This is a genomic window from Streptomyces sp. (genome assembly GCF_035645055.1).
In the GTDB taxonomy this organism is placed as follows: domain Bacteria; phylum Actinomycetota; class Actinomycetes; order Streptomycetales; family Streptomycetaceae; genus Streptomyces.
In genome coordinates this window covers 113,795-170,037 of record NZ_DASQNH010000017.1, presented here as the reverse complement: position 1 = coordinate 170,037, position 56,243 = coordinate 113,795, and the positions used below count along the sequence as shown (strand labels likewise).

The following is a 56,243-nucleotide window of genomic DNA, read 5'->3' as shown; positions in this document are numbered from 1 at the left end:
GACCGACCGCGCCGCCGCCCTGATGTTCGCCGGTTCCGGGCGGACGGTGTCGGCGCCGGACTACCTCGGCCTCGGTGAGGGCCCCGGTTACCACCCGTACGGTCACCCGGGGGCCACCGTGTCCGCCTCGGTCGACGCGCTGCGCGCCGCCCGGACGATCGCCCAGCGGCACGGCCGTGTCCTCGACCGGCGTGTGCAGGTCAGTGGCTTCTCCCAGGGCGGGCCCGCCACGATGATGCTCGGCAGGGCACTCCAGCGGGGCATGGACCCGTACTTCCGGGTCGGTGCGCTGGCCCCGATCGCCGGGCCGTTCGACCTGAGCGGTTTCGAAGCGGGCGCGGCGGCGGACGAGGTGGCCAACGCCCCGCTCTATCTGGCCTACTTCACCACGGCGTGGCAGAAGATGTACGGGCTGTACGACGAGCCGGGTGAGGCGTTCCGGGCCCCGTACGACCAGGTGGTGGAGGGCCTGTTCGACGGGCACCACACCCCGGGGCAGATCGCCGCGGCGCTGCCGCGCACCTCGCGGGAGCTGTTCACCGAAGCGTTCCTGGAGAGGATGCGGAACCCGTCCGGTGAGCTGCGGCAGCGGCTGCACGTGCTGGACACGACCTGCGACTGGCGGCCGGAGGTGCCGGTGCACCTCTACCACGCGTCCGGCGACGCCGACGTGAGGTACTCGAACGCCCTGCACTGTGAGCGGCAGTTGGCGGACCACCGCGCCGTGCGGCGGCTCACCGACGTCGGAGACGTCGATCACAACGGATCGGTGCGCAAGGCGCTGCCGCTGGTCCTGGCCCAGTTCGGCGACACCGGCTGAGCGGCGTCCAGGCGGGCGACCGAGTTCTGTCACGACGATCGTCATGCTGTTCGCCGTGGACGGACGGCGGGCAGCCTGTCGCTGCTGGTCTCGTCGCCGACCATGCTGGTCGCCTTCGCCGCTACAGCCGGGACGGCGGCTTCGCGGTCCTCGGCGCCCACCTCCGTTTCGTGCTGGTGATGGCCGGAGGCTCGATCGCCGGTGCGGCGCTCGGCGGCCTGCTGCTGGGGGCGCTCCCGGAGCCGGTCCTCATTGCCGCCCTGGCCGTGATCCTCCTCGTCTCGGCGGCCAGGCTCGCACGTCACGACTGAGACCCGGACAAGGGCGGAACCGTACGGACGGCCCGCCCCTGCCGACAGGGCGTGCGGGAGCGCTCCCATGAGCCGGGGGCGCGCTCTCCGTCTCGGTGAGGCTCAGCGGCCGACGGCGCAGGCATCGCCGTTCAGCATGAACCGCGCAGGCGCCGAGGCGTCACCGGTGTGGTGGGCGACGTATCCGAGGGTGACGCTCGCGCCGGGCGAGATCGTGGCGTTGTACGGGGCGTTGCCCGCCGTGACGGTGTTGCTCCCCTGGGTGAGGTCCGTGTTCCAGTCGGAGACGACCGTCTGCCCGAGGGCCAGCGGGAATTCGAGGGTCCAGCCGTTCACCGGGGTGCCGCCGGTGTTGGTGACGGTGAGGTCGACCGTCGTACCGGTGCCCCAGGATCGCACGGTGCGGTCGACGCGGCAGGTGGGCTCCTCCCGTTCGAACGACACCCGGTGCAGTCCGCCGGGCAGGTCGTTCACCACGTAGAACTCGCCTTCGGCCGTGGTGCCGATCGACGTCACCTGTGTGGGCATCTCCCCGATCTCGGCCTGTTCGTAGCCGCCCCTGCCGTCCGGCCGGAGCGCCCAGACCGTGGACGAGCAGTAGTCGGTGGCGATGTAGGTGCCGCCCACCAGGCCGGCGTACTGCGAGCCCCGGTAGACGTGACCGCCGATGACCGAACAGCCGCCGGTGTAGGGGGAGTAGGTGAAGACCGGCTTCGTGTAGTTCTCGCCGGGCGGGCAGGTGCCGCCCTCGAACTTCTCCAGGCCCTCATAGCAGGACCAGCCCAGGTTCGCGCCGCCCCTCCCGGGCGCGAGACGGTCGACCTCCTCCCAGCGGCCCTGGCCGACGTCGCCGATCCACATCGAGCCGTCGGCGCTGTCGAAGGAGAACCGCCACGGGTTGCGCAGCCCGTACAGCCAGATCTCCGGGCGCGCGCCGGCGGTGCCGACGAAGGGGTTGTCCGCGGGGACGCAGTACGCGAGCGTGCCGCAGGTGCGGCTGACGTCGATGCGGAGGATCTTGCCCAGCAGGGTGTCCAGGCGCTGCCCGGCGCGCAGCGGGTCCGCGGAACCGCCGCCGTCGCCGATGCTCCAGTACAGATTGCCGTCGGGGCCGAAGGCGAGCTGACCGCCGTTGTGGTTGCTGTACTCGGCGTGCTCCTGCGAGAGCAGGACCTCCAGCCGCGACGCGTCGAGCCGGTAGCGGGCGAGTGTGACCGCGCCGTCGGGCAGCGCGGTGTAGGCCAGGTAGACGTCCTGGCTCTCGGCGAAGTCGGGCGGCAGGGCGATGCCGAGCAGGCCGCGCTCATTGCCCGATTCGTCGATGGCCGAGGTGATGTCGATCAGCGGCGTCCGGGCGAGACCGGTGTCCGGGTGGTAGACGCGGACGGTGCCGGGCTTCTCCGTGATGAACAGGCGACCGGTGCCGTCGTCGGGGGCGGCGAGCGCGGTGGGCCGCCTCAGCCCGTAGGCGACCTGAGTGGTGGTCGCGCTGAGCGACGGCAGGGGCACCGTCGACGTGGTGTCCGCCGCCGCCGCGCGGGACGCGGCGGCAGGCAGTGGGGCGAGCAGGGTCAGCAGGAAGACGAGCACAAGGGGGCAGGTCCAGTGGTGTCGTAACATGTCGGCTCCAGGAGCGAGGGCGCTTGCACGGCGGTTGCGCTTCCTTGGATCACAGCGCGATCGGGCCGCGACTCCGCCGGCCTCACCGGTCACGAGCGACCACGGGCGGGGGAGCGCGGGGCAGGCACCGGCCGAGCCGAACCGCCCGATTCCTACGGGCCCAACGGGCCGAGCGGGCCGAGTCGACGAATCCCTCACGATGCGCTGTCCGCGACGGTATCCGCTCCCGCCTTCGTCACACCAGGCCCGTACGGCAACTTCCGGCTGTCCCGGCGATGGCTTCCCGGGGCCGGTCGGCGCGCTGGAGGCGCGCAGAGCACGCCGGTCGGCACACAAAAAGCTCGGGACTATATGTGGCTAATCGAGGCTTTTAGCTTGCAATTGGATATTCTGTCTGAATTCCAGTCGTTGACTCATCGGATGAAAGGCCCTCAAAGGAGCGAGTAACCGAGCGGTAGAGGGGTGAAGATGGGTAACAGGAGGGTGGTCCGCTTGTTGGTGACCAGTTTGGTGGTGGTTTCGTCCGCCCTGGTCGCCCTGGCCGCCGCATGGGGCACGCGGTCCGCAGGAGCCGGCTGGCCCGAGGTATTCCAGCATGCTGGAACCACATTCGGTGGCACCGTAGGGGTGTGCGCTGCTCTGGTCGCCCTGTACCGGGCTCTCGGTGGCGCCGATCAGTAGCCGCTACGGCGCGGACAAGACGACGAGTTCTCCACCGGCCCCCGGGAACCGCCGAAGCGCCCCTCCCACTCTCTGAGTGCGAATCGGCTTGTCGAACGCGCACGCAGGGGGTTGTTGTGAGCCAGGTGCTCTATGGCGAGCGGTCGTGGAACCCGCTGGCGCGAACCGTTGAGCTGACGGGGTACGGGCTGCGCAGAGGCGGCAGGACCACGCCGTTGCACGAGCTGAACCTCGCTGCCATGGCCGAGGCCTTCCAGCGCGGCCACTGGCTCGGAGGCGGCGGGACGGAGCGTCCGCTGGAGCGACTGGCGGCCGGGCCCGGGCTCGTGCCGGTGACCCGGCTCACCGGCACGACCAAGCCGATGAAGGTGCGACGGGCCGCGGAGTTCGCCCGCGCGCTGGGGGAGTTGGCGGTACGGCACTGCGGCGGTCCCGAGCAGGTGACCGCCCTGGCGGTCCGGGCCCGGGCCGAAGGCGTACCGCTGTGGATCGCGCGCCGGTTCGCGCCGGGGCCCGCGGGGCCCATCGCCGTCGCCGTCGACCGGAACCTGGTGCGGGTGGACGTGTGGGGCCCGGACGCTCCCGTCGTACGGATACGGGCGCCGTACGGCTTCCATCGCGGTGGGGACGATCCGTCCCGCGGGCTGCGTGTGACGGTCGGCGACGTCGCGGCGGAGCTGCGCTTCGGGATGAAGCGGCGCAAGTCCAAGCGGCGTGTGACGGTCCGACTGCCCGGACAGACCTGGGAGTTGCGGCGGGAGAGCGCGACGAGCTCATGGCTGCTGCGCGACGAACGGCGAGTCGCGCTCCTGACGCGCCCCCGGGGGCGCCCGGAGCCCGAGCCCGGCAGTGTCCTGGTGCCGCTGACCCCGGTGCGTTACGAGAGCCCCGACCCGCTGGACGCCGTCATGGCCCAGGCCTTCGCGGTGGCCTTCGGAATCGGGGACACCACAGGAGAGGCTCGGTTCCGGGCCGAGCGGCGCAGGGCCGGCGTGGGGGAGCCGATCGCCTCCGGCGAACGGTGGGACCGCCCCTGGTTCAGCAACCTCGGGAGGGGGCGGGACGACAACGAGCCCGGCGGCGCCGACGGCTGGGGCGCGGACGGTGGCGACGGCGGGGACTCCGGCGGGGGAGACGGTGGAGGCGGTGGCGGTGGTGACGGCGGTGGCGGCGGCGGTGACTGAGTCGCGTTGCGGGAGGCCGTGAAGCAGCGGTGGAGCGAGCGTCTTGCGGACGTCGGCGTGGGTCGCTGAGGGAAGCGGGTGCCGACGGCGTCGCGGCGCTCGTTTCCCCGGGCCGATGTCCGGGTGCGTCCGGTGCGTTGACAGGACGTCGCGCCATCCCCATCATGGGAGCGCTCCCACCGGCGGGGCCGGCCGTCGCCCGCACGTGCACGACCGCGGCGCGTCCACGCCCCGCCCCCACCGCTCGCCCCGCACGCCGCATTCACGCACCGCCCTGAGCGCGCCCCCGCCCCGCCCCGAGCGCACCGCACCCCGCACCGTTTCCGTGCCACCGGCGTGGAGGGTCCCGGCGCCGCGCCGTCGCCCCGCCACATACGGCGGCACGGTCCGGCTCCCGCCGTCAGCCGTGGCACCGGAACTCCCAGGGAGGACCCGCATGCCAGCCCTGCACAGGACCGGCCGGCCGGCCGGTACCGGCCTTCGCCCCCTCGCGCGCACCGCGGCCGTGCTGGCCGCCGCGCTCGCCCTGCTGTCCCCGCCGGGCGCCGCCGGTCCCGCGTCGGCCGCGGCACAGGCGGCCCCGGCCGCGGACGCCACCGTCCGGGTCAACACGCAGGCGGCGCTGGGCCGGCTCTCCGACGTGGCCCGGGGCGTCAACGCTGCCATCTGGGACTCGCACATGAACGACCCCGAGGTCGCCGCGCTGATGAAGGCGGCCGACGTCGGGGCGATGCGCTATCCCGGCGGCTCGTACGCGGACATGTACCACTGGGAGACACACACGGCACCCGGCGGGTACGTCGCCCCGGGCACCGGCTTCGACGCCTTCATGGGCACCGTCCGCGCCACCGGGGCGCAGCCGATCCTGATCGCCAACTACGGTTCCGGCACGCCCGAGGAGGCCGCCGGCTGGGTCCGCTACGCCAACGTCACCAAGGACTACGACGCCAAGTACTGGGAGATAGGCAACGAGATCTACGGCAACGGCCACTACGGCAGCGGCTGGGAGCACGACGAGCACGAGGACAAGAGCCCGCGGGAGTACGCCCGCCAGGTCCGCGCCTACGCCACGGCCATGAAGGCCGTCGACCCGACCATCAAGATCGGCGCGGTCCTCACCACTCCGGGCCACTGGCCGGACGGCGTCGTCGGCGAAGGCGATCCGGGCGACTGGAACCACACCGTACTCTCCCAAGTCACCGATGTCGTCGACTTCGTGAGCGTTCACTGGTACGCGGGCGGCTCCGACACCACCGCCCAGGACGCCATGACCCGGCTGGCCAGGCTGCCCGGCGAACTGCGGGAGGTGCGCAACCAGATCGACCGGTACGCGGGCGCCGGCTCACCACGCATCGGCATCGCCCTCACCGAGATCAACACCAACACCGGCGGAGCCCGGCTCACCGCCCGCCCCAACGGCCTGTTCGCCGCCGACGCGTTCATGACGGCACTGGAGAACGGCGTGTTCAACGTCGACTGGTGGAACACCCACAACGGCGCGGGGCAGATCACCACGGTCGACGGTGAGACCGACTACGGCGACATGGGGATGCTGTCCAGCGGCGCCTGCACCGGCGACATCTGCGAACCGGCGCCGAACACGCCGTTCCACCCCTACTACGGCATGAAGATGACCAGCGAACTCGGCACCGCCGGCGACACCATGGTCGCCGCCGCGTCCGCCACGCAGGACGTCTCGGCACACGCCGTGCACCGTCGCGACGGGCGTCTGAGCGTCCTGCTCATCAACAAGAACCCGGACGCCGCGCGGACCGTGGACCTCGAGTACGCGGGCTTCGTCCCCTCCACCGCCGCACCCGAGGTGAGCCGCTACGCGCGCGGCGACAACGACATCACCGAAGTCACCGGCGGGGCGGCGTCCGCCTCCCGGGTCACCGTGCCGCCGTACGCGATGCTCACCGTCACCCTCACCCCCCAACCCGGCACCGGGCCCGGAGCCTCGGCCGCCGGAACCCCGGGCCCCCCGAAGCTGGAGGCGGTGACCGACACCACCGCGCGCCTGTCCTGGGAAGGCGCACAGGGCGCCGCCCGCTACCTGGTCCAGGAGCGCGACGGCGCCCACACCCACCTGGTCGGAGAGACCACCGGCACGTCCGTGATCCTGCGGAACCTGCCCCCGGGCAGCACTCACACGGTCAACGTGCTGGCCGCCGACGCCTCCGGACGGCTCTCCGCCCCGTCCACTCCGCTGACCTTCACCACCGGCACCCCCTCGGACGCCGCCTGCGCGGTGACGTACCACCGGGACACGAGCTGGGGCAACGGCTTCGTGGCCACGATCACCGTCCGCAACCTCTCGGACACCCCGATCACCGGCTGGACCGTGGACTGGGACTGGCCGACCGGCCGTCAGTCGGTGTCCTCCGGCTGGAACGCCACGTTCCACCAGACCGGCCGGCACGTACGGGTGACCGCCCCCGAGGGCGCGGGTCCGCTGGCCCCGGACGGCGCGTCGACGGCCTCGTTCGGATTCGTCGGCGCCAACGACGGACCCAACCCGGACCCGACGGCCTTCCGCCTCAACGGCACCGTCTGCTCGACGTGAGAGCGACGCCGCAGGAAATCGGAGGTCATCACGTGGTGGGCGGTTTCCAGCACGGCCCGGAACCGGGACCAGACGTGCGCCCGCAGCCGCCGTACGCTCGCCCAGCGCTAGCGCTGCGGCACGTCCTTGACGAACACGATGCCGTCGCTGTCCGCCAGGCGGGCCGGGTCGAGCGGGGCGTAGCCGAACCAAGGGGATACGCGGGGCGCGGGCGGGGTGTCCCCGAAGGCGGTGGCCAGCCGCGGGGCGTCGATGAGGCAGCGGTCCTCCGGAAGGGCGTACAGGAGTCCTTCGAGGGTGTCCGGCGGCGGTGTGTCCACTCCCCGGTGCCGGATCGTGCCGAGGGCCATGGCCACGAAGGCGTACTCCTCGCCGAGTTCGGCATGCGCGAGCGCACCGGCGCTCCACCATCTCACCGGCTTGCCGCCCATCCGCATCGTGCTCTGCGCCCGCTGGAGGTGGGAGTTGTGGGCGTAGACGAATGCCGGGCCGCGAGCGGCGAGGGCGAGGAGGTTGCGGGCCATCATCTGGTCGCGCACGCCCACCAGCCGGGCGATGCGGCCCGGTGAGGTGTCGGCCATCCAGTGGTGGTAGCGCAGCAGGCCGGTCGCGGTGCGCCCGTACAGCCGCGCCCGGTCCCAGTCGTCCGGCGAGGCCGCCGCGAGCAGGTGCGGCATCTGCTCGTCGAGCAGCGCCACCAGATCGTCCGCGAGCAGCCGCAGTTCCCTCGCCTCGGCCGACTGCCCCACGGACCGGGCCGGGTCCCGCATCGCGGCGGGGTCGGTCCACCGGGTGTCGGAGCCGAGCAGGCGGTCGAGCGTTTCCGTGGTGCAGGGGAGCAGGTCCGCGTCCACGCGGGCCGCGAGGTAGCCGTGGAGTGCGGTGAGGGCCTGCCGGGGGCTCGCGGCGGCGGTGATCTCCAGCGGGCCGTCGAAACCGGCGAAGCGGACCTGTTCGGCCGCGGGGCGGCCTTCGTTGTGGTCACGCATCCAGCGCACGAGGTCGCGGTTGGCCGGGTGCGCGTGCCACCCGTGGCTGATTCCGCGCTCCACCGCCTCGTCGAGGGTGCCCGTGCCCCCGGTGACGTAGTCGTCCACGACCAGGCCCATCAAGCAGTCGCTCTCGATCGCGATCGTCCGGTACCCCTCCTGCCCGACGAGCTGCCGGAACAGTTCGTTGCGCAGTTCGAGCAGCGTGTCCTCGCCGTGGGTGGGCTCGCCCAGAGCGAGCAGCCGAGGCCGGGCGGGCAGCAGCCGCATGAGGGCGGCAGCGTCGACGGTACGGGCGGTGTCCTTGATGTCGGATGCCATGCCTTCAACGCTATCGTTGAACCTTCGGTTGAAACTTTGCCGCGATATCGTCGGCGTCATGGAGCGCAACCTTCAAAGCGGCGAGCGGCTCAGGCCGGTCGATCTGGCGCGTGCGCACGGTCTGTCCACGCAGGCGATCAGGAACTACGAGGCGGCCGGCATCCTCCCGGCCGCCGCTCGCACACCCCACGGCTACCGCACCTATACGCCGCTGCACGCGGCCGCCCTGCGCGCGTTCCTCGCCCTGCTGCCCGGTCACGGCCACCAGACGGCGTCGGCGATCATGCAAGCCGTGAACCGGGACGCGGTCGACGAGGCGTTCCGCCTCATCGACGAGAGCCACGCCCAACTCCTCGATGACCGGCGGACCCTTCAGGCCGTCGAGAACGCCCTGCGCGACCTGGAGCCGACCATGGTGGCGAAGCGGGGTGCGGGGCCCGAACCGGTCGCGGTGTCCGGGTCCGGGGCGGGGCCCGGGTCCGGGTCCGGCGGGACATTCATCGGGCCGCTGGCGGGGAAGCTCGGCATCCGGCCCGCGACGCTGCGCAAGTGGGAGCGCGCCGGGCTGGTGCGCCCGCGCCGCGACCCGCTCACCGGATACCGCGTCTACGACGAGGCCGATGTACGCGACGCCCGGCTGGCCCACCAGCTCAGGCGGGGCGGCCATCTGCTGGAGCAGATCGCGCCGCTGATCGCCCAAGTCCGCGCGGCCGGAGGGCTGGAGCCGCTGGAGGGCGCCCTGCGCGACTGGCGCGGCCGGCTGTCCGACCGCGCGCGGGCGATGCTGACCGGGGCCGCGGAGCTGGAGGCGTACCTCCGCGACCGCGGATGAGCTGCGGCCGTCGCCGGCCGAGCAGCCCCTTGCCGGCCGGCGGGTCGGCACTGCTGCTGCCCTCGTGGTCCGAACGGCGGGCGGACGCGACTACGTGGTCACCGTCGACGACTCGACCACCGGAGCCGCGCTGCTCAACGGCTTGGTGAACCGGGACGCGAACGCGACCAGCGATGCCGCTCCGGGTGCTTCCCGGCTCGCCCGTGCCGCTGGGTGAGCACACCGATCAAGACCTGACCCTGGTCCACAGCAGCCTGACCGGCGCGCCCGCCGCCACGGACGGAACGCCTCCGGCCTGACCCTTCACCAGGGGTTGTCGTTCTTCCGGTCCCGCGTGGCGGTGCCTGCGACGTGACCTGAGCGGCCGAACGGCGTGCGGCCCGCTGCCGCGCTCGGCGAGCCGTCGGCCGGGCCGCGTGTCAGGCTGGCCTGAGGGTGGCCCGGCGTGTCCGCGCGCGGGCCGCGACCTGAGCGATGGGAGGCAGGCCGTGGACCAGATCGGTGACAAGCCGGAGGAAGTGCGCGAGAACCTGGAGAAGCAGCGGGCGCGGGCCGGGAAGAAGCCGCCGCTGCGGGCCGCGGAACGCCAGGGCGAAAAACCGGGGGAGGGCGAGGCGGCGCGGGAGGAGGCCGACCGCTCGGCGGAGGACCGCTAGCGGCTGCCGCTGTCTTTCGGGGTCCGGGAATCATGCGTCCGGGAATCACGCGTGACTCCCGCGTCGCGGGGGAGACGAGTCGACATGTCGACGGTAAGAGAGCAGCAGCCGGCGGCCGCCTCGGGCGGCCCGGCGCTCAAGAAGGCCCTGACCACCCCCTTGCTGTACTTCTTCATCCTCGGGGACGTCCTGGGCGCCGGGGTGTACGTGCTGGTCGGCCAGGTCGCCGCCGACGCGGGCGGCGCCGTGTGGGTACCGCTGGTCGTCGCCCTGCTGCTGGCCATGCTGACCGCGGCCTCCTACGCCGAGCTGGCCACGAAGTACCAGCGGGCGGGCGGGGCCGCCCACTATGCCACGCGGGCGTTCGGCCCGTTCGCCGGTTTCCTCGCGGGCTTCTGCATGCTCGCCGCCGGCATCGTCTCCGTCGCCGCCCTGGCCCGAGGCTTCGGCGGCGACTACCTGTCGGCCTTCGTGACCCTGCCCGTGGGCCTGGTCGCCGTCGTGTTCCTCGCCCTGCTGGCCCTCCTCAACGCACGCGGCATCCGGGAGTCGATGCGCGCGAACGTCGTCGCCACCGTCGTCGAGGTCGGCGGACTGCTGATCATCGTCGCCCTCGGCGCGTGGCTGCTGGCGCGCGGCGACGGCGACCCCGCGCGGCTCACCCGGCTCGGCACCGCGGACAAGGGGGCCGCCGCCGCCGTCCTCAGCGGCTCCGTCCTCGCGTACTACTCCTTCGTCGGGTTCGAGACGTCCGTGAACGTCGCCGAGGAGACCCGCGACCCGCGCCGCTCCTACCCCCGCGCTCTCTTCGGTGCCCTGGCCACCGCCGGGGCCGTCTACGTGCTGGTGGGAATCGCTGCCTCGGCGGCCGTGCCGACGGACCGGCTCGCCGCCTCCAGCGGTCCGCTCCTGGAGGTCGTCAGGGAAGCGGGCGGAGTGCCCCTGCTCCTCTTCAGCGCCATCGCGCTCATCGCCGTCGCCAACGGCGCCCTCCTCACCGGCATCATGGCCTCCCGGCTCGCCTACGGCATGGCCCGCGACGGCCTGCTCCCCTCGCCCCTGGCCAAGGTGCTGCCGGGTCGTCGTACGCCCTGGGCCGCCATCGCCGCCACCACCGTGCCGGCCATGGTCCTCGCCCTGACCGGCAGCGTCGCCGTCCTGGCGTCCACGCTGGTCCTGCTGCTGATCGTGGTCTTCTTCATGGTCAACATCGCCGTGCTCGTCCTGCGCCGCGATCCCGGCACGGAACAGCACTTCCGGGCACCGACCGTGCTGCCGGTGCTGGGCGCGGCCTCATGCGTGCTGCTCGCCACCCAGATCGAGGGCCCGGTGTGGCTGCGCGGCCTGGTCGTCCTGGCGGTCGGCGCGCTGCTCGGCACGGTGGCGGCGGTACGGCGCGGCAGGCGCCGGGCCGAGCCGACGGCGGCCGAACACGGCGACGGGGCCGCTCCCGCGGAACACTGAAGACGTCGGGCAGGTGCCAAGACCCCGGGCTCGGGGTATCCGCAGGCTCCGGAGCACAGGCGAGATGGAGGCGGTGTCGAGAGGGATCGCCGACCGGGGTCTGCCGGTTGCGTACGCGGAGCGGTGAGCGCCCTGTTCGAGCCCCGGCCGTCCTCGGGGGCCCGCGTGGCAGTGGGAGTGAGCGGCTCGCTGGGAAGTCTCACCGCCCTGGCCCGAGCGGCCGCGGAGGCCCGGCGGCGCGGGGCCGAACTGTGGCCGGTGCTGGTCCGGGAACCACCTGGCGGGGAACTGTCCGCCCGCAGGACGACGGCCGCGGCCGTGCTGGCGGAGGACTGGGAGCGGCCGGCCCGGGAGCGACTGCGCACAGCGCTGTCCGACGTGTTCGGCAGCCCGCACTTCGGACTGCCCGGGCAAGCACTGCTGGTCCGGGGGACGCCGGGGCCGACGCTGGTGCGGATCGCGGACCGGGAGGACGACGTCCTCGTGGTCGGTGCCGGGGGGCGTGGCCGGCTGCGTCGCGCGCTGTGGCCATCGGTGAGCCGCTACTGTCTCGCCCGGGCCGGCTGCCCCGTCCTCGCCGTACCCCCCTCTCCGCTCCAGCCGACGCCGGCGGCGGTGCGCCGCCGGAACGCCTGGGGGCTGCGGCTGGACACCGGGTCGCTCGAGCGGGAGTTCGACATCGTGCCGCGACACCGTCCCGGGCCGGTGGCATAGCGTGGAGCACCATTCGGCGTGACGGATCGTCGCCCTAGGATTCTTCCTGGTGAAGAAGGGTGTCGGTGGCGGGACATGACGGTGGCAGGACATGGGTGACGCAGGCGCTGGTGCTGACGATCGCGGACGGGGCGGCGCCGTGGGGCCGCGGGTGCTGTGCGACGTGGACTCGCTGTCGGCGGACCCCGCCACCGCGGGCGGGGCGCTGTGGCGGTTGGCCGAGCCGGGGCGGCAGCTCGACGCCAATCTGATCCGCATCCCGCCCGAGGGCCGCATCACGCCCCATGTCGAGCCGGAACTGGACGTGCTGGTGCTGGTGGTCGCGGGCAGCGGCACGCTCGGCACCGAGCCGCCGCAGCCGCTCACCACGGGCAGCCTGGTGTGGATCCCGAGGGGCGCCGTCCGGAGTCTGGCCGCCGGCGGTGAGGGCCTGTCGTACGTGACCGTCCACCGCCGCCGACCCGGCATGCAGATCAAGACCCGGCCGTCCGCCTGAGCGAGATGCCGCGTCTCCGAGGCAGCGTGAGAATGGTGGTGGCCTCCTGTGCGCCCCGTTCCCCTCCCATTCTTCTGCGGTACGGAGGAATCCGTGAAGGACCTGAGATTCGAGCACAAGCGCTCGCTGTCCCGCACCGAAGCCGCCGACCAGCTCGCGGCCCTCGCCCAGGCGCTCAGGGAGGGCGGGGAAGCCGAGCTGGAGCTGGGCTCCGGAGTGCTGAGCCTGCGGATCCCCGACGAACTGAGCAGCGAGGTGGAACTCGAGGTCGGGGGCGGCGAGGTCCAGCTGGAGGTCGAGCTGACGTGGCCGACCGGCCGGGCTCCCGCGGCCGGTGCCGCGGGGGAGCCGGAGTCGGCGCCCGCCAAACCGGCCGCGCGGCCCGCGCGGAGCCGGAAGACCGCAGCGGCCGCCAGGACCAGGCGCTCCACCGCGAAGCGCGCGTAGGACGCGGCGGTGCCTCCCGGTCGACGCACGTCTCGTCACCCCGCCCGGGCAACCGGGACCCACTCGGCGGCCCGGCCGGACCGCCGCTGCTGAGCGATGGCGGGCTCACACTTCGACGCTCTCGCCGGGGAGGAGCCGCGCAATCACCGTCTCCTCTCCCGGCACGCCTGCCCCTCTCGTCATGCGAGATCCCTGCGAAATACGTACTTCCGGCACCTCAGCCCGGGTGTCAGGCTGATCCCCATGAGGAGTGGAGAAGGCGGAACAGGGCCTGTCACCATCGGAGTCGAGGAAGAGTATCTGCTGGTGGATCCGGTCTCCCGGCAGGTGAGCACGGAAGCCGACAAGGTCGTCGCCTCCGCGGCCGCGGAACTCGGCGACCGGGTCACCACCGAGATCACCCGCTACCAGATCGAGGTGCGCACCGACCCCCACACCAGCCTCACCGACCTGGCCGACCAGCTCATGGAAACACGCAACGCCGTCGCGCGCGCAGCAGCCGGGCTCGGCCTGCGCATCGTCTCCAGCGGAACCCCCGTGCTCGGCCAGCACATTCCCACGCCCATTTCCCCGGGCTCACGCTACGCGCAGAGCGTCGCCACGTTCCGCGCCCTGGACGACGAGCAGAGCGCTTGCGCCTGCCACGTCCACGTCGGCGTCCCCGACGAGACCACAGCCCTGCTCCTGAGCAACCATCTCCGCCCCTGGCTCCCCGTGCTCATCGCCCTGACCGCCAACTCGCCCTACTGGAACGCCCAGGACACCGGATACGCGAGCTGGCGCACCATGACATGGTGCCGATGGCCCGTGGCCGGACCGCCTCCCTACTTCGAATCCCGCGCGCATTTCCAGGACTTGGTCGGCAGCCTCGCCCGTGCCGGCGCCCTCATCGACCGCGGCGGTCTCTACTGGGACATCCGCCCCTCCCATCACGTGCCCACCCTGGAAGTCCGGATCGCCGACGCCGCGCCCACCGTCGCCGACACCGTTCTCCTCGCCGGCTGCGTCAAGGGACTGGCCACCACCGCGCTCTCCGCCATCCGCCAGGCGCGGCCCGCCCCCCGCCCCCGACCGGAGATGCTGAGGGCCGCCTGCTGGCGCGCCGCCCGTGACGGCCTGAGCGGCGACACGGCCGACCCTCACACCGGGCGGCTGGAACCCGCGCGTACGCACGTCGAACGCCTCTGGAGGGCGTTGCCACCCGCTTTGAGCGCGGAGGAGGGCACGTTACTGGACGCCGCACAGGCACGTCTTCGCGCGCAGGGGAACGGCGCCCATCGACAACGAGCCGCCTATCGCCGACGGCAACACCTTCCCGACGTCGTCGACCACCTCATCCAGACCGTCACCGACCCGTGCGGCGGTACGTCGGACGCCGTCGCCAGCCGGCCTGCTCCGGGGTGACCTCTCAGTTCAGGGCAGCGGTCATCCGGTGGGTCACCCGGGCGGCCGCCGCCGGGTCGGCGTCCGCGACCCGCGCGGCGATCGCGACCGTACGGCCGTCGCCCGTGCGGGCGTAGGCAAGGGACCAGGACAGCGGCGTGCCGTCCGCGTCCTCGGCCGGGACCCAGGTGCCCGCGGCGCGGACAGCGGGCAGGAGCGCGGCTGCCGTCCCCTCCGAGACCGCCCGGGCGGCCGGCTTCTCCACCTGGGCCACCAGCCGCGGGGTCACCAGCCGCCCGCCGTCGGCGAGGGCGGCGGCGACCCGGGCCATCTGGAGGGGCGTGGCGGTGACCGTGCCATCCGTGTCGTACGTGCTCGACGCGGTACGCAGCGGGACGAAGAGCTCGCGGTCGTCGAACCCGAAGGCGCGCGCCGTCTCACGGATCCTGCCGGTGCCGAGCGCGTCCGCCATCGCGGCGAACACGTCACCGCACGCGTCGGCCAGGCTCTCGCGGATGGACGCGCCCGCGCAGTCGCCGCTGCCGCCGGCCCGTGTCGGCTCGTCGGCACTCCGGTAGAGCCCGTGCTCCAGGGCCGCCGCGGCGATCACCAGGTCGAACGTCCCGCCCGGCGCCGTCGCGTCCCGGAGGGCGCGGTTGTGCAGGGGCTCGCCGCTGTCCTGGTTCAGCTTCTCCCAGGCCTCCGCGTCGGCCGGGAGACGGCCGCTGAAAGTGCCCGGGTCGTAGGAGGGTGTGCTGACCACCGCGAGCAGGTCCCCGGTGGCGGCGTCGAGCGCGACGGCCGCGCCCCGGTCTTCACCGAGTGCGGTGAACGCCGCCTGCTGTACGACGGGTTCGATGGTGGTGACCACGTCCGTGCCCTCGGACAGGGCGGAGTCGTACACGGACTCCAGGCCCGCCCGCCCGAAGGCCAGGGAGCGGTAGCCGGTGACGGGCGCGTACAACGCGCCGTCGCTGTACGTCCGTTGCCACGGAATCTTCTTCAGTCCGCTGGGTTCGCTGCCCGTGACGGGGCGGCCGGCCACGACGATGTCGCCGAGGCCTCGGACCGAGCGCTGGGTCGAGGCCGGTTGCCCGCCCGGAGCCCCGGGTGTCTCCTCCGGTCCACCGCCGCACCCGGCGAGCAGGACGAGCAGCGTGGTCACGGTGAGCGGGTTGCGGATCGTGGAACGCATGAAGATCACTCTAGGCAACGCCGGGATGCTGTGCCGCCGTTCGGACCACCGCGACGAACCGCCGGAAGCAGTAAGCGGGCGTGCCTTCGCCGACCAGGGCGCCTTCCGTCTCCGCCTGCCCGCATCGGCGACCCCGCTGGCGGATCTTCCCGCCCCGATCGAGGGAACCGCAGGTGCAGCGGTTGCCGTAGCGGCGTCAAGTGGCGCCACACGTGGCAACACCACTCGTGCGGACCCGCGTCAGGGTCCAGCCACGCCCACCGGCCGCATCCCTGACCACGTCGGCGCGTTCAGTCCGTCCGGCCCTTCGTGGTCGTCACGTCCTGCCTGCGCCACCAGGACGGGCCGCGGCGTCGTTGAGGGCGACTGCGAGATCGCTGCGCTGGTCCAGCGGCCGGCTCATCCGGCGTCCGATCGACACCGATCCGCTTTTGAACCGCTGGCGCTGATCTGCGGGCCCCTGCGCGGCATTCCCTTCTGGTGGTCGCTGATCGACATGTCCTTCGGGGTCTTCGGAGTGATCCCGCTCCACGTCGTGCGGCGCGACATCAAGCGGCTGGCGGCCCTGTCGCCGACCCCCTGGACGGCGCCCGCGACCTGACGGCGACACGGGGGCCGGCACCTGGCCGGCCCCCGCCTACGGTGCCGTACTGCCGCAAGCCCGCAGCGCGGCCCGGTGCGCGGGCCGACGATGTCGTCGGCCCGCGAGGCCGTGGTCGTGCCGGAAGGCCCCGATGACCCGCCCGGCCTGGATGCCGAACACCTCCTCCGCAGCGGGGACGTCGTAACCCGCAGCGCCGCGCCGCAGCAGACACGGGATCTCCTCCACGGGCCGCCCGGCGGACCCCCTGGCGGTCGTCGCGCTGCCCCCGTAAGGCGGACGCTCGCCACGGCGGGCGGCGACCGGACGGGTCCGTCTGCGCGGAGACATGGAAGGCGTCAACGTCCTGGCGGTCAGCCCCGGCGGCCGTGTGCTCGCGAGCATCACCGCCGGAGTCATGGCCTGGGAGCGGCGCCTGTGGAATCTCGACGCGGGCAGATCGCCCGGCACACCTGCCGGACCAGCGCGGCCACCACTGGCCCCGGCTGCTGACCGACGCCCCCCGGACACCGGGTGTGCCTGGTGAGCCGCACTCATGGCCCGGCTCCGGTGTGGGTACTCGCGGACCTGCAAGCGACCGAGGTGAGGAGTCCGAGATGTCCGAGCCGAACGACCAGGACATGACCCACCCGCTGGAGCAGGTGACCGGTGAACGCGATGTGCCGCCGGAGGAGGACAGCGGCCGGACCGGGGACGAGGAGACGGCGGCCGGCGCGGAGGACACCGACGCGGCGGATGAGAGCCTGCCGCCGGAGGACGCGCCGTGACGCAGTCCGTCGCCGAGCAGAGTGCTGCCGACCTGGGAGGCAAGGGCAGCATTCTGCTGCGGCAGCGCCGGGACCACGCCGCACTCGACGAGCTGATGAACGCCTGGCTGGCGGCCGACGCGGCCGACCCGCGTCGCGAGCGGTTGTGGCAGGACATCGGCCGGCTGGTCTTCAGTCACGCCTTCGCCGAGGAGACCGTGCTGTGGCCGGTGCTGCGGCGGGTGTCGCCGGCGGGTGAGGAGCTGACCGCCCAGGTCGAGGAGGAGCACCAGGCCATCAACGACCTGCTGGCCCGGGTCGAGAAGGCGGATCGGGACGATCCCCGGCGCGACGCGTGGATCGAGGAGGCCTTCGTCCTCATCCGCGAGGACATCCGCGACGAGGAGGACGTGCTGCTGCCGCGGCTGCGTGAGGCACTGGGGGACCGGCGGCTGCGGCGCCTCGGCGCGGCCTGGGAGGCCGTACGCCGTACCGCCCCGACCCATCCGCACCCGGCCGTGCCGCGCCGTCCTCCCGGGAACGCGGTGCTGGGTGTGCCGCTGAGCGGATTCGACCGCCTGCGCGACCTCGCACCGGCGCGCGGCCCGTCGTCGCCTCGCGCGGGCCGGCTCGCCGCGGTGCTGATCGCCGCCGGGGGCGTCGTCCTCGCTTGGAAAGCTCTGCGGCGAACCGCCGCTCACCTGTGATTCCCGTGCGTCACGCAAGCGACGGATGCTTATTCGATGGTCATCAGGGAACTCCGATGGGACGGTTCCGTAGCCGTGAGTTCGTGAGGAGAAACTGCACATGTCGACCAGCCCGACCCAGGTTCCGACCGGCAGCTCCGTGCCCCCGCCGTGGGCGCGGAGCGCCGACACGCACCGGGGAGGTGGTGCGTGATGTGCGGCCTGAGCGGGGAAATACGCTTCGACGGTGAGCGGCCCGACCTCGCGGCCGTACAGCGCATGAGCGACCGGCTCGCCGCCCGCGGCCCCGACGGTGAGGGAATCTGGTCGCGAGGGCCCGTGGCGCTGGCCCACCGGCGACTGAAGATCATCGACCTCTCCGACCTCGGCGCCCAGCCGATGACCGACGCGAAGGGCGAGGTCACCGGTGTCTTCAACGGATGCATCTACAACTACCGGGAGCTGAGCGAGGAGCTGCGGCGCCTCGGCCACCGCTTCGAGTCGACCTCCGACACCGAGGTCATCCTGAACGCGTACCGGCAGTGGGGGACCGCCTGCGTCGACCACTTCTACGGCATGTTCGCGTTCGCGATCTTCGAGCACCGGACCGGCCGTCTGATCCTGGGGCGTGACCGGCTGGGCATCAAGCCGCTCTACCTGGCCGAGACCCCGGGACGCCTGCGGTTCGCCTCGTCGCTCCCGGCGCTGCTCGCGGGCGGGGACGTCGACACGTCCCTGGACCCGGTGGCCGTTCACCAGTACCTCAGCTGGCATGCGACCGTGGCGGCACCCCGGACCGTGCTCAACGGTGTGCGCAAGCTGCCTCCGGCCACCGTACGCGTGGTGGAGCCGGACGGCAGCCACCAGGATCACCGCTACTGGCAGCCGTCGTACACCCGTCGCCCCGAGTACGCCGGCATGAGCCCGAGCGAGTGGCGGGACGCGGTGCTCGACGCGCTGCGCACCGCCGTACGCCGCCGCATGGTCGCCGATGTGCCCGTGGGTGTCCTGCTCTCCGGAGGCCTGGACTCCAGCCTGATCGTGGCGCTGCTGGCCGACGAGGGACAGCGGGACCTGGCGACGTTCAGCGTGGGCTTCGAGTCGGAAGGCGGCGCCGAGGGAGACGAGTTCCGGTACTCCGATCTCATCGCCAAGGAGTTCGCGACCGATCACCACCAGCTGATGGTGCCCTCCGAGCGGCTGCCCACGGCGCTCGACGGAGCGATCGCGGCGATGAGCGAGCCGATGATCAGCCATGACGTCGTCGCCTTCCACCTGCTGTCCGAACAGGTGGCCAAGGAGGTGAAGGTCGTCCAGAGCGGGCAGGGAGCCGACGAGGTCTTCGCCGGCTACCACTGGTACCCGACGCTGGCCGAGGCCTCCCGCGCCGGAGCGGCCGACAGGTACGCCGAGACGTACTTCGACCGCTCCCACGCCGACCTCGCCCGGGTGCTGCAACCGGACATGCTCCCGCCGGACGACGTCGCCACCCGCTTCGTCCGGGAGCACATGGCGGTGCCGGGCGCCGAGACCGCGCTCGACGCCGCCCTGCGCCTCGACACCCATGTCATGCTCGTGGACGATCCCGTCAAGCGGGTCGACAACATGACCATGGACTGGGGGCTGGAAGCCCGCGTACCCTTCCTGGACCATGAACTGGTGGAGCTTGCCGCGGCTTGCCCGCCGGAACTGAAACTGGCCGACGACGGCAAAGGCGTCCTGAAGGACGCGGGCCGCAAACTGCTGCCCCACGAGGTGGTCGACCGGCCCAAGGGGTACTTCCCGGTCCCGGCGATCACCCATATGGCCGGGCCCGTCCTGGAGCGGGTCCGGGAGGCACTCCAGGCCCCGGAGGCGAGGCGGCGCGGGCTCTTCCAGGACTCGTACCTCGCCGAACTCCTGGCGGCCCCCGACGAGCACCGCACCCGGCGCGGGGCGAACGCCCTGTGGCAGGTGGCCCTGTTGGAGATATGGCTTCAGACGCACGGAATATGACCGACTCGCGCGTGGCAACCGGCATGGATGACGTGACCGGCACGGATGACGTGACGGACACGCAAGACGTGACCGGCGCGGATGGCCTGAGCGGCACAGACGGCGTGCCCGGCGGGGTCGGCACCGGCGCGGCGGACTCCGAGCGACGCGAGCGCGCGGCGTTCGTGGCGTTGCGCGGCCCGAACGTGGCGGTGCCGGACGCGGACGGCGGCCGGGGCCTCACCCACGCCGCCCCCGCGCTGGTCCCGCTCACCGACGCCTCCGGCCCGCGTGACGCCACGACACGGCTCACCGCCCACGGCTGCTGGTACCCGTCGGCCGACCCCACCGGGACACGGGTGGCCTTCATCTGCGACCGCGGGGGCGTACCCCAGCTGTGGACGGGGCCCGTGGACGGCGGTGAGGTGCGGCTGCTCGACGCCGGACCGGACCCCGTGCGCGAGGTGTCCTGGTCACCGGACGGCCGCTGGATCGCCTACACCACGGCCCCCGGCGGCGGTGAGCACTCACGCGTGCTGTGCGTACGCCCCGACGGCACCGGCCGCCGCATCCTCGCCGGAGCCGAGCCCGGCACCACGGCCTACCTCGGCTGCTGGGCGCACGACGGGTCGGCCGTCGCGGTGACCGTGGCCGTCCCGACGGGCCTGCCCCTCGCCCCGGTGGCCGAGGCCCTGGCCGAAACCGGCGAGACCGGCGGGTCCGGCGGCCGCCTGCCGGCCGGCTGGTCGGGCCATGAGGGAGAGGCCGTGCTCCTCGGCCCCAGCCCGCTCACCGCCACGGAGCCCAGGACGACACTGCCCGGCGGCACCGCGGCGACCGCCGACCCGCACCGCCGTCACGTCACCGTGCTGCTCACCGATCTGCACCCCGGGGGAGCGGCCCCGGCGTCCGTGGCCGAACGGCTCGGCCGGCTCGCCCCGAGCGCCGGATTCGGCGACGGACTGTCGGCCTACCTGATCGACCCCGACGGTGCGGCCGCCCCTGTCCTCCTGGCCGCCGAGAAGGACGCCGCGACGCTGCGCGTGTGCGACCTGAGCCGCGACGGCGGCCTGGCACTGCTGCGCCGCGGCCCGCGCGGACGACGTGAGGCCGTGGTGGTCCGCACCACGGACCTCGCCACGACCTGCGTGGTGCCGGTCGCCGACGGTGATCCGTGGATCGGCAGGTTCTCGTCCCGGGCGGACACCGTCTGGCTGCGCAGCGACGCCGACCGCGAGTTCGCGGCCCTGCTCGCCGCCCGGCTCGACGACGAGGGCCGTCCGCAGAGCTGGTCCGTCGTGGCGGAGCGAGAGGGCAGCGACCTGGAGCTGCTGGCCTTCGGCCACGACGGCCGCAGGGCGGTGCTGGCCTGGAACGTCCGGGGCGCGAGCGACCTGGAGGTCACCGCGCTGCCGTCCGTGACGACCGCGGGCACCACGGGGCGCACCGGCAGCGGCACGGGCCTGTCCCGGCCCGTGCCGCTGCCGCACGAAGTGGTCACCCGTGTCGTGCAGGCCGGCCCGGCGGGGCTGCTGCTGGCGCTGTCCGGCTCACAGCGCCGCCCCGGCGTGTGGTGGCTCCCCGAGGGCGTGGAGCCGGTGCGCACGCCATGGTCCTCGCGGGACGAGGACGCCGTGCCGCCGGGTCGCCCGCCCGTACGACCGGTGCAGATGCGGTTGACCGCGCGGGACGGGCTGCCGCTGAACGGCTGGTACTACCGGGCACCGGGCCGCGGCCCCGGCGAACCGGCACCCTGCGTGCTCCATCTGCACGGGGGCCCCGAGGAGCAGGAACGCCCCGTCTTCAACCCGCTGTACCACGAGATCCTCGGTCGAGGGCTCGACATCTTCGCACCCGACGTGCGTGGCTCCTCGGGCCACGGACGGTCGTTCGTGGACGCCGACCTGGGCAGGGGCCGGTTCGCCGCGCTGGACGACGTCGCCGACTGCGCCGCGCACGCCGTACTGGCCGGACCGGCGGACCCCGCGCGGCTCGCCGTGATGGGCCGCTCGTACGGTGGCTATCTCACGTTCGCCTCCCTCGTCTGGCACCCCGAACTGTTCCGCACCGGGGTGGCGGTCTGCGGCATGTCCGACTTCGCCACGTTCTTCGAGGGCACCGAACCGTGGATCGCGCAGTCGGCGGCACACAAGTACGGACATCCCGAGCGGGACGGCGAGCTGCTGCGCTCACTGTCGCCCATGACGCGTATCGACGCCCTGCGCGTCCCGGTGCTCGCCGTCCACGGCGAGCACGACACCAATGTTCCGCCGAAGGAGTCCGAACAGTTCGTGAGGGCGGCGCGCGAACGCGGCCAGGACGCCGAGTTGCTCACGCTGCGCAACGAGGGCCATGACTTCCTGCGTGCCGACAACCGGCGACTGTTCCGCCGTGCCGCCGCCGACTGGCTGCAGCGGCACCTCGTCGACTGACCGGGCGAGCGGGGCGGACGCGGAACTCCGGGCCTCACTCGGGGCCCGCGGGGAGGTAGTAGGTCTGCCTGAGGAACGCGGCCATGTCCTGCAGCGCTTGCGTGTACCCGGCTCGGTAGCGCGCGTCCACGTCGGTGCGGCGGCTCTCGGCCTCCGCCCACGCGTCCAGCTGGAGGGCGATCCGCAGATGGTTGCGGTACAGGGCGCCATGACCGCCGTCCAGGGCGGCGCGCGCACGCCGCTCGTCCCAGTCCTCCAGACCGCCGGTGTCGAAGGCGAGCAGCTCGTCGTCCGGCTGCGGCACGGGTTCCCTCCTCGATCAGCTGATTCCGGTGAGCGGTTCACCTCGTCGTGGACGGGCACCCGCCGTAGCACCCGGGAAACAGCCCCACGACCGGAGGCCGAAGGATGATCGACGAAACCCATGTCAGGCGACTTCATGATGCCGGGAGCGAGGATGCCGCGCTCGTCCTGCTGGAAGGCAGGGCGCAAGTGGTCGACACCCCCTCCTCGGGTCCGGAAGAGGGCTCAGAAGGAGCCCTGCTCGTGATCACCAAGCGGGACCTGGTGGACCGTCTGGGTACGGCGCCGACCGACCGCGACGTGCGCGACCTGGCCCAGGTCCTCACCGACATGGTCGGCAAACTGGGCGCGTGACGCGGCGGGGCCACGGTCCGTCACGGCATCACCGTGGCCTCGGTGAGCATGTCGATCACGGCGTGGGGGCCGCCGTCGGCCAGTGTCTGGCGCTGCCGGTCCGCCCCCGTGCCGTGCTGCATCAGGCGGTGGACCAGTGCGGTGACCTCCCGGGTGTCACCGGCCTCCTCGAGCGCCGGAGAGATGCGTTCCAGGAGCTGGTACACCACGTCACCGGCGCGACAGCGCCGGCCCTCGGGATCGATCAGCTCACCGCTCAGCCCGTGGCGGGCGGCCTGCCACATCGCGGCCTTCAGCAGCTCGGGGTCCGGGTCCGGCGCCGGGCGCCCGGCGCCCGCGTCCCGCATGGCCGTCTCCACGAGGGCACGTACGAGCCCGGCGAACAACACGGCGTCGTCGGTGCGCGGCTGGACGTCCAGACAGCGCACCTCGACGGTGGGATAGCGCTCGCACAGCCGGGCCTGCCAGTACAGCTGGCCGCTGTCGGCGATCACGCCCGTGGAGACAAGCCGCCGCATCCGCAGGTCGTAGTCGGCGTCGTCGGCGAAGTGCGGCGGGATGCCACTGACGGGCCACCGGTCGAAGACGATGGTGCGCCAGCTGGCGAAACCGGTGTCGTGCCCGTCCCACAACGGAGAGTTCGCGCCCATGGCGGTCAGTGTGGGCAGCCATGGCCGCAACCGGTTCAGCACCTCCACGCCGGTACGACGGCTGGGCACCGCGACGTGCACGTGCATGCCGTTGACCATCTGCTCCGCCACCAGCTGGGGCGCCTGCCGCAGCATCGCCCGGTACCGGGCCTTGTCCGTGACCGCTACGGCCGTGTCCTGCGCCATCGGGGCGGTGCCGCTGGCCATGATGCGACAGCCGTACGTCTCCGCCGCCAGGGCCACGGCGTGCCGCAGGCGCAGCAGGTGCCCGCCGACCTCCTCCAGCGAGCCGCAGACCGGGGTGGCCACCTCCACCTGGGCCTGCAGCAGCTCCAGCTGGATCTCGTCCGCCGCGACGAACGGTTCGAGACCGGCCGCGGCCCGTACCTTCTCGCCGTACGGGCTGAGTCTTCCCGTGGCCACTTCGACGAGCAGATACTCCTCTTCCACACCGACGGTTGTCATGTGCAGCCAGCCTTCCCTACCCGCCGGGCACCGCTCCGGCAACGAGGCGGTGCGATCCTCCGTTCCGGGTCCGCTACGCACGGTGCCCGGGAGTCGCCCCCGCCGTCCTGAGGGGTGCCAGACAAGTGCCGTGCTACCGCCGTTCCAAACGTGCGGCGATCAACGCGCCGGGATGCGGATGGAAACGTTCACTCGGGGGCACTCGCCGAGCGGTGAGGGGAACTCGCCCCTGGGTTCAGTATGTGCGAGGGAGGCGCTGTGCGTGCAAGGAATGTCCTGGAACCCGCCGTCGGCGTGACGCTCGCGCACGGTGCCTTCAACATCGTGGGCGGGCTGTGGCCGCTCGTGCATCTGCGCAGCTTCGAGTGGGTCTTCGGACCCAAGTCCGATGAGTGGCTGCAGATGACGACAGGGGGACTGCTGGTGTCCGCGGGCGTCGCGCAGCTCGCGGCGGCGTCGGCCCCGCAGGGCCCGGCCCAGGCGCGCCGTATCGGTCTGGGCACCGCCCTGACCCTGCTGGCCGTCGATCTCGTCTACGTGCCCAAGGGCCGGATCCGCCCCACCTATCTTCTCGACGCCGCGATGCAGACGGGCTGGATCACGGCCTGGCTGCGCACGGCACGCCCGGGGCGCTCCGCGACAGCGTGAGTGTGCGGACCCGACTTCGACAGGGAGACCCGGCTTGAGCGGCACCGAGGAGCGTTCCGCTGTCCTCGTCGAGGCGCTCTTGCGTTTCCCGGCCCGCCAGCTCATCCCCCCGCCCACCCGGCCAGCCTCCGCAGCACCGCGACGCGTCCGCGGTCCGGCACCGTCCACAGCGTCCGGCCCCGCACGCCCCACCGCTCCAGCAGCGCGTCGGCGGCCAGGAACCCGGTCGTCGCCGCGCGTTCCATCAGGGCCACGGGCAGGTCGGTGCGGACCAGGTCGCCGGCCACCACCAGTCCGGGATCGGGGGTGCGGACGGTCGGCCGGTCGGTGAATCCGCCCACCGGGAACAGCGGACAGTCGTCGTGCCACACGTGGCGGGCGTCGACGATCGAGGCCGCGCGCGTCTCCGGGTAGACCCGGCGCAGCTGGTCGATCAGGAGCTTCTCCTCGACCTCCCGGATCGCCTCCGGCCGTACCGCGTACGCGTGCAGCTCCACGACGGAACCGCCGGTGCGCGCGGCCCAGCGGGCCGCCTCGTCCTCCCAGCGTTCCAGCACACTGATGTTGTCCAGGGTGCCGAACCCGCTGGTGCCCAGGAAGCCCGGCCGGTCGGGGGCGACCGGCCGGTCCAGCCACAGCCGGCTGACCAGGAAGGGCGGGGCGGTGCGCAGCCGCCCGATCCGCTCGCGCCACGGGGCGTCCCCCAGCCGCTCGGAGCGGGCGACGAGGCAACGCAGCCCCGAGGCGTCCAGAGCCAGCACGAGGGTGTCGTGGCGCCGTTCCTCCCGGTCCGTGGCGACCTCGTAGCCGCCGTCCGGCCGGGGGGTGATCCGTTCGACGGCCGTGCCGGTGCGCACCTCGGCGCCGTGCTCTGCCAGGTACGCGGCCAGCGGGTCCCACAGCGCGGCCGGGAAGGGGGAGCGGGGCACGTCGAACAGCAGTCCCTCGGCGGACCCGAGGAAGTAGATGTGGAACATCAGCGCCATCTCCGCCGCGGACAGGTGCCGGGGATCGGCGAAGAAGCTCCGGGAGAACACCTCGAACGCGAGGTGACGGGCGCTCGGAGGGAAGCGCACAGCGTCCAGGAAGTCGTGCGCGCTGGTGCCGTCGAGGCGGTCGTACACCTCTGGAACGCGGACGTCGAGCAGCGGCAGCGCCGCGACCGGGTCCATGGCGCGCAGGTCCCGCAGACGGAACGAGGGGCTGAGCGCGACGAAGCCGAGCGCGCTCCACGGAGGGGTGCGCGGGACGCGCCGGAAGCTGTCGCGCAGCCCGCTGCCGTGCACCAGCGGATAGTCCGGCAGCGCGGTGAGCCGCTCCAGCCCCGGGTCCGTACGGCGCAGCAGCCCCCGCAGGTTGTAGTACTGGCGGAAGAAGGCGTGGAAGCCACGGCTCATGGTCACCGTGCTGCCGTCCCGCAGCCGGGTCGGCCATCCGCCGACCCGTCCCCCGAGATACGGCTGCCGCTCGTACAGCGTGACGGTCACCCCGCGTTCGGCCAGCGCGGTCGCGGCGGCCAGCCCCGCGATACCGCCGCCGACGACGGCGGCCGTGGGACGGAAGCCGCCGACCCGCCGGGTTCCCGGCCGGGCGGGCAGCACGCGGACCCGGCGGTCCCGGCCCCGGCGGGCGCCGCCCGGGCGGGCGGGCAGGCCGTTCATCGCGCCTCCTCCGGGCCGCTGTCCGCCCGGCGGGCGACGAATGTGTGGGCGATGCCCGTCTGCCAGCCCGGCAGGGGCAGGGCCCGCACCCGGTCGAAGCCGGCCGCGCGCAGGCGGTCCGCGAAGCGCCCGGCGGTGTCGAACTCCACGACACTGCGCCACAGATGGCGGTAGAGCGCGGCGTCCCCGAGGAAGCCCGCGACGGGCTGGACGACGCCGCGGCACACCAGCGTCCACACCGCCCGGTCCACGCGGCGCCCGCCCAGCGTGTACTCGTGCACGCCCAGCCGTCCCCCCGGCCGCAGCAGACCGCGCGCGGTGGCGAGCACCGCGTCGGGATCGGTGACGTTGCGGAAGAGGTAGGCGGCGAACACGGCGTCGAACGGCCCCCGCACCCCGGCGTGCGCCAGCCGTTCCGCGGGCGCGTGCACGAAAGTCACCCCCCGCGCCCAGGGCTTGGCGGCGGCCCGTTCCAGCATGCCGGCGGAGGCGTCCACGGCCGTGATGTCCGCGCCCGGCAGGACGGAGCGCAGGGCGGCGGTCGAGGCACCGGTGCCGCAGCCGAGGTCCAGCAGGCGCAGCCCCGCGCCGTGCCCGGGCAACCCGAGCCGGCGCACCGAGCGGCGCAGGTGCGCGTGGTAGCCGGGGTTCGCGGCCACCAGCGCGTCGTAGGTGCGGGAGGCGTGGTCGAAGGCGGCGGCGAGATCCTCGTCGCGCAGCAGGCTCATGCGGTCTCCGTGGGCGGAAGGGACGGGCGGACAGGGCGGATCAGTCGAAGGGGCGACGCGGCAGCAGGCACAGCTCCGCCGCGGACCGCAGCATCGGCCCGGCCGGGGTGCGCAGGCCGATGGAGAGGTCCTCGCGCAGCCGGGTGCGGCCGTCGAGGAAGCGCAGCAGCCGCTCCATGGGGACGCGCGCGAACAGGCGGGAGAACAGGGCCGGGCCGTCGACGCGGCCGCTGTCCAGGGCCCGCAGCAGTACGGCGTCCATGGCCCGCGACCGGGCGGAGTGCGGGACGGGCGGCACCGGCCGGCGCCCCTGGCGCAGGGCCGCGGCGACGGCCCGGGTCTGGCGCTGCACACCGGCGAAGGTGTAGCCGGTGGCGGGGCGGGTGGCGCCGCCGGCGGCACCGATGCGGAAGACCGACGCGCCGACCTGCCGCGGCATCGGCGCGTCCGTCATCGGGATCACCCCCGTCTCCGTCGCGACGATCCGCGCCTCGCCGAGCCGCAGCACCTCGTCGGCGTACTGCCGAACGGCGCACTCGTAACCGTCTGCCGTGAGCGTGCGAGGCGAGAACTCGGTGTACTCCACCAGCGCCTCGGTCGGGCCGAGCGGCAGGACGTAGCCGAAGGACAGGCCGTCGGCCGGCTGCGGGGTGCGGAAGTCCATCAGCTCCACGGCGTGGACGTCGAAGACCGGCCGGGCCGTGCGCACGAACCAGCCGTGGAAGTGCTGGAGGAGGGTGGTCCGCGCGGCCGGCAGGCTGCCGGGCGGGCGGGAGTCGAACACCCATCGGGCGCGCAGCACCTCGGTGCTGCCGTCGACGGTCCTCACCCGGACGTGCGCACCCGCCGGCACGTCCTCCACCGTCTCGGCGGTCGCCTCCAGCCGCCGTACGTTCGGACTGCGCGCCAGGTCCCGCGCGACCAGGTACTCGAAGTCGTCGGAGCGGATCATTTTGTAGCGCAGCGGGGCGATGTCCCCCTCGACCGGGGCGCCGGTGGGCGGACGCACCCGCAGCCGCCGCCATTCGGCGCGCAGCGCCGCGTCGAACCGGCCGCGGCCGGACTCCCAGAAGCACCAGGTCCGCGGCGGTGGCCGCAGCGGACCCGGCGGCGCGTCCACCAGCAGCACGGAGGGCGTCCGGGTGCCGGGCACGTGCCCGGCCAGCCGGTGGGCGAGGGACAGGCCCGCGGCGCCCGCCCCCAGGACGGCGACGTCCGTCTCCAGCACGCCGGTCTCCTCCGTTCCGCTCCGTCCGCGCGTTCCCGCATCCACCGGTCCCTTCCCGGATCCGGGCCCGGCCGGACGCGGGGACGTGGACGCGGCGGACACGCCACCCCCTCGGGCACGCGGCGCCGCCGAACGGAGGCATGGGCGGGGAGCCGCACGGCAGGAGCGGGCATGCCTGTGCCGCATCCGTAGCCGCCGCCCGGGCGGAAGGACGTGGGTGACGGAGGAACGACGAGCACGACGAGAGGAACCGGGATGCGCCCCACACAGGCGAAGGATCACCACGCGGCCCCGCCGCCGTCCGTGCCACGCCTGGTCGCCCTGCCGGGATCCCCCGTCCGGGCGCGGCCGGAGGGCACGGCACCCGGCGCCGAGGACGTCCCGTCGGCGGCCGGGACCGCCGCACGGCACCGCCTGAGCGTGCCGGGTGGCGCGTTCTCTCCGGAAATCGCACCCGCACTCGACACGGACGCCGTCGACACGGACGTGCCCGCCGCCGTCGGTCGGATGCTCGGCCACGTGCTGGCCGACCGCCTCGCCCGCGCCCGCGCGGCCGATCCCCTGTTCGCGACGGACCTGGCCGAACGGGTGGTGCGCTTCACCCGGGAGGGCGGTAAACGGACCCGGGCCCGCCTGGTCTGGTGGTCCCTGCGCGCGTGCGGCGGGTCCGGCCCGGCGTCCGCCGAGGCCGCCCTGCGGATCGCAGCGGCGCTCGAACTGCTGCAGACCTGTGCCCTCGTCCACGACGACGTCATGGACGGGGCGGTCCTGCGCCGCGGACGGCCCGCACTGCACGCGGACGTACGCGCCCAGTACGCCGGCCGAGCGGCGCCCGCCCGCGTCGACCGCCTGGGGGAGTCGGCCGCGATCCTGGCCGGCGACCTGGCGCTCGCCTGGGCCGACGACCTGGTGGCCGAGACCCCGCTGCCCACCCGGACCGCGATCGTGGTGCGCCGCCTGTGGAGCGACATGCGCACGGAGATGGTCGCCGGCCAGTACCTGGACGTCCACGGGCAGACCACGGCGGCCCGGTCCCTGCCGCGGGCGCTGCGCGCCGCCTGCCTCAAGAGCGCCCTCTACTCGGTGGAACGGCCGATCGCCCTGGGCGCCGCCCTGGCGGGCGCGGACGACACCACGCTGCGCGCCCTGTGCTCGGCCGGCCGCTGTGCCGGCGTGGCGTTCCAGCTGCGGGACGACCTGAACGACGTCTTCGGCGATCCCCCGCGCACCGGCAAGCCCGTCGGCGGGGACATCCGCGAGGGCAAGGCGACCTACGTGACCGCCCTCGCCCGGGCCCGCGCCGAGGCCACCGGGGACCACGCGGCCCTGGACGTGCTGGAACGGTCGCTGGGTGACGCCCAGCTGACCCCGGCGGGCCTCGACGAGGTGCGGGAGGTGCTGGTCGCGACGGGCGCCCTGGCCGCGGTCGAGACCAAGATCGCCCGGCTCGTCGCCCAGGGGCTGCGCCACTTCGACCGCGCCTCCCTGGAACCGGAGAGCGGACGCCGGCTGCGGAGTCTGCTGCGCTCGGCGGCCGACGGGGCACCCCGCGACGCCGCGCCCCCGCCCCGGCCCGCCCCCGGCCCGGCCGTGGCCGAGACCGTGATCGCCTCCGGCGTGGACGTGGCCGAAACGCTCATCACCGGCACGGAGGAGACCGCCCGATGACGCGCACCCTTCCCGGACGCACGGACCACGTCGTCGTGGTCGGGGCCGGACTCGCCGGACTGTCGGCCGCCCTGCACCTGCTCGGCGCCGGACGCCGCGTCACCCTGGTCGAACGCGACGCACAGCCCGGCGGCCGGGCCGGTCGCCGCGCCCTCGGCGGCTACCGGATCGACACCGGCCCCACCGTGCTGACCATGCCCGACCTCGCGGACGAGGCCTTCGCGGCGGTCGGCGACAGCCTGCGCCGACGCGTCGACCTGATTCCCCTCCACCCGGCCTACCGGGCCCGCTTCGCCGACGGCAGCAGTCTCGACGTGCACACCGACGCGGACGCGATGGCCGAAGAGGTCGAGCGTTTCGCCGGGCCCGCCGAGGCGATGGGCTACCGGCGGCTGCGCGACTGGCTGGCCAGGCTCCACCGGGCCCAGATGCGCCGCTTCATCGACGCCGACTTCGACTCCCCGCTGGACCTGCTCACCCCCGACCTCGCCCGGCTGGCCGCACTCGGCGGCTTCGGCCGCCTCGATGCCCGGATCGGCCGCTTCCTCAAGGACGAACGGCTGCGCCGGGTGTTCACCTTCCAGGCCCTGTACGCGGGTGTCCCACCGGCCCGGGCCCTCGCCGCGTACGCCGTCATCGCCTACATGGACACCGTCGCCGGCGTGTACTTCCCGCGAGGCGGCATGCACGCCCTGCCGCGGGCCATGGCGGACGCCGCCGGCGACGCGGGCGCCGAGCTGCGCTTCGGCCGGCGGGTCACCCGGCTGGAACGGTCCGCAGGCCGTGTCACGGCCGTCGTCACCGATCAGGACCGCATCCCGTGCGACGCGGTCGTCCTCACCCCCGACCTGCCCGTCGCCTACCGGCTGCTCGGCCACCGGCCCCGCAGGCCGCTGCCGCTGCGGCACTCGCCGTCCGCGGTCGTGCTGCACGCGGGAACCGACCGCACCTGGGACCATCTCGCCCACCACACCCTGTCGTTCGGGGCGGCCTGGCACTCCACCTTCGACGAACTCACCCGCACCGGCCGGCTGATGAGCGACCCTTCCCTGCTCATCACCCGGCCCACCGCCACCGACCCCTCGCTCGCACCCCCCGGCCACCACCTGCACTACATCCTCGCCCCCTGCCCCAACACCGACATCGGACCCGGCGCCGCGGCCTGGACCGACCTGGGCCCGCGCTACCGGGACACACTGCTGAGGGAGCTGGAACGGCGCGGTCTCGACGGCATCGGGGCCGCCATCCAGGAGGAGTGCCTGGTCACCCCCGCCGACTGGCAGGCCCAGGGACACGCCGCGGGAACGCCCTTCTCGGCGGCCCACACCTTCGCCCAGACGGGCCCCTTCCGGCCGCGCAACCTGGTCCGGGGCACCGAGAACGCCGTACTCGCCGGCTGCGGCACCACCCCCGGCGTCGGCGTCCCGACCGTGCTGCTGTCGGGGAAGCTGGCCGCCGCGCGGATCACCGGCGGTCGCGTCCCTGCCCGCACCCCCGGCGCGGTGCCGGCCCTGAAGTCGCCCGCCGTGAAGGAGACCTCCGCATGACCGACCGGGAACTCGACGCGGCCGGGATCGACGACCCGGCGCTGCGCGCGGCGTACCGCCACTGCCGCGCCCTCAACGCCCAGCACGGCAGGACGTACTTCCTCGCCACGCGGCTGCTGCCGATCGAGCGCAGGCCCGCCGTGCACGCCCTGTACGGCTTCGCCCGCTGGGCCGACGACATCGTCGACTGCCCGGCCCCCGGCGACGGCGCCGCACGCCCCGGCACGGCACTCGCCGAACTGCGGGAGAACCTCGAACGAGGGCTGCGGCAGGAACACAGCGAGGAACCCGTGGTGCGGGCCGTCGCCGACACCGCGCGCCGCTACGCCATCGAGCACACGCACTTCCACGACTTCATGACCGCGATGTGCTCCGACCTGGTGGTGACCGACTACCCGACCTACGCGGACCTGCGCCGCTACACGCACGGCTCGGCGGCGGTCATCGGTCTGCAGATGCTGCCGGTCCTCGGCACGGTGGTACCGCGCGCGCAGGCCGCACCGCACGCGGCCGCCCTGGGCGTGGCCTTCCAGCTGACCAACTTCCTGCGGGACGTGGGCGAGGACCTCGACCGCGGTCGTGTGTACCTCCCCGCCGACCTGCTCGCCGGACACGGTGTCGACCGGGAACTGCTGCGCTGGAGCAGGGACACGGGCCGCCGGGACCGCCGCGTCACCGCCGCGCTCAGAGAGTTCGAGGCGCTGACCCGCGGCGTCTACCGCGAGGCGGCACCGGGGATCGCCATGCTGGACCCGGTCTCGCGGCCCTGCATCCGCACCGCGTACGTGCTCTACGGCGGCATCCTCGACGCCGTGGCCCGCGACGGCTACGCCGTGCTGCACCGCCGCGCCGTGGTGCCCCGCCGCCGGCGGGCGGCGGTCGCCGCCGACGGGCTCGCCCGCGTCGTCGCGGCCCGGCTCCGCCACCGCGGCGCCTCCCGCCACCCCGGGCCCGGGGCGCCGGCCGCCGGGCCGGCCACCGCACCCGATGCCTCCACCGCCGGGGCCGCCGGCGTCCGCCCCACCGTGCCCGAGGAGGTCGCGTGACCCCCGCGCCGTCCGCTCGACGAGGCCGTCTGCCCCTCTCCCTGCGCCGGCGCGCCGTCCCCTGGGAGCGCCAGCGAACCACCTGGCGGGAGGCGAAACCCGCGCTGATCGCCCAGGCGCTGAAACGCGCCCAGGCCCGCCCGTCCGGCAACTGGTACGTCGTCGGCGCGTCCCACGCCCTGCGCGGTGACCGCCCGCTGGCACGGACCGTGGCGGGGCAGGAGATCGTCGTCTGGCGCGGTGCCGACGGCCGGCCGCACGCCGGGCCAGGGAGCTGCCCGCACCTCGGCGCCCCGCTCGCCGACAGCCCGGTGCGCTGCGGCACCCTCGTCTGCCACTGGCACGGCCTCGCCCTGGACGGCGGCCCCTTCGCCGGCTGGGAGCCGCTGCCCGTCCACGACGACGGCGTCCTGGTGTGGGTGCGGCTCGACGCGGCCGGCGGGGAACCGCCGCTGGACGCGCCCCTCGTGCCGCGCCGGCCACCGACGGCACGAGTCCTGGCGGCCGTGTACGAGGGGGCCGGTACCTGCGAGCCGGAGGACGTCATGGCCAATCGGCTGGACCCCTGGCACGGGGCCTGGTACCACCCGTACTCGTTCGTCGACCTGGCGGTGGCCGACGCGCCCGGCGGGCGCGGGGACACGGGCGACAGCTTCACCGTCGACGTGTCCTTCAAGGTGGCGGGGCGGCTCGTCGTGCCGGTCCGGGCCGTCTTCACCGCTCCCGGACCCCGCACGGTCGTCATGCGCATCACCGAAGGGGAGGGCGAGGGCTCGGTCGTCGAGACCCATGCCACGCCGCTCGGCCCGGACGAGCGGGGCCGCCCGCGCACCGTGGTGATCGAAGCGGTGGTGGCGGCCTCGGCCCGCCCCGGCTTCGCCGTCGCGCGTGCGGCGGCGCCCCTGCTGCGCCCGCTCATGCGCGGCGCGGCGGCCCGCCTGTGGCGCGACGACCTCGCCTACGCCGAACGCAGGTGGCGACTGCGCTCCACGGGCCGCTTCCCCGGATGACGCCGTCCGGCGCTTCACCGGAGGTGCGAGGCGCGGCGACAGCCCGCAAGGTGGAACAGGAATCCGGTCACGCACCGCCCGCGAGGGAGCAGCAACCATGGCGAAGGACAAGGACTCCCCGTCCGAGAAGGAACCGGCGAAGGGCGACAAGGTCGCCTGGCGCAGCCACGGCAGTGAGACCACGGGCACCGTGGAGAAGAAGATCACCAAGCGGACGAAGGCCGCCGGACGCACCGTGGCCGCCTCTCCGGACGAGCCGCAGTACGAGGTGCGCAGCGACAAGTCGGGCCGTACGGCCGTTCACAAGCCATCCGCCCTGAAGAAGAAGAAGTAGGCGCGGACATGACGACCGAGGACGAACGGCGCGACATCCTCGACTCCTTCGGGGATCTGGTCAACATGACGCCCGCACGGCTGGAGAAGTGGCTGGCCACCGAGGAGTCGCAGGCAGCCGGGCAGCACAAGGACGGCGGCGAGTCGACCGGCCACGCCTCCGGGCGCGCCATCGTCGAGATTCTCCGCAAGAAGCAGAGCGACCTCTCCGACGCCGACTACCAGCACATGCGCAAGGTGAACGGCTACATCCGCCGCCACCTCGCGCAACGGCCACCGGGGGACGTACACGACTCCCGGTGGCGTCACTCCCTGATGAACTGGGGCCACGACCCGACCACCGACGAGTCCGGCTGAGCCGCAGCATGGTCACGTACTGACATGCCGACCACTGGGTGACCCGGTCACGAGAAACGCGCGCGGCCGGGCCCGGCGGCCGCGCACTCTACTGCGCGTCCGTCCCTTCGAGCCGGTACAGCTCCGGCACGGAGACCTTGACGGGCTCCTGTGTGGTCCGGGCGATCACGACGACGGCGGGCTCGTTCGGGTCGGGGTTCTCCTCTCTGTGCGGGACGAACGGCGGGACCAGGAAGAAGTCACCAGGGCCGGCGGCCAGCCGTACCTCCTGTGCGCCGTCGTGGTAGACGAACACGGGGTGACCGCTGACCACGTAGATACCCGCCTCCGAATCACCGTGATGGTGATTGTCCGTCGCACTCAGAGGCGGGTTGACCACCATGCCCATCCAGAGCTTCCTGGAACCGACCGTGCCGCCGCTGATGGCGGCGTGGCCGTCCAGCTCGCCGGCTCGAACGTGGTGGACGCGGTTGTTCAGGGGCGCGTCGTCCCCGGAGTTCCGTTCGCTTCCGATACCTGTGTGAGTCGTCATGGTGCGGCCTCCCGGTCTTCGACGGTCTGGGCAGGAACCAGGCTGAACTCACACACGGAAGACGACAACTGCGTTTGCCGTTATGGCAATTCGCGGGGCCTCCGGAACCAGAAAGTCGGCCCTCAGGGCACGGCGGGCCGAGTGCGTGCGGGGAAGCGGCCTCGCCGGTGGTCGGTGACCCCGAGCCCTCGGGGCCACCGTGGCGGCTGTGGGAGGAGACCGACCCGGACGAGGCGGCGGCTCGCGGCCGACGTTTCCGGCACCGGAATGCGCTCCCGGACCACGACCAGGTGCGTGTCGTCCTCGCCGGGCGCCGAGCACAGTCCCGCGCGTCAGCCTGCGGCAGAGGGCACCCTGCGCGTGGACCACCACCGAATCGAGTGTCGATCCCCACCTCGGGAACGTCTCAGCCCTCATGTGCTCCCCCCACGCGCCGTGCCAGTGCCGGGGCACTCCATGCGGGACGCGGACCCCCATAGGGTTGTCCTCATGCCTGCTCCGTTGAGTTCCACGAAAACCGCCGCCGCGTTGCGCAGGTCGGCACGCGTATCCCTCGAACTGCTGCTGGTCCTCCTGGCGACCTCGGTGGCCCTGTGGCTTCTAGGGCGGATGTGGTCGGTCGTCTGGCCTCTCATAGTGGGCTTGTTCCTCACCACGCTGACCTGGCCCCTGGCTCGCTTCCTGCGTCGCAAGGGATGGCCTCCGGCCCTGGCCGCCTCGGCGGTGACCGTGGCGTTCCTGCTGGTGGTCTCGGGCATCGTGACGCTGATCGCGGTGCCGGTGGCGTCCCAGTCCGGCGAGCTGGCCGACGGCGCGGTCTCCGGCCTCCAGAGAATCCGCGAGTGGGCCGCCGGGCCGCCCCTGAACATCGCGGACGAACAGATCACCGACGGCTTCGACACGGCCGTGGCCCGCGCCCAGGCCAGCATCGACGGCGTGCTCACCGCCGTGGTCTCCGGGGTGAGCACCGTGGTCAACGGCCTGGTGACCGCGGTCCTGGCGCTCTTCCTGATGTTCTTCTTCCTCAAGGACGGGCCCCGGTTCCTGCCCTGGCTGTCCCGTCAGCTTCCGGGCCGGCTGGCCACGGACGTCCCGGTCGTCGCCGAGCGCAGCTGGGAGACGCTCGGCGCGTTCGTGCGCTCGCAGGCGTTCGTCGGCCTGCTCGACGCCGTGCTCATCGGGATCGGCCTGTGGATACTCAAGGTCCCGCTGGTGCTTCCGCTCGCGGTGCTGACCTTCGTGTCGGCGTTCGTGCCGATCGTGGGCGCCCTCTTCGCCGGTCTGGTCGCCGTCCTCATCGCCCTGGTCTCGAACGGTCTGACGGACGCGCTGATCGTGCTGGCGATCATCGTCGTGGTGCAGCAGCTCGAAGGCAACGTCTTCCAGCCCATGATCCAGAGCCGCGGGCTCGGGCTGCACGCGGCGGTGGTCCTCCTGGCGGTCACCCTGGGCGGCAGCCTGGCCGGCATCGTGGGCAGCCTCCTCGCGGTACCGGCGGCCGCGCTGATCGCGGTGGTGTGGAACTACGTGCGCGAGCAGCTGCGGGAACCGGAGACCGACGAGTTCCGCTCCGGGGCGGCTGTTCCTTCGTAGTCCCGGGGACGGCCGGGCGGACGCCGAGGTCCGGGGCGGGGGCGGCACATGGCCGTCTCGCGCCCCCGGACCGTTACGCGTCGTCCGTGCGGGGGCGCCGAGCGGCGCGGCGGCGCAGCCGCAGCGGCAGCGCGTACCAGCACAGACCGAACCACAGCATGATCCCGCCGACGAGCAGCTCGGCGAGGACGCCGGGCACCACGAAACGCAGGATCAGCAGGAGCGTGCAGCCGATGGTCAGCGCGAGGAGGACCATGCCGCACATCATCATGCGGCCGGCGGCCTCCACCACCTCGTCCTTCATACGCTGGCCGGACAGGAAGCGGTGCAGGGAGACGGGCGCTATGAGCGAGGCCGTGGCCGCCGCGCCGAGCATCACAGTAGTGACGTAGATGACGCGGTCCAGCAGCTCCAACTCCCGGAAGACCGGGGTGAAGGCCACACTGAGCAGGAATCCGAAGAGGATCTGCACGCCCGTCTGGGTGACCCGCGTCTCCTGCAGGATCTCGTTCCAGCGGCGGTTGACCCGCTCACGCGGTGTCTCCGTGTCCTCGGCTCCGGATCTCGCGTCATGGCTGTGGTGGTGTGCGCAACAGGCGGTGTTCTCGCCCGCCGGCTCGGCCCGCTGCTCCGTCATGGTCATGGTGTCCTCCGTATCCCAGGCAGTCCGTTTGCCCCGTCCGAACTGCCCGTATGCGGGCGGCGGGCGGCGAGCGCGTCAGCACGGTCTACGCCAGGTCCCCAGTTCCGGCTTCTTGAGCATCGACGACAGACGCAGCTCGCGGGCCACCGGGCAGAACCGGGCCGCGGGTTGCGCGTACTCGACGTGGAAGACCGCCTTGCCCGCCGCGGTGAACGGCCGTAGGCGCGCGCACTCGGCGTACTGCGCGCACTCCTCGTTGACCGCGAAGTCGAAGTCGTGCAGCAGACGGGGGATCTGCGCCAGGTCGTTCTTCAGCCCGACGGCCAGGCCGCGTTCGTGGGCGATGTCCGCGATCACGCGGTTGTACCGGAGCTGGTCCCGCGCCGTGAGCGGGAAACCCGTGTCGTGGGCGTAGCCCTCCACCAGATCCGGTTCCACCGCGTCGAAGCCCTTGTCCCGGCACATGTCGAACCGGCGCTCCATCAAGGGCCGCAGGACCGACACCTGCCGGATGTCCAGCCAGCGCTCGCCGCGCCAGCCGTTGGGCCGGCCCAGCACGGAACGGGGGAAGGCGTCGCGGTCCGGGCGGAAGTCCTCCCAGGCGCCGACGTTGACGTAGCAGATCACCTTGCGGCCGTCCCGGTGCAGGCGGGCGACGTCGGCGGCGGTGTTCTCGAATCCGTCGATGTCGTAGACCGGCACGTCCACGGACGGGTCGACCGGGCCGTCGAGCTGCCACTGCCAGTCCAGTCCCGGACGCGGCTGCCACACGGGGTCCTCGGCGCGGTCGCCGCCGCCCGAGCAGCCGGCCAGGGTGGCGAGGAAGGCCAGCGTCACGGCGAACAGCGGCAGCGGCCGGCTCATCGCTCCCCCTCGGTCAGCGCGGGCGTCAGCCCGCGCCAGGGGTTGGGCGGTTCGCCCGTGACCGGCCCGCACACCGCCGCGCCCCGCTCGCGCGCGGTGCGCACGGCGAGCGGCACCAGCGGCCGGGGGACGCCGTGGACGAGATGGCAGAAGCGCCGCGGCGGCTGCCGTGTGGTCCACGCCGGGCGGCTGAAGGCGGAGACGTACGTGGACCAGGGACCCTCGAAGGTGACGACGAGGTCGGCCAGCCGTGCGTAGCCGGGAGCGGGGTGGACGCCCGGGTTGAGGACGACCGGGGAGGCACCGAGGCGGCGCAGCCCGCGCACCAGGCGGCGGCAGGACGGCAACCCGTGCGGGCTCGCGGTCACCTGGTCCAGGAAGCAGCCGTCCGTGCCGTACCACTCCTGGTGCCGGCGCAGATCGGCGACGATCCGCGCCGGATCGCGTGCGCCGTAGTCGGTGTCGATGTAACCGAGCAGCCGGGCCCCCGCCCGGCGCAGCGCCGCCGCCGCCGCGGCGAACGCCGGGTCGGCGGCCCGGCCGGGCCCGTCGGCGGGGTTGAGGACGACGGCGTAGGTGTCCGCCGCGTGGGTGACGAGACGGTGCCAGGCCGCCGGGTCCTCGGCCGGGTGGACGTAGAGCGGGACCAGCAGGCTCACCGTGCCGTCACCTCTTCGGGGCCTCTGGACGGGGCGGTCGCGGCGGACCACAGGGCGGCCAGGGAGTCGTCGAGGGAGTGGGCCGGGCGCCAGCCGAGCGCGGCGCCCGCCGCGGTGATGTCCGAGCACTGCCACGACACCTGCGCGGAGCGCGCGGAGCCGTCGCCCGCCTCGGCGATACGGCCCCGGAAGCCCGCCACCCGGGCCAGCGCCCGGACGAGGTCGCGCACCGGGACCGCCTCTCCGCCCCCGATGTTGAGGACCGGCGGCAGCGGGCCCGGGGCGGTGACCGCCGAGCGCGCCGCCCGGGCCACGTCGCGCACGTCGACGAAGTCCCGGTGCGCCGACAGGTCACCGAGCCTGAGCACCGCGTCCGGGTCGTGCCCGGCGTCGGCGAGCAGGCCGGCGACCCGGCCGGGCAGCCCGCTCGCCGGGGCGCCAGGGCCGACCGGGTTCCCCACCCGCAGCACCACAGCGTCCAGCCCGGACGCGGTCACCGCCACCGTGCCGGCCAGCTTGGTCGCGCCGTAGGGGCCGGCCGGGCAGGTCGCCGCGGACTCCGCGACCGGCCGGCCGGGCGTGCCGGGGCCGTACTCGGCGGCCGAGCCCAGATGGACCAGGCGGGCTTCGGGGGCCGCCTCCCGCAACGCCGCGCACAGCGCGGCGGGGCCGCGGGCGTTGGCCTCCGCCAGCGTCACGGCGTCGCCGCCGGTCGCGCCCGCGCAGTTGACGACGGCGTCGGGCGCGGCCGACGCCAGTGCCGTCACCAGGTCCCGCGGACGGCCGGAGCCGAGGTCGACGAGGACGTCGGCGCCCAGGGAACGGCCGCCGACGAGGACCCGCGTGCCCGGCAGGTCACGCAATCCCTCGGCGATGTGGCCGCCGAGGTAACCGGTGGCACCGAGAACCAGGATGCGCATGGGTGGATCAGGCTCCCTTGAGCAGCAGTGACTTGCGGCTGGTGAACTCGGCGTTGGCCCGGTCGTAGTCGTCGGGGCGGCCGATGTCCAGCCAGTAGCCGTCGAACTCGTAGGCGTGCGGCGGCCGCTCGGCGGCGAGCAGGTCCAGCACCAGCTCGTCGAAGCCCAGCGGCAGCCCGGGCGTGTAACCGTCGAGAGTGGTCCGCGAGACGCCGTAGACGCCCATGGACACGCGGTAGTCGATGACGGGCTTCTCGGTGAAGGCGACGACCCGGCTCGCGTCCGTGGTCAGCACCCCGAAGTCGATGTGCACCTTGCGGGCGTAGGTGGCGATCGTCAGGGGTGCGCCGGAGCCCTCGTGACGGCGCAGGACGTCGGCGTAGTCCAGGTCGGTGAGCACGTCGCCGTTCATCACCAGGAAGTGCTCCGGCAGCCGTTCGCGCAGGGTGAGCAGCGGGCCCATGGTGCCCAGCGGGCTCTCCTCGGTGGCGTAGTCGATGCTCATGCCCCACTGCGCGCCGTCGCCGACGTACGCGCGGATGATCTGGCCGAGGTGGCCGATGGCGATGGTGCAGCGGCTGAAGCCGGACGTGGACAGCTGGCGCAGCACGATGTCCAGGATGGCGTGCTGGTCACCGATGGGGACCAGCGGCTTGGGCAGCGCGGTGGTGTACGGCCGCAGCCGCACGCCCTTTCCTCCGGCCAGGATCACTGCGTGCATGACATACCTCCTGCGGGTACGTGCCGGGTAACGTGCCGGGCGGGCCGGTGTTGCCGAGCGGGTCAGATGTTGTAGATGCCGGTCTTGTAGCGGGCCAGGTTGGCCGGATCGCCGAACCACTCCACGGTCCGCTCGAGCCCCTCCTGAAGCGGGCGGCGGGGCCGCCAGCCGGTCGCCGCGGTCAGCCGTGACGCGTCGCAGACCAGCCGCATCACCTCGGAGTCGGCGGGCCGCAGGCGCGCGGGGTCCTGGCGGACGTCGAGAGGGACGTCCATGACCTTGCCGATCAGGGCGACCAGGTCGCCGACGGAGATCTCCCCGCCGGTCCCGGCGTTGAAGGTGCGGCCCACGACCCGTTCCGCCGGCGCGGTGCCCACCGCGAGGAACGCCCGCGCCGTGTCCTCGACGAAGGTGAAGTCGCGGGTGGGGCGCAGATCGCCGAGGGTGAGGGTGCGCTGCCCGGCCGCCACCTGCCCGATGACGGTGGGGATCACCGCGCGCATCGACTGGCGCGGCCCGAAGGTGTTGAACGGCCGCAGCGTCACCACCGGTGTGCCGAAGCTGGCGTGGTAGCTGTCGGCGAGCCGGTCGCCCCCGGCCTTCGACGCGGCGTACGGCGACTGGGTGTTGATGGGGTGGTCCTCGGTGATGGGGACCGTTTGCGCGGTGCCGTACGTCTCGCTGGTGGAGGTGTGCACCAGGCGCGGCGTGCCCAGCGCGCGCACCGCCTCCAGCACGTTCAGGGTGCCGGTGACGTTGGTGTCCACATAGCTGTGCGGGGCCTGGTAGGAGTACGGGATCGCGATGAGCGCGGCCAGGTGGTAGGCGCAGTCGGCGCCCTCCAGCAGGCCGCGCACCGAGCCGGGGTCGCGGACGTCGCCGAGGACGATCTCCACCTGGCCGAGGACGTCGGCGGACAGGGTCTCCAGCCAGCCGTACGAGGAGAACGAGTTGTACTGGGCCATCGCCCTGACACGGTGCCCGGAGGCGACCAGCGCCTGGGTGAGGTGCGAGCCGATGAAACCTTCGGCTCCGGTGACGGCGGCGAGCGGGGTGGCGGTCAACTGAGGGATTCCTTTCGTCGGGGGACGGCGGGGCGCCCGGGTGTGGCGCGGAGCGGGCGCCTGAGGTCAGGCGTGTGGGGAGGGCCTGCCGAGCAGACGGATCGCGCAGACCGCGAGACAGAGCGCGGCAGGCCCGCAGACCGGCCCCAGTACGGCCGGGTCCGGCGGCAGCTTCAGCCAGGTGACCGCCCCGGCGCCGCCCGCGGCGGCCAGACAGATCACGGCCGGCGGCCAGGCCATCCCGAACGCCTGGAGCAGCAGGGCGGTCCACAACGCGGCGGCGAGCGGCAGCAGCGTGGCCGGGCCGGCGCCGGTGAACAGGGCCGCCGGCAGCAACAGCAGCAGGTAGGCGGACAGGCAGCCGCCGAGCACCGCGGCCGAGCGGAGCAGGAACCCCCGGGGCGTCGCGCTGGCCCGCAGCGCGGCGACCGACCAGCCGCGGTAGCGGTACAGCAGCCACTCGGCCGGGCCCATGCTCAGCGTCAGGGCGATCACCGCGTACGGGTGCCGCCGCCCCTCCAGCAGGACGAGCACCGCCGCGGCCAGACCGAACAGACCGTAGGGCAGGGACGCGCGCGGGCTCGGCCGGGGCCCGTCGGGAGCGGCCGGGACGGCGAGCCCCGACCACAGCACCCGTGCCGTCACGGCGAGGGTGGCCAGCAGCGCCAGCAGCGGCAGTCCCGCCCGCAGTACGGGGCCGGGCTCCCACCACGGCAGCACCGCCGCACCGGCGATCAGCGGGCTGAGCGCGGCCAGCAGCAGCCGCTCCCGCCCCAGCACCAGCAGCACGCCCGCCGCCGCCAGATACAGCGACTGGGCGGCCGCCACCGCGGTCACCGGGCCGCCCGCGGCGGGCAGCGCGGCGAGCCCGGTGGCCGCCGCCGCACCCAGCGAAGCCCCCGTCAGCAGGGTGCGGGCCGCCTCCCGACGCCCCGTCACCAGCCGCAGATGCGCCCGGTGGCCCAGTGCCTGCCCCCACGCCCAGGACACGACACCCGCCACCATCAGGACGGTGGCGTGCCGGTCGACGCGCCAGAGCGGGGCGGTGAGCAGATAGGCCAGGGCGGGCAGCGCGAACAGCAGCCCACGCAGCAGACAGCGCACCGTGTCCGGGCGCCACGGGTCGGCCGCGGCGGGCGGGTCGGGGAACGTGCGAGGCACCCGCTCGTAGAGCGCGGACGCCAGCGAGAAGAGGTTCGGGTGGCCGTAGCGCTCGGCGATCACGGTGGCGGACAGGCCCTCCGCCTCCAGCAGCGCGGCCACCTCGTAGGGGTGGACGGCGGGGCCCACGCGGTCGGCGAGTTCGGCGGCGAGCGCGCTGACCGCCGCCTCGTCGGGGCCTCGCCGGGGCAGCCGGATCGCGAGCGTGGTGTCGTCCAGGGCCCAGCGCGGGCGGCGGCGCGCCGGACGCGGCCGGGCCAGGCGCAGGGCGAGCGTGTCCTGCTCGGCGCCGCCGGGTTCCAGGGACATCGGCCCGCTCATCCGGTGCGGCTCCCCGCGCCGGTGACCGCCGCGGCGGTCAGTACGATCCGTCCGGGCGACCGCTCGGCGGGCGTGGACAGTTCGCGGTAGATGGAGCGGAAGGTGTCGATGGTCTGGCGCAGGGTGAACTGCTCGATCACCCGCAGCCGGGCCGCCTCGCCCATCGCCCGGCGGCGGACGGGGTCGCCCAGCAGGTCCAGCGCGGCGGCGGCCATCGCGGCCGGATCGCGCGGCGGTACGACGAGCCCGGTGTCGCCGACCGCCTCGCGCACGCCGCCCACGTCGGTGGAGACCGTCGCCCGCCCGCACGACATGGCCTCGATCAGCGTGAACGGGAAGCCCTCGCTGATGCTCGACAGCATCACCACGTTCCCCGCCGCGTAGGCGTCCCGGATGTCCTCGACGCGCCCTTCGAACGTCACGGCGCCGGCCTGCCCCAGCTCGGCGGCGAGTGCTTCACAGCGCTCCCGGTAGCCCTCCCCGCCGCGGGGGGTGCCGCCGAACAGCCGCAGCCGCACGTCGGGCAGCCGGTCCCGGACGAGGGCGAAGGCGCGGATCAGGGTCTCCAGATCCTTGATCGGGTCGACCCGCCCGGCCCAGCTGAGGGTGAGGTCTTCCGGCTCCGGCCCGGCCGGGGGGAAGGCGGCGGGGTCGACGCCGTTGTAGACCGTGCGGATCGACGCCGGATCGGCACCGCCCTGCTCCTCCCAGAGCCGGTTGTAGCGGTTGCCGGGGGTGATCAGCGCCGCCCGGCGGTACGTCTCCTCCGCGAGCAGCCGGAAGAAACCGAGAACCACCGCCTTGACCGGCCAGCGGTAGGGAGCGGTGCGGTAGCCGAGGTAGCGCTCGCGCAGGTAGACACCGTGCTCGGTCAGCAGCAGCGGAACCCCGTGCCGTTCGAGTGCCGCCAGCCCCGGCAGGACGGCGACGCCTCCGCTGACGGCGTGCGCCACCCCCTCCTCGGGCGGCGCCGCGGCCAGCGGGCGCAGCGCGTGTTCGAGGAGCGAGGTGGCGGTGAGCGCGTCGTGCAGTGTCGGCCGCGCCTCGCGCACGGCCAGCCCCGGACGCCGCCACACGGCGGTCAGGACCGTGATCGCCGTGTCGCCCCGCAGGAACGCGCTCAGCCCGCCGTCACCCGCCGCCCGCGCCAGGGTGTGCAGGGCGGGCGCGAACCCGTCCTCGGCGGCCGGGTCGAGCAGCGCGGTCAGGAACCGCTCGTAGGCGCCGGCGAGCTGCCTGTGGCGACGGCCGCGCGGCGGACGGCCGGGCGGAGCCGTGCCCCACAGCGGCAGGGACCGCACGCTCAGGACATGGGCCGGCAGGTCCCAGACCAGCGGCTCGCGCCCCGTGCCGGTGACGGCGACGACGTCGAAGTCGATGTCCGGCATCCCGGTGACGAGTTGGTCGCACCAGACGCTCACACCGCCGTGGCTGTGCGGATAGGTGCCTTCGGTGAGAAGAGTGACGCGCGGGGCGCCGGGGCGTCGCGCGCCGTGGTCAGCGTGCATCCATGTGCTCCACGGCCGAGGTGCGGGGGGTGGTGGTGCGGGGCGGTGCCGTCCCGGTGAGGGATGGTGGTGCGGGTCCCGGCCGCCGCGGACGGGCGGCCGGGACCTCGCTGTCGCTCCGCCGAACGCCGGTCAGCTGCCGGCGCCGGGCGTGAGCGGCTCGGCCACTCCGGCGGGCAGGCGGGTGTCCGGCGCCGGGACGGTGGCCGGCGCGGTTCCACTCCCGGCGGCGCCCGTGCCGGGGGAGAGAGGTGCCACCGGCAGGGTGAGGACCAGCTGGGCGGCCGCGGCGGCCGTCCAGCCGGAGCGCTCGCCCGCGTACGCCTCGCCGAAGGCTGCGCCGGCCCGGGCGGTCCCCTCGGGCATGGTGGCGGGGACCGCCGCTCCGGCCGGACCCTCGACGGTGACGGTGCCGCCGACGCGGTAGGCGGTGACCTGTCCGTCCCGCACGGCCGCCCGCCACGCGGCGCGCCGCCGGAGCTCCGCGCCGATGTCCTTCATCCGCTCGTTGACGACCGGCGTGTTCGGCGCGAACAGCGCGGCGTAGGTGTCGAGTACGCCGTCCAGGACCGGGTAGGCGATGCGGTCCTCGGCGAGGTTCGACTGGTGGATGAAGTGCGGCCTGGGATCGTTGGCGAGGACGTGGCCGAGGGCGATGCGCCGCTCCAGCGGCACGATGTGCTCCAGGTAGCCGGTGGCCGGGTCGAGCGGGGCGGGCAGGCAGGTGGTGGTCGCCGGGTTGTCCTCGCAGATGCCGCTGCCGCCCTGTGCGCGGCTGGTGTAGATCCAGTTGTACTCGTCGACCTGCTCGGCCGCCCGGCCCGCGTTGTAGAAGATGTTCATCGGGTGGCGGGGGACGGTCGTGGCGGGCCCGACCCGCCGCTGGTCGGGTTCACGGGAGTTGTCCGAGGCGAGCCAGGCGATGCCGTTGTCGGCCAGGGCGAGCGCCAGGTTCGGGTTGTCTGCCGTCTGCTGGGGCAGGACCCTCAGTCCGGAGTGCTCGCCGGTGACCAGTTCGCCGTCGTCCAGGGGAAGTGCGGCGAGCCGTCCCCACGCGCGGTTGGCGGCGATCTCGTCGGAGACGTCGTTGCGGCTGACCCACTTGGTGCTGCCGTCCTGATCGGTGGCGCACCGCCACGGCACCACCGTGGTGTCCTGCTCGCAGCCGAGGAAGGCGTGCGTGTAGGTGTGGTTGATCCAGCGGAACCGCTCGCGCTCGGCGATGAGCTGGTCGGCCAGCGGGTCGGCTCCGCCGTGGTCCTCGCGGTGGTCGACGCTGCCGGCGCCGTTGTAGGCGAGGTCGAGGGTGAAGTCGCGCTCGCGCTGCCAGGCGACGGCCCGGTCGACGTCCGCGGGTGTCATGCGGATCGGGTCAGGGGTGGCGTTCGGGTCTGCGCAGTCCACGTCGCCGGGCGTGCAGTCGAGGGTGGAGTTCCAGCGGTCGTCGGCGGCGAAGACGTCGTCGACGTGGACGGCGAAGTGGTTGCGGGAGGTGCCCAGCCGGACGCCGTCGGTCATCCACGCGACGATGCCGCGGGCCAGCAGCCGGAACTGCTGCTGGTGGCGGTTGTAGACGAAGGTGACGACGAGTTCGCGCCGCCCGTCGTGCCGGTACTCGCCCACCAGCGAGCCCCGCTTGGCCGTGCCGGGGATCGGTGCCTCGACGTACGGCGTGAAGTCGGCCCCGGCCACCTTCGTCGACAGGTAGGCGTAACTCTCGCCCACGACAGGTGAGTTGTCCTCGAACGGAACCGGGCCGTCGAGGTAGCCGAACGGCCCGGACCGGCCGGCGGCGGTCACCTGGGCCCGCACCCCGTCGACGCTGCCGGAGTAGCCGCCGTGGACCGGATACTGGAGTCCGGCCTCGGGGCGGGCGTACGTGTAGGCGTCGACCTGCGGGATGTCGTAGGTCTTCTCGTACGCCACCAGCGCGGCCATCTCCGGGGAGTTCGCCGGGAACGGGTTGTCGCTCGGCAGGACGACGGCCTGGAAGCGGGCGCGGTCCCGGCCGTCCACGGTGTCCGCCAGGTAGCCGGCGTCTATGCGGGGCCGGCCGGAGCGGGTGAGGTCGATCTCCGTGTACGGCGTGCCCGCCCCGTCGAGTTCGGCCGCGATGGCGTCGGTGGCCGGGCCGCCGTCGCTCACGACGAGTACCCGCAGGTCTATTCGGGGAGCCGGGTCGTCGGCGTGCGCCGCTGTGCCCGGCAGGCCGAGAGCGGCGATGAGCGCGCCCGTCGTGAGCAGGGTGGTGCGTAAGGTCCGCTTCATGCGGTGCTGTCCCCTCCCAGGGCAGGGGTGAGTACGGCTCCGCGGAGCGGACGCACCCCCTCGCGCGACGCCGGTTTCCCCCTCAGAGACCGGCCGTCGACGCATCCGTCGCGTCACATAGTGAGGTGTCTGTGGAGCTTTCGTGGCCCTGCTGCGAAACCTGACGGAAAAGCGCGGGCGCGTCGCGGGTCGCCTCCCGGGGCGGATGCGGGTTCGGCGGTCCTTCCCGGCCGCCGGTCCGCGGCCCACCATGGACGCTGCGGTCCAGGCGGGACGGAAGGCGGCCCCGCCGGCGGACCCGGGGGCCCGCCGGCGGGGCCGCACGTCGCCGCGGGCTGTCCGACGGACGGTCGGTGCGCCGATTTCAGGTCACCGCCGTGCACGGCGCGAGCCTGTCGGGAGCAGGCGTGAGCCCGTCAGGAGCAGAGGACGCGCGTCTCGGGGGTGTGGACGGGGCCGCCGCTGACGTTCGTGCTGTCGCTGAACTCGGCGTAGAAGTACGAGTAGAAGCCGATGTTGCCGTTGCAGCCCGAGTCGGGGGCGATCCGGAGCGTCAGCGTCACGGTCCGGCTCTGGCCGGGCGGGACGGGAGCGCCGTAGTTTCCCCCCAGGTCGGCGGGCCCGGTGCCGGAGCACGCCGCGCTGCCGCCGGCCGTGGTGAGGGTGCAGCCGGTGAAGGAGTACTTCAGGTCGGGGCGCTGGGTGGTCAGCCAGGTCGGGTCGATGGTCTGGTGGACGAACCAGAGGTCGTAGGTCTTGTTGTTCGTCAGCGTCATGGTCAGGTTCACCGTGCCGCCGGGGGCGGTCGTCGCGGCGTCGGTGGCGAACTCCAGCTCGGCGGGGCCCGGTTCGGCGGCGCTCGAGGAGGGGGCCAGTCCGAACGCGGTGAGGACGAGGGCGAGGACGGCGGTGAGACCGAGGCGTCTCGGTAAGGGTGATCGCATGGCCCGGGAGGCTAGGCACCACCCGCGTCCCGCGTCTGCCCCCACGCCGGTGCCCGGAATCCGGGACGACCGAAAGTGCGCGTTCGGTGATGGACGCGTGAGCGGGCCGTGTTGGCGGGCTCGGGGACGTAGACGTGCACGGTGGGGCCGGTGCGGCGGGGTGGCCGACGGGGGCGTCAGTGCCCAGGGGGTGGGTGTGCGCCGGTCGCGCTATTGGCGGGTACCGATCGTGGTGCTCTCGGTGCTGGATGCGTCACGCCCGCGCGGCGGCGCCTGAACTCGGCCATTGGCCCATTTCCGGCCGGCGTGAGTGCGCCCCTGGCGGGGCCCGGGATGGCACCTGAGGGGTTGTCAGTGCAATTTCACATTACTATGTTACAGCTCACCTTGCAGTGGCATGCACGCCTCAAGATGAGCCACTCCCCACATCCGAGGAGCCGCAGGTGTTCACCAAGCCACGCCTGTTCCCGCCCCGGCGCAGATCACTGCGCACCGCCCTGCTCGCCGCCGCCGTCACCACGGCGCTGCTCGGCACGGCCGACGTCCCCACCGCCCGGGCGCAGGACCGCACCGACGTCCCCCGGGCCGCGATCGGCGACGACCGCCGGCCACACGACGAGGTCACCCGCCTGGGCAAGGCCCCGGCCCCGCGCACCCCCGCGGTCACGGCCCCCGGCGCCCGCCGGGCCGACGGCCGAGTCCCCGGCCGGTCCACCCCCGCCTCGCCGGAGCCCGCACCGGCCCTGGCCCCCGGCTGCGCCCTGGACGACATCACCCGCCTCGACCCCGAGCGGTTCGCCGACTTCCTGGCCGACCCGGCCGTCACCGCCGACGGCTGTCTGCGCGGCACCCTGTGGACCTGGGACGCCCGCCTCGCCCCCGTCATGGACGACGCCCACGTCCGAGCCGTCGCCCGGCGTGCCACCGGCCTCGCCGCACGCCACGACGGCCGCAACTCCAGCCATCTGCTGGAGATGTTCACCTACCTGCACGCCGTCGTGTACCACGACTTCTCACGCGAGGAGATCGACGTCACCGACGCGCCCACCCAGGAGGCCATGCGGCGGGCGGTGTACTGCTTCGGCACCGCCCCGCGCACCTTCGACGCCACCCGCACCAACGCCGAGACCCTGCGCGAGGCCCTCTACACCGGCAGCGCCCCCGGTCTGCGCCAGTCCCAGCCCGACCTGATCCGCAAGGTGCTGGCCCGCCTCGACCGCTACCACACGGACACTTACGCCGACCCCTCCTGGGGCGGCGCCGCGCTCGCCGCGCTCAGCGTCAACTACCTCGGCCTGTACGAGGGCAACGGCGACACCGCCTTCAGGACCGTCGTCGCCCGCAACGACACCTACCGCGACGCCTTCCGCCGGTTCGCCGGCCACACCCATCTCAAGGGCACGCCCAACGAGTGGACCGTGCGGGACGCCCTCTCGGAGTACGCCCGGTTCGGCGTCATCGGCTCCCTGCGCACCCGGATCGTCTCGGACCTCGGCGCTCTGCTCACCCCCGTCACCGACACCTGGGGCCGCGGCAGCGCCCCCTGGGCCAAGATCGCGTCCTGGCTCGGCCACTACGACGCCTGCAAGCCGTACGCCGTCTGCAAGGACGACATCGAGCGGCAGTTGTTCCCGTACGCCTACCGCTACGACAACGGCGCCATCAAGGTCCGCACCGGCCTCGACCGCGCCGTCGCCGACCAGCTCTACTACGCGAGCAAACAGGTCAAGGCGCAGTTCCACCGCGTGCTCGGCACCCAGGCGCCGCTCTCCGGGGACACCAACACCGCCCTGACCACCGTGCTCTACGCCTCCCGCGCCGACTACGAGAACTACCACCCGCTCCTCACCGGCATGAGCACCGACAACGGCGGCATCTACATCGAGCGCGGCGCGACCTTCTACACCTACCAGCGGCGCGTTCCGCAGGACTCACGGCTGACGCTGGAGGAGCTGTTCCGCCACGAGTACGGCCACTACCTCAACGGCCGCTGGGCGGTGCCGGGTTCCTTCGGGGAGGGGCCCTGGTACCAGGGCGACCGCACGACCGCGATGGACGAGGGCACCGCGGAGTTCTTCGCCGGTTCCACCCGTGCCGACGGCGTCGCCGTCCGCAAGTCCCTCGTGCAGGGCGTCATCCGCGACACCGCGAACGGCGGCCCGCGCATGAGCGTCGACCAACTCCTGCACGCCACCTACGACGGTGACGGTTTCCGCTTCTACGACTACGCCGGCACCTTCTTCGCGTACCTGTGGAACGAACGCCCCGCACTGCTCCGGGAGATGTACCGGCACCTGCGGGCCGACGACCCGGCCGCCTTCGACGCCTGGCGCGACCGCACGGGCCGCGACGAGGCGATCCAGCAGGGCTACGACGCCTTCCTCGACCGGGGGATCGCGCGCGTCGCCGACCTGTACGTCCCCCATACCTCCCACACGCCCGACGACGGGCTGCGGGAGCGTACGGCCGAGGCGGTACGCACCGCCCTCGCCTCCGCCACCGCCGCCGACCCGGCCTGCGCGGCCAACGGCGACACCGCCATGCCCCGCTTCGTCTGCACGGGCCGGATCACCGCCCGCCTCACGGACGCGGGCAGCGCCGACCGGGTCTTCACGGACATGTCCGAGACCGTCGACCGCTACCTGCTCGACCGCACCGCGCCCGCCTCGCCCAACTTCACCGACATGAACTGCGCGTTCGGCGAGGTGGCGATCTGGGCCGACCGTACCGGCGGCACCGCGGACTACAGCTGCGAGGGGCCGCTGCGCCGCTGAACGCCGAACCGGTGCGCGCTCTTGTCGGACCCAGTGCAATGTGAAATATTACTGACGTGCCCACAGAAGAGCGCGCACCTCTGGACGCCGTGATCGTCGGCGCCGGAGCGGTCGGGGCGGCGTGCGCGTATTACGCCAGCCGCGCCGGCCTCTCCGTCGCGGTCGTCGACCGCGGCCCGGTCGCCGGCGGCACCACCGGAGCCGGCGAAGGAAACCTCCTCGTCTCCGACAAAGAGGCGGGGCCCGAGCTCGAACTCGCCCTGCTGTCCACCCGGTTGTGGCGAGAACTCGCGGCCGACCTCCCACCCGAGGACGCCGTCGAACACGAGCTCAAGGGCGGTCTCGTCGTCGCACCCGACGAGACCGCCCGCACCGCACTGCGCGCCTTCACGGCGGGGCAGCGCGCGGCCGGCGTCGAGGCGCACGAGGTGAGCGCCGCCGAACTCGCCGCCCTGGAACCACGGTTGGCCCCCGGCCTGGCCGGCGCCTTCCACTACCCGCAGGACGCCCAGGTGCAGCCCGCCAAGGCCGCCGCCGCCCTGCTGCGCGCCGCCCGCCGCCAGGGCGCCCGGGTCCGGCTGGGGGAGGAGGTCACCGCCGTCCTCACCGACACGACAGGTGCCGTATGCGGCGTCCGCACTCCGTGCGGAGAACTGCGCGCCCCCGCCGTCGTCAACGCCGCCGGCACCTGGGGCGGCCGCATCGCGGAACTCGCCGGCACCCACCTGCCCGTCCTGCCGCGCCGCGGTTTCGTCCTGGTCACCGAACCGCTGCCGCCCGGCCTGATCCGCCACAAGGTGTACGCCGCCGACTACATCGCCGACGTCGCCAGCGGCTCGGCCGGCCTCCAGTCCTCCGCCGTCGTCGAAGGCACCCCGGCCGGAACGGTCCTCATCGGCGCCACCCGGGAGCGGGTCGGCTTCGACCGGACCCTCTCCACGGAGGCTCTGCGCCGCCTGGCGAGCCAGGCCGCCGCGCTCTTCCCCGCCCTGGCCGACGCGCACGTGATACGGACGTACTGCGGGTTCCGCCCCTACCTGCCCGACCACCTCCCCGCCATCGGCCCCGACCCCCGCGTCCCCGGCCTCGTCCACGCCTGCGGCCACGAGGGCGCCGGCATCGGCCTCGCCCCGGCCACCGGCCTGCTCGTCACCGCCGCGCTGACCGGCGCCGACCCACCCGTGCCCGCCGAACCGTTCCGCCCCGACCGCTTCCCTCCGCCGGACGACCTGTCCGCCACCCCAGGAGCGCCCACATGAACCGCACGCCGCGCACCCCGCTCGGCCTGGTGCGGGCCCGGCCCGAACCGCCGTACACCTTCACCTTCGACGGCCGCACCCTCACCGCCCTGCCCGGACAGTCGCTCGCCGCCGCGCTGTGGTCCGCCGGCATCCTGTCCTGGCGTACCACCCGAGGCGCCGGCGCACCGCGCGGGGTGTTCTGCGGGATCGGCGTCTGCCACGACTGCCTCGCCACCGTCAACGGCCGCCCCAACCAGCGCGCCTGCCTGATCGCCGTACGGCCCGGGGACACGGTCACCACGCAGGAGGGCACCGGTCATGACCGCGACCGCTGACCTCGCCGTCGTCGGAGCCGGGCCCGCCGGGCTCGCCGCCGCCGTGCGCGCCGCCGGCCTGGGCCTGAGCGTCACCGTGCTGGACGCGGGGGAGCGGCCCGGCGGGCAGTTCCACCGGCATCCCGCGCCCGGTCTGCGCGCCGCCCGGCCGCAGGCCCTGCACCACGGCTGGCGCCATTTCACCGGGCGGCTGCGGCGGCTGGACACCGGCCGCATCGCGTACCTGCCGCGCCACCACGTGTGGACGGTGGTCCGCGCGGGCGCGCGCTGGCGGCTGCACGCCGTCGCCGGCCCCGACGAGACGGCCGCGCTCGTCGACGCGAAGGCCGTCCTCCTCGCCACCGGCGCCTACGAGCGCCAGCTGCCCTTTCCCGGCTGGACGCTGCCCGGGGTCGTCGCGGCGGGCGGAGCACAGGCCATGCTCAAATCCGGCCTGGTGCTGCCCGGCCGACGGGTCGTCGTCGCCGGCAGCGGACCCCTGCTGCTCGCCGTCGCCGGATCGCTGGCGGCCGCCGGTGCCCGCGTCCCCGCCGTCGTCGAAGCCGCCGGCTACACGGGGTACGCCCGCACCCCGGCCACCCTGCTGCGCAGCCCCGCCAAGCTCGCCGAAGGCGCCCTGCACGGCAGCGGCCTGCTGCGGCACGGCACCCGGCTGCTCACCCGGCACGCCGTCACCGCCGCGCACGGCACCGGCCGTGTGGAGGCCGTCACCGTCACCCGGCTCGACCGTCACTGGCGGCCCCTGCCCGGCACCGCGCGCCGCATCCCCTGCGACGCGCTCGCCGTCGGCCACGGACTCCTCCCGCAACTCGACCTCGCCACCGGCCTCGGCTGCGCCACCCGCCCCACCCCCGACGACACCCCTGTCCTCGCCGTGGACACCGGCCAGGCCACCTCCGTGTCCGGCGTCTGGGCCGCGGGGGAGTCCTGCGGGGTGGGCGGCGCCGACCTCGCGGTCACCGAGGGCGAACTCGCCGCCGACGCCATCGCCCACGCCCTGCACGGCATCCCGCGCGACGCCCGCCGCACCGCCGCCCTCACCCGGCGCCGGGCCCGGCTGCGCGCCTTCGCCGACGCGATGGCCGCCGCCCACCGGCCCGGCGCCGGCTGGGCCGACTGGCTCGACGACACCACCGAGGTGTGCCGCTGCGAGGAAGTCACCGCCGGGCGGATCCGTACGGCCGTCACCGAGTACGGCGCCCTCGACGCCCGCAGCGTCAAGCTGCTCACCCGCGCCGGGATGGGCTGGTGCCAGGGGCGGATGTGCGGCCCCGCCGTCGCCCACCTGGCCGGCGCCCCGCCCATCCCGGACCGGCGTCCGCTGTCCTGCCCGGTACCCCTGCGCCACCTGGCCGAGCTGCCCGAGGACGGGGCCGCGACACCGCCCGGCATCACGACCGTGGAACCGGCCACCGCCACCGCCGCGGAACCGGCCACCGCCTCCGCCGCGGAACCGGCCGGCGTCACCGCCACGGCTGCGGGATCGGCCGGCGCCACCGCCACGCCCACCGCACCCACCGAGGAGCCCGGAACATGACCGTCGCAGACACCCGCACGCGGCCCTGGCACGGCGTCATGGTCGCCACCGCCCTGCCACTGCGCGCCGACCTCTCCGTCGACTACGACGCCTACGCCGAACACGTCGCCGCCCTGATCGCCGCCGGATGCGACGGCGTCGTCCCCAACGGCTCCCTCGGCGAGTACCAGACCCTCACCGACGACGAACGCGCCCGCGTGGTCCGCGTCGCCGTCGAGGCGGCCGGCGACGGGGCCCGGGTCATGCCCGGCGTGTCCGCGTACGGCAGCGCCGCCTCCCGCCGCTGGGCCGAGCAGGCCGCCGAGGCCGGCTGCGGCTCCGTGCTGCTGCTTCCGCCCAACGCCTACCGCGCCGACGACACCACCGTCCGCGCCCACTACGCCGAAGCGGCACGGGCCGGACTCCCGGTCGTCGCCTACAACAACCCGTACGACACCAAGGTCGACCTCACACCCGGCCTGCTCGCCCGCCTCCACGCCGACGGGCACATCGTCGCCGTCAAGGAGTTCAGCGGTGACGTCCGCCGCGCCTACGAGATCGCCGAACTCACCCCCGGCCTGGACCTGCTCATCGGTGCCGACGACGTCCTGCTCGAACTCGCCCTCGCCGGCGCCGTCGGCTGGATCGCCGGCTTCCCCAACGCCCTGCCCGGCGCCTGCCTCACCCTCTACCGGGCCGCCGTCGAACGCGACCTCGACCTCGCCCTGCCGCTGTACCGCGCCCTGCACCCGCTGCTGCGCTGGGACTCGAAGACCGAGTTCGTCCAGGCCGTCAAGGTGTCCATGGAGATCGCCGGACGCCCCGGCGGCCCCACCCGGCCACCGCGCTCCCCGCTGAGCGGGGAGCAGGCCGCCGCCGTCCGCGCCGCCACCGAGAAGGCCCTCGCCGAGGGCCTCGACTGACCGCCGGAGGACCGCGTTGCGCACCCGACACGTCTACCACGCCGTCGACTCGCACACCGAGGGCATGCCCACCCGGGTGATCACCGGCGGCATCGGTGTGCTGCCCGGCGCCACCATGGCCGAGCGCCGCCGCCACCTCGTCGGCCACCTCGACCACGTCCGCACCCTGCTGATGTACGAGCCTCGCGGCCACTCCGCGATGAGCGGTGCGATCCTGCAGCCGCCCACCCGGCCCGACGCCGATCACGGCGTGCTGTTCATCGAGGTGTCCGGCGCCCTGCCGATGTGCGGGCACGGCACGATCGGTGTCGCCACCGTGCTCGTCGAGACCGGGCTGGTGCCGGTCACCGAGCCGGTGACCACCGTCCGCCTGGACACCCCCGCCGGCCTGGTCACGGCCGACGTCCGGGTGCGGGACGGCGTCGCCGAGGAGGTCGCGCTCACCAACGTGCCCGCGTTCGCCGTCGCCCTGGACCGCACCGTGGAGGTGCCCGGATACGGGACCGTCGGCTACGACCTCGCCTACGGCGGGAACTTCTACGCCTTCGTCGAACTCGACGCGCTCGGCCTGCCCTTCGACCGCGGCCACAAGGAGGAACTGCTGGCCGCCGGGCTCGCGGTCATGGACGCGGTGAACGCCGCGGACCGGCCGGCGCACCCGGAGCACCCGGCGATCGCCGGGCTCAAGCACGTGTACCTGATCGCGCCCGGCTCCGACGCGGAACACTCGCGGCACGCGATGGCCATCCACCCCGGCTGGTTCGACCGCTCACCGTGCGGCACCGGCACCTCGGCCCGCATGGCGCAGCTGCACGCGCGCGGCGAACTGGCCCTCGGCGCCGACTTCGTGAACGAGTCGTTCATCGGGACGCGGTTCGTGGGGCGCCTCGCCGGCGAGACCACCGTCGGCGGTCTGCCCGCCGTGGTGCCCACGGTCACCGGGCGGGCCTGGATCACGGGCACGGCCCAGTACTTTCTGGACCCGGACGACCCCTTCCCGGCGGGTTTCCTACTCTGAGGTGCCCGCGGAGTGAACCGACCGCAGCCGATCGCAGCGCCGATCGCCGACCCCCAGAGCCCCGGAGGCAGACCATGGGTGGCCACCTGAAGCAAGCCAACCTCATCACGGCGCAGGAGCGGCTGCGCGACCAGGTGGCCCACGCGCTGCGCGCCGCGCTGATCTCCGGTGAGCTGCAACCGGGGCGGGTCTACTCGGCGCCGGCGCTCGCCTCCGACTTCGGGATCTCCGCGACGCCGGTGCGCGAGGCGATGCTCGACCTGGTCCGTGAGGGTCTGGTCGAGCCCGTACGGAACAAGGGATTCCGGGTGACGGAGGTCAGCGAGCGCGATCTCGACCAGTACAGCGAGTTGCGGGCGCTGATCGAGGTGCCGACGGTGGGCGCGGTGACGCGGTCGGCGAGCCCGGAGCAGCTGGAGGCGCTGCGGCCGGTGGCCGAGGAGATCGTCGCGAGCGCCCGCGATCACGACCTCATCGGCTATCTGGACGCCGACCGCCGCTTCCACCTGGCCCTGCTGGGGCTGCACGGCAACGACCGCCTGGTCGAAACGGTGGGCGAACTGCGCAAACGGTCCCGGCTGTACGGGCTGACGGCGCTGGACGCGCGCGGCATGCTGCTTCCCTCGGCTCAGGAGCACCTGGAGCTCCTCGACCTGATGCTGGCGGGAGACGCCGCGGGGGCGGAGGCCGTGATGAGCCGGCACCTGGCCCATGTGCGGTCCTTGTGGGCGGCACGGGAGGCGTGACGGCGGGCCGGTGGGTGACGCGCACATGCACATGCCGAACGGCTCCCTCCCCTTGCGGGACGGGAGCCGTTCGGCATGGCCCGTGGTGCCGGACGTCAGTGGATCAGGCGTGGCGGTGGCTGTGTCGCCGGTTGCCGGTGACGAGGCGGTAGAGGGCGAGCAGGATCAGGGAGCCGACGATGGCGGCAATCCAGGTGGAGAGCTCGAAGAAGCCGTCGATCGAGTCGACGCCGAAGATCACCTTGCCGAGCCAGCCGCCGAGGAGGCCGCCCGCGACGCCGATGAGCATGGTGATGATGATGCCGCCCGGGTCCTTGCCCGGCATGATGGCCTTGGCGATCAGGCCGGCGAGCAGGCCGATGATGATCCACGCGAT

General features: G+C 73.7%; 54 protein-coding genes (2 of these 54 running past the window's edge). 33 read left to right on the top strand and 21 right to left on the bottom strand.

Going from position 1 to position 56,243, the window contains the following annotated elements:
- Together VE614_RS05505 and VE614_RS05500 are read left to right on the top strand one after the other, a co-directional pair.
- Window positions 1-820, top strand: partial view of a hypothetical protein gene (locus VE614_RS05505; protein ID WP_324932888.1) — the 3' portion only. It extends 284 nt beyond the left edge of the window; the window shows 820 of its 1,104 coding nt (coding positions 285-1,104); the start codon falls outside the window, past its left edge; it ends in the stop codon at window positions 818-820.
- Between the two features lie 179 nt (window positions 821-999).
- Window positions 1,000-1,131 (top strand): hypothetical protein, encoded by a 132-nt coding sequence (locus VE614_RS05500; RefSeq protein ID WP_324932885.1) that lies wholly within the window; start codon window positions 1,000-1,002, stop codon window positions 1,129-1,131.
- Window positions 1,132-1,233: 102 nt separating this feature from the next.
- Here the strand turns inward: VE614_RS05500 and VE614_RS05495 are convergent, their stop codons facing one another.
- Complete coding sequence (locus tag VE614_RS05495; RefSeq protein ID WP_324932882.1) at window positions 1,234-2,751, bottom strand: PQQ-dependent sugar dehydrogenase; 1,518 nt, start codon at window positions 2,749-2,751, stop codon at window positions 1,234-1,236.
- A 797-nt stretch (window positions 2,752-3,548) separates the two neighbouring features.
- On the opposite strand from VE614_RS05495, the gene VE614_RS05490 reads away from it, so the two are divergent.
- Together VE614_RS05490 and VE614_RS05485 are read left to right on the top strand one after the other, a co-directional pair.
- Window positions 3,549-4,616, top strand: coding sequence for a hypothetical protein (locus tag VE614_RS05490; protein WP_324932880.1), 1,068 nt, complete (start codon window positions 3,549-3,551; stop codon window positions 4,614-4,616).
- A 436-nt stretch (window positions 4,617-5,052) separates the two neighbouring features.
- Window positions 5,053-7,182: a cellulose binding domain-containing protein gene (locus VE614_RS05485; RefSeq protein ID WP_324932876.1), complete on the top strand. Its 2,130-nt coding sequence runs from the start codon at window positions 5,053-5,055 to the stop codon at window positions 7,180-7,182.
- Window positions 7,183-7,289: 107 nt separating this feature from the next.
- On the opposite strand, the gene VE614_RS05480 is transcribed toward VE614_RS05485, so the two are convergent.
- On the bottom strand, window positions 7,290-8,492 hold the full coding sequence (locus VE614_RS05480; protein WP_324932873.1) for an erythromycin esterase family protein: 1,203 nt from the start codon (window positions 8,490-8,492) through the stop codon (window positions 7,290-7,292).
- Window positions 8,493-8,550: 58 nt separating this feature from the next.
- Between VE614_RS05480 and VE614_RS05475 the strand changes: the two genes are divergently transcribed.
- The 8 genes from VE614_RS05475 to VE614_RS05440 all read left to right on the top strand — a co-directional run bounded on the left by VE614_RS05475 (window position 8,551) and on the right by VE614_RS05440 (window position 14,505).
- Window positions 8,551-9,324, top strand: a complete 774-nt coding sequence (locus tag VE614_RS05475) for a TioE family transcriptional regulator (RefSeq protein WP_324932870.1) — start codon at window positions 8,551-8,553, stop codon at window positions 9,322-9,324.
- Window positions 9,325-9,388: 64 nt separating this feature from the next.
- Window positions 9,389-9,541 carry a hypothetical protein gene (locus tag VE614_RS05470; protein ID WP_324932867.1) on the top strand — a complete coding sequence of 51 codons (153 nt, stop codon included), beginning with the start codon at window positions 9,389-9,391 and terminating at the stop codon, window positions 9,539-9,541.
- Window positions 9,542-9,812: 271 nt separating this feature from the next.
- Complete coding sequence (locus VE614_RS05465) at window positions 9,813-9,980, top strand: hypothetical protein (RefSeq protein ID WP_324932864.1); 168 nt, start codon at window positions 9,813-9,815, stop codon at window positions 9,978-9,980.
- A gap of 84 nt (window positions 9,981-10,064) precedes the next feature.
- A complete protein-coding gene (locus VE614_RS05460) occupies window positions 10,065-11,444 on the top strand; it encodes an APC family permease (protein ID WP_324932861.1) in 1,380 nt (459 codons plus the stop codon).
- A 165-nt stretch (window positions 11,445-11,609) separates the two neighbouring features.
- Window positions 11,610-12,158 (top strand): universal stress protein, encoded by a 549-nt coding sequence (locus VE614_RS05455; protein ID WP_324932857.1) that lies wholly within the window; start codon window positions 11,610-11,612, stop codon window positions 12,156-12,158.
- A 91-nt stretch (window positions 12,159-12,249) separates the two neighbouring features.
- On the top strand, window positions 12,250-12,654 hold the full coding sequence (locus tag VE614_RS05450) for a hypothetical protein (protein ID WP_324932853.1): 405 nt from the start codon (window positions 12,250-12,252) through the stop codon (window positions 12,652-12,654).
- A 93-nt stretch (window positions 12,655-12,747) separates the two neighbouring features.
- Complete coding sequence (locus VE614_RS05445; RefSeq protein ID WP_324932850.1) at window positions 12,748-13,101, top strand: amphi-Trp domain-containing protein; 354 nt, start codon at window positions 12,748-12,750, stop codon at window positions 13,099-13,101.
- A gap of 243 nt (window positions 13,102-13,344) precedes the next feature.
- On the top strand, window positions 13,345-14,505 hold the full coding sequence (locus tag VE614_RS05440; protein ID WP_324932847.1) for a glutamate--cysteine ligase: 1,161 nt from the start codon (window positions 13,345-13,347) through the stop codon (window positions 14,503-14,505).
- Window positions 14,506-14,509: 4 nt separating this feature from the next.
- Here the strand turns inward: VE614_RS05440 and VE614_RS05435 are convergent, their stop codons facing one another.
- The gene (locus VE614_RS05435) at window positions 14,510-15,679 is read right to left on the bottom strand and encodes a penicillin-binding transpeptidase domain-containing protein (protein ID WP_324932844.1); all 1,170 of its coding nucleotides are present in this window, start codon (window positions 15,677-15,679) and stop codon (window positions 14,510-14,512) included.
- On the opposite strand from VE614_RS05435, the gene VE614_RS05430 reads away from it, so the two are divergent.
- A complete protein-coding gene (locus VE614_RS05430; RefSeq protein WP_324932841.1) occupies window positions 15,678-16,280 on the top strand; it encodes a hypothetical protein in 603 nt (200 codons plus the stop codon). The genes VE614_RS05435 and VE614_RS05430 overlap by 2 nt on opposite strands.
- Window positions 16,281-16,316: 36 nt before the next feature.
- Here VE614_RS05430 and VE614_RS05425 read toward each other — a convergent pair whose 3' ends face one another.
- Window positions 16,317-16,508: a hypothetical protein gene (locus VE614_RS05425; protein WP_324932837.1), complete on the bottom strand. Its 192-nt coding sequence runs from the start codon at window positions 16,506-16,508 to the stop codon at window positions 16,317-16,319.
- 368 nt (window positions 16,509-16,876) lie between these two features.
- On the opposite strand from VE614_RS05425, the gene VE614_RS05420 reads away from it, so the two are divergent.
- The 4 genes from VE614_RS05420 to VE614_RS05405 all read left to right on the top strand — a co-directional run bounded on the left by VE614_RS05420 (window position 16,877) and on the right by VE614_RS05405 (window position 22,118).
- On the top strand, window positions 16,877-17,047 hold the full coding sequence (locus tag VE614_RS05420) for a hypothetical protein (protein ID WP_324932834.1): 171 nt from the start codon (window positions 16,877-16,879) through the stop codon (window positions 17,045-17,047).
- The gene (locus tag VE614_RS05415; RefSeq protein ID WP_324932831.1) at window positions 17,044-17,733 is read left to right on the top strand and encodes a hemerythrin domain-containing protein; all 690 of its coding nucleotides are present in this window, start codon (window positions 17,044-17,046) and stop codon (window positions 17,731-17,733) included. Before VE614_RS05420 ends, VE614_RS05415 begins: the two co-directional genes overlap by 4 nt.
- Window positions 17,734-17,925: 192 nt before the next feature.
- Window positions 17,926-19,707: an N-acetylglutaminylglutamine amidotransferase gene (locus VE614_RS05410; protein ID WP_324932828.1), complete on the top strand. Its 1,782-nt coding sequence runs from the start codon at window positions 17,926-17,928 to the stop codon at window positions 19,705-19,707.
- Window positions 19,708-19,757: 50 nt separating this feature from the next.
- A complete protein-coding gene (locus tag VE614_RS05405; RefSeq protein WP_414719519.1) occupies window positions 19,758-22,118 on the top strand; it encodes a S9 family peptidase in 2,361 nt (786 codons plus the stop codon).
- Window positions 22,119-22,152: 34 nt separating this feature from the next.
- Here the strand turns inward: VE614_RS05405 and VE614_RS05400 are convergent, their stop codons facing one another.
- Window positions 22,153-22,422 (bottom strand): hypothetical protein, encoded by a 270-nt coding sequence (locus VE614_RS05400; protein ID WP_324932825.1) that lies wholly within the window; start codon window positions 22,420-22,422, stop codon window positions 22,153-22,155.
- 104 nt (window positions 22,423-22,526) lie between these two features.
- Between VE614_RS05400 and VE614_RS05395 the strand changes: the two genes are divergently transcribed.
- Entirely contained in the window at window positions 22,527-22,775 is a 249-nt protein-coding gene (locus tag VE614_RS05395) for a hypothetical protein (RefSeq protein WP_324932821.1), read from the top strand.
- A 20-nt stretch (window positions 22,776-22,795) separates the two neighbouring features.
- On the opposite strand, the gene VE614_RS05390 is transcribed toward VE614_RS05395, so the two are convergent.
- Window positions 22,796-23,890: a glutamate--cysteine ligase gene (locus VE614_RS05390; RefSeq protein WP_324932817.1), complete on the bottom strand. Its 1,095-nt coding sequence runs from the start codon at window positions 23,888-23,890 to the stop codon at window positions 22,796-22,798.
- Between the two features lie 258 nt (window positions 23,891-24,148).
- On the opposite strand from VE614_RS05390, the gene VE614_RS05385 reads away from it, so the two are divergent.
- Window positions 24,149-24,538, top strand: a complete 390-nt coding sequence (locus VE614_RS05385) for a hypothetical protein (protein WP_324932813.1) — start codon at window positions 24,149-24,151, stop codon at window positions 24,536-24,538.
- Between the two features lie 101 nt (window positions 24,539-24,639).
- Here the strand turns inward: VE614_RS05385 and VE614_RS05380 are convergent, their stop codons facing one another.
- From VE614_RS05380 to VE614_RS05370, 3 genes are read right to left on the bottom strand one after another with little or no spacing between them, the layout of a single operon-like run.
- Window positions 24,640-26,199 (bottom strand): NAD(P)/FAD-dependent oxidoreductase, encoded by a 1,560-nt coding sequence (locus VE614_RS05380; RefSeq protein ID WP_324932810.1) that lies wholly within the window; start codon window positions 26,197-26,199, stop codon window positions 24,640-24,642.
- Window positions 26,196-26,927, bottom strand: a complete 732-nt coding sequence (locus VE614_RS05375) for a class I SAM-dependent methyltransferase (protein WP_324932807.1) — start codon at window positions 26,925-26,927, stop codon at window positions 26,196-26,198. The genes VE614_RS05380 and VE614_RS05375 overlap by 4 nt, the downstream gene beginning before the upstream one ends.
- 40 nt (window positions 26,928-26,967) lie before the next feature.
- Window positions 26,968-28,155 carry a lycopene cyclase family protein gene (locus VE614_RS05370; RefSeq protein WP_324932804.1) on the bottom strand — a complete coding sequence of 396 codons (1,188 nt, stop codon included), beginning with the start codon at window positions 28,153-28,155 and terminating at the stop codon, window positions 26,968-26,970.
- Between the two features lie 255 nt (window positions 28,156-28,410).
- Between VE614_RS05370 and VE614_RS05365 the strand changes: the two genes are divergently transcribed.
- The 6 genes from VE614_RS05365 to VE614_RS05340 all read left to right on the top strand — a co-directional run bounded on the left by VE614_RS05365 (window position 28,411) and on the right by VE614_RS05340 (window position 34,116).
- Window positions 28,411-29,823, top strand: a complete 1,413-nt coding sequence (locus VE614_RS05365) for a polyprenyl synthetase family protein (RefSeq protein ID WP_324932800.1) — start codon at window positions 28,411-28,413, stop codon at window positions 29,821-29,823.
- Entirely contained in the window at window positions 29,820-31,370 is a 1,551-nt protein-coding gene (locus VE614_RS05360; protein ID WP_324932796.1) for a phytoene desaturase, read from the top strand. Before VE614_RS05365 ends, VE614_RS05360 begins: the two co-directional genes overlap by 4 nt.
- A complete protein-coding gene (locus VE614_RS05355) occupies window positions 31,367-32,416 on the top strand; it encodes a phytoene/squalene synthase family protein (RefSeq protein WP_324932793.1) in 1,050 nt (349 codons plus the stop codon). The genes VE614_RS05360 and VE614_RS05355 overlap by 4 nt, the downstream gene beginning before the upstream one ends.
- A complete protein-coding gene (locus VE614_RS05350) occupies window positions 32,413-33,426 on the top strand; it encodes a DUF5914 domain-containing protein (protein WP_324932790.1) in 1,014 nt (337 codons plus the stop codon). The genes VE614_RS05355 and VE614_RS05350 overlap by 4 nt, the downstream gene beginning before the upstream one ends.
- Before the next feature lie 97 nt (window positions 33,427-33,523).
- Window positions 33,524-33,760 (top strand): DUF2945 domain-containing protein, encoded by a 237-nt coding sequence (locus VE614_RS05345; RefSeq protein ID WP_324932787.1) that lies wholly within the window; start codon window positions 33,524-33,526, stop codon window positions 33,758-33,760.
- Between the two features lie 8 nt (window positions 33,761-33,768).
- Window positions 33,769-34,116 carry a DUF3140 domain-containing protein gene (locus VE614_RS05340; protein WP_324932785.1) on the top strand — a complete coding sequence of 116 codons (348 nt, stop codon included), beginning with the start codon at window positions 33,769-33,771 and terminating at the stop codon, window positions 34,114-34,116.
- 88 nt (window positions 34,117-34,204) lie between these two features.
- Here VE614_RS05340 and VE614_RS05335 read toward each other — a convergent pair whose 3' ends face one another.
- Complete coding sequence (locus tag VE614_RS05335; RefSeq protein WP_324932782.1) at window positions 34,205-34,648, bottom strand: cupin domain-containing protein; 444 nt, start codon at window positions 34,646-34,648, stop codon at window positions 34,205-34,207.
- Between the two features lie 489 nt (window positions 34,649-35,137).
- Between VE614_RS05335 and VE614_RS05330 the strand changes: the two genes are divergently transcribed.
- Window positions 35,138-36,241, top strand: a complete 1,104-nt coding sequence (locus VE614_RS05330) for an AI-2E family transporter (RefSeq protein WP_324932780.1) — start codon at window positions 35,138-35,140, stop codon at window positions 36,239-36,241.
- A 73-nt stretch (window positions 36,242-36,314) separates the two neighbouring features.
- On the opposite strand, the gene VE614_RS05325 is transcribed toward VE614_RS05330, so the two are convergent.
- The 10 genes from VE614_RS05325 to VE614_RS05280 form a co-directional block, all read right to left on the bottom strand.
- Window positions 36,315-36,884: a DUF6328 family protein gene (locus tag VE614_RS05325; protein ID WP_324932777.1), complete on the bottom strand. Its 570-nt coding sequence runs from the start codon at window positions 36,882-36,884 to the stop codon at window positions 36,315-36,317.
- A gap of 75 nt (window positions 36,885-36,959) precedes the next feature.
- Window positions 36,960-37,748, bottom strand: a complete 789-nt coding sequence (locus tag VE614_RS05320; RefSeq protein ID WP_324932774.1) for an endo alpha-1,4 polygalactosaminidase — start codon at window positions 37,746-37,748, stop codon at window positions 36,960-36,962.
- Window positions 37,745-38,407: a spherulation-specific family 4 protein gene (locus VE614_RS05315; RefSeq protein ID WP_324932771.1), complete on the bottom strand. Its 663-nt coding sequence runs from the start codon at window positions 38,405-38,407 to the stop codon at window positions 37,745-37,747. Before VE614_RS05315 ends, VE614_RS05320 begins: the two co-directional genes overlap by 4 nt.
- The gene (locus VE614_RS05310) at window positions 38,404-39,327 is read right to left on the bottom strand and encodes an NAD(P)-dependent oxidoreductase (protein WP_324932768.1); all 924 of its coding nucleotides are present in this window, start codon (window positions 39,325-39,327) and stop codon (window positions 38,404-38,406) included. Before VE614_RS05310 ends, VE614_RS05315 begins: the two co-directional genes overlap by 4 nt.
- Window positions 39,328-39,334: 7 nt before the next feature.
- Window positions 39,335-40,048: a nucleotidyltransferase family protein gene (locus VE614_RS05305; RefSeq protein WP_324932765.1), complete on the bottom strand. Its 714-nt coding sequence runs from the start codon at window positions 40,046-40,048 to the stop codon at window positions 39,335-39,337.
- Window positions 40,049-40,110: 62 nt separating this feature from the next.
- Complete coding sequence (locus VE614_RS05300) at window positions 40,111-41,112, bottom strand: GDP-mannose 4,6-dehydratase (RefSeq protein WP_324932761.1); 1,002 nt, start codon at window positions 41,110-41,112, stop codon at window positions 40,111-40,113.
- Window positions 41,113-41,178: 66 nt separating this feature from the next.
- Window positions 41,179-42,594 carry a hypothetical protein gene (locus tag VE614_RS05295; RefSeq protein WP_324932758.1) on the bottom strand — a complete coding sequence of 472 codons (1,416 nt, stop codon included), beginning with the start codon at window positions 42,592-42,594 and terminating at the stop codon, window positions 41,179-41,181.
- Window positions 42,591-44,102 carry a GT4 family glycosyltransferase PelF gene (gene pelF, locus VE614_RS05290; protein WP_324932754.1) on the bottom strand — a complete coding sequence of 504 codons (1,512 nt, stop codon included), beginning with the start codon at window positions 44,100-44,102 and terminating at the stop codon, window positions 42,591-42,593. The genes VE614_RS05295 and pelF overlap by 4 nt, the downstream gene beginning before the upstream one ends.
- A gap of 132 nt (window positions 44,103-44,234) precedes the next feature.
- Window positions 44,235-46,370, bottom strand: coding sequence for a hypothetical protein (locus VE614_RS05285; RefSeq protein WP_324932752.1), 2,136 nt, complete (start codon window positions 46,368-46,370; stop codon window positions 44,235-44,237).
- Between the two features lie 416 nt (window positions 46,371-46,786).
- A complete protein-coding gene (locus VE614_RS05280) occupies window positions 46,787-47,314 on the bottom strand; it encodes a hypothetical protein (RefSeq protein WP_324932749.1) in 528 nt (175 codons plus the stop codon).
- Window positions 47,315-47,757: 443 nt separating this feature from the next.
- Here VE614_RS05280 and VE614_RS05275 point away from each other — a divergent pair, with 443 nt between their 5' ends.
- The 7 genes from VE614_RS05275 (at window position 47,758) to VE614_RS05245 (ending at window position 55,867) form a co-directional block, all read left to right on the top strand.
- A complete protein-coding gene (locus VE614_RS05275) occupies window positions 47,758-50,088 on the top strand; it encodes a collagenase (RefSeq protein ID WP_324932746.1) in 2,331 nt (776 codons plus the stop codon).
- A 56-nt stretch (window positions 50,089-50,144) separates the two neighbouring features.
- On the top strand, window positions 50,145-51,347 hold the full coding sequence (locus tag VE614_RS05270; RefSeq protein WP_324932742.1) for an NAD(P)/FAD-dependent oxidoreductase: 1,203 nt from the start codon (window positions 50,145-50,147) through the stop codon (window positions 51,345-51,347).
- Window positions 51,344-51,664, top strand: coding sequence for a (2Fe-2S)-binding protein (locus VE614_RS05265; protein WP_324932740.1), 321 nt, complete (start codon window positions 51,344-51,346; stop codon window positions 51,662-51,664). The genes VE614_RS05270 and VE614_RS05265 overlap by 4 nt, the downstream gene beginning before the upstream one ends.
- Window positions 51,648-53,201 (top strand): NAD(P)/FAD-dependent oxidoreductase, encoded by a 1,554-nt coding sequence (locus tag VE614_RS05260; protein ID WP_324932737.1) that lies wholly within the window; start codon window positions 51,648-51,650, stop codon window positions 53,199-53,201. The genes VE614_RS05265 and VE614_RS05260 overlap by 17 nt, the downstream gene beginning before the upstream one ends.
- Window positions 53,198-54,103, top strand: coding sequence for a dihydrodipicolinate synthase family protein (locus VE614_RS05255; RefSeq protein ID WP_324932734.1), 906 nt, complete (start codon window positions 53,198-53,200; stop codon window positions 54,101-54,103). The genes VE614_RS05260 and VE614_RS05255 overlap by 4 nt, the downstream gene beginning before the upstream one ends.
- 16 nt (window positions 54,104-54,119) lie before the next feature.
- Window positions 54,120-55,121: a proline racemase family protein gene (locus tag VE614_RS05250; protein WP_324932731.1), complete on the top strand. Its 1,002-nt coding sequence runs from the start codon at window positions 54,120-54,122 to the stop codon at window positions 55,119-55,121.
- A 74-nt stretch (window positions 55,122-55,195) separates the two neighbouring features.
- The gene (locus VE614_RS05245) at window positions 55,196-55,867 is read left to right on the top strand and encodes a GntR family transcriptional regulator (RefSeq protein ID WP_324932728.1); all 672 of its coding nucleotides are present in this window, start codon (window positions 55,196-55,198) and stop codon (window positions 55,865-55,867) included.
- A 103-nt stretch (window positions 55,868-55,970) separates the two neighbouring features.
- Here VE614_RS05245 and VE614_RS05240 read toward each other — a convergent pair whose 3' ends face one another.
- Window positions 55,971-56,243 carry the 3' portion of a GlsB/YeaQ/YmgE family stress response membrane protein gene (locus VE614_RS05240; protein WP_324932725.1) on the bottom strand. The gene runs 9 nt beyond the window's last position, so 273 of the gene's 282 nt are visible here — the last part of the coding sequence; its start codon lies beyond the right edge, outside the window — the gene reads right to left on this strand; it ends in the stop codon at window positions 55,971-55,973.

Bases quoted from the DNA above. Each gene is read 5' to 3' on its own strand.
- VE614_RS05500 (WP_324932885.1), top strand. From the start codon at position 1,000: ATGGCCGGAGGCTCGATCGCCGGTGCGGCGCTCGGCGGCCTGCTGCTG.
- VE614_RS05495 (WP_324932882.1), bottom strand. From the start codon at position 2,751: ATGTTACGACACCACTGGACCTGCCCCCTTGTGCTCGTCTTCCTGCTG.
- VE614_RS05485 (WP_324932876.1), top strand. From the start codon at position 5,053: ATGCCAGCCCTGCACAGGACCGGCCGGCCGGCCGGTACCGGCCTTCGC.
- VE614_RS05480 (WP_324932873.1), bottom strand. From the start codon at position 8,492: ATGGCATCCGACATCAAGGACACCGCCCGTACCGTCGACGCTGCCGCC.
- VE614_RS05475 (WP_324932870.1), top strand. From the start codon at position 8,551: ATGGAGCGCAACCTTCAAAGCGGCGAGCGGCTCAGGCCGGTCGATCTG.
- VE614_RS05460 (WP_324932861.1), top strand. From the start codon at position 10,065: ATGTCGACGGTAAGAGAGCAGCAGCCGGCGGCCGCCTCGGGCGGCCCG.
- VE614_RS05450 (WP_324932853.1), top strand. From the start codon at position 12,250: ATGGGTGACGCAGGCGCTGGTGCTGACGATCGCGGACGGGGCGGCGCC.
- VE614_RS05440 (WP_324932847.1), top strand. From the start codon at position 13,345: ATGAGGAGTGGAGAAGGCGGAACAGGGCCTGTCACCATCGGAGTCGAG.
- VE614_RS05430 (WP_324932841.1), top strand. From the start codon at position 15,678: ATGAAGATCACTCTAGGCAACGCCGGGATGCTGTGCCGCCGTTCGGAC.
- VE614_RS05435 (WP_324932844.1), bottom strand. From the start codon at position 15,679: ATGCGTTCCACGATCCGCAACCCGCTCACCGTGACCACGCTGCTCGTC.
- VE614_RS05420 (WP_324932834.1), top strand. From the start codon at position 16,877: ATGTCCGAGCCGAACGACCAGGACATGACCCACCCGCTGGAGCAGGTG.
- VE614_RS05410 (WP_324932828.1), top strand. From the start codon at position 17,926: ATGTGCGGCCTGAGCGGGGAAATACGCTTCGACGGTGAGCGGCCCGAC.
- VE614_RS05395 (WP_324932821.1), top strand. From the start codon at position 22,527: ATGATCGACGAAACCCATGTCAGGCGACTTCATGATGCCGGGAGCGAG.
- VE614_RS05390 (WP_324932817.1), bottom strand. From the start codon at position 23,890: ATGACAACCGTCGGTGTGGAAGAGGAGTATCTGCTCGTCGAAGTGGCC.
- VE614_RS05380 (WP_324932810.1), bottom strand. From the start codon at position 26,199: ATGAACGGCCTGCCCGCCCGCCCGGGCGGCGCCCGCCGGGGCCGGGAC.
- VE614_RS05375 (WP_324932807.1), bottom strand. From the start codon at position 26,927: ATGAGCCTGCTGCGCGACGAGGATCTCGCCGCCGCCTTCGACCACGCC.
- VE614_RS05365 (WP_324932800.1), top strand. From the start codon at position 28,411: ATGCGCCCCACACAGGCGAAGGATCACCACGCGGCCCCGCCGCCGTCC.
- VE614_RS05360 (WP_324932796.1), top strand. From the start codon at position 29,820: ATGACGCGCACCCTTCCCGGACGCACGGACCACGTCGTCGTGGTCGGG.
- VE614_RS05355 (WP_324932793.1), top strand. From the start codon at position 31,367: ATGACCGACCGGGAACTCGACGCGGCCGGGATCGACGACCCGGCGCTG.
- VE614_RS05345 (WP_324932787.1), top strand. From the start codon at position 33,524: ATGGCGAAGGACAAGGACTCCCCGTCCGAGAAGGAACCGGCGAAGGGC.
- VE614_RS05340 (WP_324932785.1), top strand. From the start codon at position 33,769: ATGACGACCGAGGACGAACGGCGCGACATCCTCGACTCCTTCGGGGAT.
- VE614_RS05335 (WP_324932782.1), bottom strand. From the start codon at position 34,648: ATGACGACTCACACAGGTATCGGAAGCGAACGGAACTCCGGGGACGAC.
- VE614_RS05330 (WP_324932780.1), top strand. From the start codon at position 35,138: ATGCCTGCTCCGTTGAGTTCCACGAAAACCGCCGCCGCGTTGCGCAGG.
- VE614_RS05325 (WP_324932777.1), bottom strand. From the start codon at position 36,884: ATGACCATGACGGAGCAGCGGGCCGAGCCGGCGGGCGAGAACACCGCC.
- VE614_RS05320 (WP_324932774.1), bottom strand. From the start codon at position 37,748: ATGAGCCGGCCGCTGCCGCTGTTCGCCGTGACGCTGGCCTTCCTCGCC.
- VE614_RS05310 (WP_324932768.1), bottom strand. From the start codon at position 39,327: ATGCGCATCCTGGTTCTCGGTGCCACCGGTTACCTCGGCGGCCACATC.
- VE614_RS05305 (WP_324932765.1), bottom strand. From the start codon at position 40,048: ATGCACGCAGTGATCCTGGCCGGAGGAAAGGGCGTGCGGCTGCGGCCG.
- VE614_RS05295 (WP_324932758.1), bottom strand. From the start codon at position 42,594: ATGAGCGGGCCGATGTCCCTGGAACCCGGCGGCGCCGAGCAGGACACG.
- pelF (WP_324932754.1), bottom strand. From the start codon at position 44,102: ATGCACGCTGACCACGGCGCGCGACGCCCCGGCGCCCCGCGCGTCACT.
- VE614_RS05285 (WP_324932752.1), bottom strand. From the start codon at position 46,370: ATGAAGCGGACCTTACGCACCACCCTGCTCACGACGGGCGCGCTCATC.
- VE614_RS05280 (WP_324932749.1), bottom strand. From the start codon at position 47,314: ATGCGATCACCCTTACCGAGACGCCTCGGTCTCACCGCCGTCCTCGCC.
- VE614_RS05265 (WP_324932740.1), top strand. From the start codon at position 51,344: ATGAACCGCACGCCGCGCACCCCGCTCGGCCTGGTGCGGGCCCGGCCC.
- VE614_RS05260 (WP_324932737.1), top strand. From the start codon at position 51,648: ATGACCGCGACCGCTGACCTCGCCGTCGTCGGAGCCGGGCCCGCCGGG.
- VE614_RS05255 (WP_324932734.1), top strand. From the start codon at position 53,198: ATGACCGTCGCAGACACCCGCACGCGGCCCTGGCACGGCGTCATGGTC.
- VE614_RS05245 (WP_324932728.1), top strand. From the start codon at position 55,196: ATGGGTGGCCACCTGAAGCAAGCCAACCTCATCACGGCGCAGGAGCGG.